Origin of the sequence: Roseateles sp. (assembly GCF_036486225.1) — a bacterium.
Lineage (GTDB): Bacteria > Pseudomonadota > Gammaproteobacteria > Burkholderiales > Burkholderiaceae_C > Roseateles.
In genome coordinates this window covers 1-43,918 of record NZ_DASVNZ010000126.1, presented here as the reverse complement: position 1 = coordinate 43,918, position 43,918 = coordinate 1, and the positions used below count along the sequence as shown (strand labels likewise).

Annotated in this window: 36 protein-coding genes and 2 pseudogenes; 25 read left to right on the top strand and 13 right to left on the bottom strand. The window is 68.2% G+C overall.

Translation table 11 applies throughout. The annotated features are described in order from the left end of the window. Positions 1-55 precede the first annotated feature (55 nt). From gph to ompA, 3 genes are all read right to left on the bottom strand, one after another. Positions 56-844 (bottom strand): phosphoglycolate phosphatase, encoded by a 789-nt coding sequence (gph, locus tag VF536_RS08865; protein WP_331614464.1) that lies wholly within the window; start codon positions 842-844, stop codon positions 56-58. After that, complete coding sequence (ubiG, locus tag VF536_RS08860) at positions 841-1,542, bottom strand: bifunctional 2-polyprenyl-6-hydroxyphenol methylase/3-demethylubiquinol 3-O-methyltransferase UbiG (protein WP_331614461.1); 702 nt, start codon at positions 1,540-1,542, stop codon at positions 841-843. The genes gph and ubiG overlap by 4 nt, the downstream gene beginning before the upstream one ends. Positions 1,543-1,713: 171 nt before the next feature. Then, positions 1,714-2,367 (bottom strand): outer membrane protein OmpA, encoded by a 654-nt coding sequence (ompA, locus tag VF536_RS08855; protein WP_331614460.1) that lies wholly within the window; start codon positions 2,365-2,367, stop codon positions 1,714-1,716. Positions 2,368-2,626: 259 nt separating this feature from the next. Between ompA and gyrA the strand changes: the two genes are divergently transcribed. From gyrA to VF536_RS08795, 12 genes are all read left to right on the top strand, one after another. Beyond that, on the top strand, positions 2,627-5,314 hold the full coding sequence (gyrA, locus tag VF536_RS08850) for a DNA gyrase subunit A (RefSeq protein ID WP_331614459.1): 2,688 nt from the start codon (positions 2,627-2,629) through the stop codon (positions 5,312-5,314). Positions 5,315-5,316: 2 nt separating this feature from the next. After that, positions 5,317-5,943 carry a DUF2059 domain-containing protein gene (locus VF536_RS08845; protein ID WP_331614458.1) on the top strand — a complete coding sequence of 209 codons (627 nt, stop codon included), beginning with the start codon at positions 5,317-5,319 and terminating at the stop codon, positions 5,941-5,943. Between the two features lie 109 nt (positions 5,944-6,052). Continuing rightward, positions 6,053-7,180: a 3-phosphoserine/phosphohydroxythreonine transaminase gene (gene serC, locus VF536_RS08840; RefSeq protein ID WP_331614456.1), complete on the top strand. Its 1,128-nt coding sequence runs from the start codon at positions 6,053-6,055 to the stop codon at positions 7,178-7,180. Beyond that, positions 7,173-8,324 carry a prephenate dehydratase gene (pheA, locus tag VF536_RS08835; RefSeq protein WP_331614455.1) on the top strand — a complete coding sequence of 384 codons (1,152 nt, stop codon included), beginning with the start codon at positions 7,173-7,175 and terminating at the stop codon, positions 8,322-8,324. The genes serC and pheA overlap by 8 nt, the downstream gene beginning before the upstream one ends. A gap of 33 nt (positions 8,325-8,357) precedes the next feature. Continuing rightward, positions 8,358-9,245 (top strand): prephenate dehydrogenase, encoded by an 888-nt coding sequence (locus VF536_RS08830; protein ID WP_331614454.1) that lies wholly within the window; start codon positions 8,358-8,360, stop codon positions 9,243-9,245. Positions 9,246-9,320: 75 nt separating this feature from the next. Continuing rightward, positions 9,321-11,342 carry a bifunctional 3-phosphoshikimate 1-carboxyvinyltransferase/cytidylate kinase gene (locus VF536_RS08825; protein WP_331614453.1) on the top strand — a complete coding sequence of 674 codons (2,022 nt, stop codon included), beginning with the start codon at positions 9,321-9,323 and terminating at the stop codon, positions 11,340-11,342. A 223-nt stretch (positions 11,343-11,565) separates the two neighbouring features. After that, complete coding sequence (gene rpsA / locus VF536_RS08820; protein WP_331614465.1) at positions 11,566-13,251, top strand: 30S ribosomal protein S1; 1,686 nt, start codon at positions 11,566-11,568, stop codon at positions 13,249-13,251. Positions 13,252-13,425: 174 nt separating this feature from the next. Next, positions 13,426-13,740: an integration host factor subunit beta gene (locus VF536_RS08815; protein ID WP_088403971.1), complete on the top strand. Its 315-nt coding sequence runs from the start codon at positions 13,426-13,428 to the stop codon at positions 13,738-13,740. 150 nt (positions 13,741-13,890) lie between these two features. Continuing rightward, complete coding sequence (locus VF536_RS08810) at positions 13,891-14,190, top strand: LapA family protein (protein WP_331614452.1); 300 nt, start codon at positions 13,891-13,893, stop codon at positions 14,188-14,190. Continuing rightward, on the top strand, positions 14,180-15,337 hold the full coding sequence (gene lapB, locus VF536_RS08805; RefSeq protein ID WP_331614451.1) for a lipopolysaccharide assembly protein LapB: 1,158 nt from the start codon (positions 14,180-14,182) through the stop codon (positions 15,335-15,337). Before VF536_RS08810 ends, lapB begins: the two co-directional genes overlap by 11 nt. Before the next feature lie 19 nt (positions 15,338-15,356). Continuing rightward, the gene (locus VF536_RS08800) at positions 15,357-16,127 is read left to right on the top strand and encodes a glycosyltransferase (protein ID WP_331614450.1); all 771 of its coding nucleotides are present in this window, start codon (positions 15,357-15,359) and stop codon (positions 16,125-16,127) included. Positions 16,128-16,137: 10 nt separating this feature from the next. Beyond that, complete coding sequence (locus VF536_RS08795) at positions 16,138-17,205, top strand: glycosyltransferase family 2 protein (RefSeq protein WP_331614448.1); 1,068 nt, start codon at positions 16,138-16,140, stop codon at positions 17,203-17,205. A 64-nt stretch (positions 17,206-17,269) separates the two neighbouring features. On the opposite strand, the gene VF536_RS08790 is transcribed toward VF536_RS08795, so the two are convergent. Beyond that, positions 17,270-18,403 (bottom strand): glycosyltransferase, encoded by a 1,134-nt coding sequence (locus VF536_RS08790; protein WP_331614447.1) that lies wholly within the window; start codon positions 18,401-18,403, stop codon positions 17,270-17,272. A gap of 229 nt (positions 18,404-18,632) precedes the next feature. Here VF536_RS08790 and glf point away from each other — a divergent pair, with 229 nt between their 5' ends. From glf to VF536_RS08765, 5 genes are all read left to right on the top strand, one after another. Next, positions 18,633-19,736, top strand: a complete 1,104-nt coding sequence (glf, locus tag VF536_RS08785; RefSeq protein ID WP_331614446.1) for a UDP-galactopyranose mutase — start codon at positions 18,633-18,635, stop codon at positions 19,734-19,736. Positions 19,737-19,922: 186 nt separating this feature from the next. Then, positions 19,923-21,848, top strand: coding sequence for an ATP-binding cassette domain-containing protein (locus tag VF536_RS08780; RefSeq protein WP_331614445.1), 1,926 nt, complete (start codon positions 19,923-19,925; stop codon positions 21,846-21,848). A gap of 233 nt (positions 21,849-22,081) precedes the next feature. After that, on the top strand, positions 22,082-22,975 hold the full coding sequence (locus tag VF536_RS08775) for an intradiol ring-cleavage dioxygenase (protein WP_331614444.1): 894 nt from the start codon (positions 22,082-22,084) through the stop codon (positions 22,973-22,975). A gap of 10 nt (positions 22,976-22,985) precedes the next feature. After that, the gene (locus tag VF536_RS08770; protein ID WP_331614443.1) at positions 22,986-23,864 is read left to right on the top strand and encodes a response regulator transcription factor; all 879 of its coding nucleotides are present in this window, start codon (positions 22,986-22,988) and stop codon (positions 23,862-23,864) included. 38 nt (positions 23,865-23,902) lie between these two features. Further along, positions 23,903-25,234, top strand: a complete 1,332-nt coding sequence (locus tag VF536_RS08765; protein WP_331614442.1) for an ATP-binding protein — start codon at positions 23,903-23,905, stop codon at positions 25,232-25,234. Between the two features lie 42 nt (positions 25,235-25,276). Here VF536_RS08765 and VF536_RS08760 read toward each other — a convergent pair whose 3' ends face one another. From VF536_RS08760 to dnaE, 4 genes are all read right to left on the bottom strand, one after another. Continuing rightward, positions 25,277-26,587: a patatin-like phospholipase family protein gene (locus VF536_RS08760; protein WP_331614441.1), complete on the bottom strand. Its 1,311-nt coding sequence runs from the start codon at positions 26,585-26,587 to the stop codon at positions 25,277-25,279. Positions 26,588-26,693: 106 nt separating this feature from the next. After that, positions 26,694-27,965, bottom strand: a complete 1,272-nt coding sequence (locus VF536_RS08755; RefSeq protein ID WP_331614440.1) for a type II toxin-antitoxin system HipA family toxin — start codon at positions 27,963-27,965, stop codon at positions 26,694-26,696. Next, positions 27,962-28,282 carry an XRE family transcriptional regulator gene (locus VF536_RS08750; protein WP_331614439.1) on the bottom strand — a complete coding sequence of 107 codons (321 nt, stop codon included), beginning with the start codon at positions 28,280-28,282 and terminating at the stop codon, positions 27,962-27,964. Before VF536_RS08750 ends, VF536_RS08755 begins: the two co-directional genes overlap by 4 nt. A 62-nt stretch (positions 28,283-28,344) precedes the next feature. Then, complete coding sequence (gene dnaE / locus VF536_RS08745; RefSeq protein WP_331614438.1) at positions 28,345-31,908, bottom strand: DNA polymerase III subunit alpha; 3,564 nt, start codon at positions 31,906-31,908, stop codon at positions 28,345-28,347. A 59-nt stretch (positions 31,909-31,967) separates the two neighbouring features. Between dnaE and VF536_RS08740 the strand changes: the two genes are divergently transcribed. The 8 genes from VF536_RS08740 to VF536_RS08705 all read left to right on the top strand — a co-directional run bounded on the left by VF536_RS08740 (position 31,968) and on the right by VF536_RS08705 (position 39,247). Then, a complete protein-coding gene (locus tag VF536_RS08740; protein WP_331614437.1) occupies positions 31,968-32,996 on the top strand; it encodes a peptidylprolyl isomerase in 1,029 nt (342 codons plus the stop codon). 56 nt (positions 32,997-33,052) lie between these two features. Beyond that, on the top strand, positions 33,053-33,850 hold the full coding sequence (locus VF536_RS08735) for a sulfurtransferase (protein WP_331614436.1): 798 nt from the start codon (positions 33,053-33,055) through the stop codon (positions 33,848-33,850). An 8-nt stretch (positions 33,851-33,858) separates the two neighbouring features. Then, a complete protein-coding gene (locus VF536_RS08730; protein ID WP_331614435.1) occupies positions 33,859-34,833 on the top strand; it encodes an alpha/beta hydrolase in 975 nt (324 codons plus the stop codon). Positions 34,834-35,008: 175 nt separating this feature from the next. Beyond that, positions 35,009-35,815 (top strand): ABC transporter substrate-binding protein, encoded by an 807-nt coding sequence (locus VF536_RS08725; RefSeq protein ID WP_088403837.1) that lies wholly within the window; start codon positions 35,009-35,011, stop codon positions 35,813-35,815. 65 nt (positions 35,816-35,880) lie between these two features. Further along, positions 35,881-36,573 carry an ABC transporter permease gene (locus VF536_RS08720; RefSeq protein ID WP_331614434.1) on the top strand — a complete coding sequence of 231 codons (693 nt, stop codon included), beginning with the start codon at positions 35,881-35,883 and terminating at the stop codon, positions 36,571-36,573. A 12-nt stretch (positions 36,574-36,585) separates the two neighbouring features. After that, a complete protein-coding gene (locus VF536_RS08715; protein WP_331614433.1) occupies positions 36,586-37,272 on the top strand; it encodes an ABC transporter permease in 687 nt (228 codons plus the stop codon). 68 nt (positions 37,273-37,340) lie between these two features. Then, the gene (locus VF536_RS08710; protein ID WP_331614432.1) at positions 37,341-38,477 is read left to right on the top strand and encodes a succinylglutamate desuccinylase/aspartoacylase family protein; all 1,137 of its coding nucleotides are present in this window, start codon (positions 37,341-37,343) and stop codon (positions 38,475-38,477) included. After that, positions 38,477-39,247 (top strand): ABC transporter ATP-binding protein, encoded by a 771-nt coding sequence (locus VF536_RS08705; protein ID WP_331614431.1) that lies wholly within the window; start codon positions 38,477-38,479, stop codon positions 39,245-39,247. Before VF536_RS08710 ends, VF536_RS08705 begins: the two co-directional genes overlap by 1 nt. Before the next feature lie 59 nt (positions 39,248-39,306). Here VF536_RS08705 and VF536_RS08700 read toward each other — a convergent pair whose 3' ends face one another. The 5 genes and pseudogenes from VF536_RS08700 to VF536_RS08680 all read right to left on the bottom strand — a co-directional run. Next, positions 39,307-39,528, bottom strand: coding sequence for a hypothetical protein (locus VF536_RS08700; protein WP_331614430.1), 222 nt, complete (start codon positions 39,526-39,528; stop codon positions 39,307-39,309). 82 nt (positions 39,529-39,610) lie between these two features. Further along, positions 39,611-39,952: pseudogene (locus tag VF536_RS08695) on the bottom strand (type II toxin-antitoxin system RelE/ParE family toxin); the annotation flags it as partial. Positions 39,953-40,191: 239 nt separating this feature from the next. After that, complete coding sequence (locus VF536_RS08690; protein ID WP_331614429.1) at positions 40,192-43,011, bottom strand: ATP-binding protein; 2,820 nt, start codon at positions 43,009-43,011, stop codon at positions 40,192-40,194. After that, entirely contained in the window at positions 43,011-43,724 is a 714-nt protein-coding gene (locus VF536_RS08685; protein ID WP_331614427.1) for a hypothetical protein, read from the bottom strand. The genes VF536_RS08690 and VF536_RS08685 overlap by 1 nt, the downstream gene beginning before the upstream one ends. Further along, a pseudogene (locus VF536_RS08680) lies at positions 43,721-43,918 on the bottom strand (ammonia channel protein); the annotation flags it as partial. The pseudogene VF536_RS08680 and the gene VF536_RS08685, both read right to left, overlap by 4 nt.

Here is a 43,918-nt window from a genome sequence, read left to right as displayed (position 1 = left end):
GAAACCAGGTCGGCCCCAGAGAGAGAAGTCTCACATTATGCCTGCCGCCCGGACTTCAAGAGCCCGATCTCGACAAGTTCATCAAAGAGTCTTCAAAGACTGCTTTTGAAGTTCGACAGGCGTGTGGATGGGCGCTCAGCGCGACGCCCGCAGCCACTCGACCAGTTCCGAGGGCGTATCCACCACCACGTCGGCGCCCCAAGGCCTCGATCGGCTCGCCATCGCCGAGGTAGCCCCAACGTACCGCCACCGTCGGCATGCCCGCCGCGCGGCCCGCGAGGATGTCGCGCGCGTCGTCGCCGACGTAGATACATTCGTGCGGGGAAACACCCGCACGCCGCGCTGCTTCCAGCAAGGGCGCCGGATGCGGTTTGCTGTGGGGTGTCGTGTCGCCGCCGACGACCGCGGCGGCTTGCGTTTCCCACCCCAGTCCGCGCGTCAGCGGCAGCGCGAAGCGCTCGGACTTGTTGGTCACGATGCCCCAGCTCAAGCCCTCGTCCAACAGCGCCTGCAGCATCGCTGCGATGCCCTCGAACGGAAAGGTCGCGCGCAGCAAGCGCTGCTCGTAGCGATCGAAGAATTCATCGCGCAGCGCGGGGAACGAACTCTCCATCGGGGACACGCCGAAGGCCACGCCCATCATTCCGCGCGCCCCCGTGCCGACCATCGGCCGCAGGCGCTCGAACGGGACCTCGGGCAGGCCGCGCGCAACGAGCATCTCGTTCGTCGCGCCCGCCAGATCGGGCGCGCTGTCCACCAAGGTGCCGTCCAGATCGAACAGCACCGTCCGGAGGGTCGCGCGCACCGGCACGCCGACCGGTGAATTCAGCATCACCGTGCTCATGCGGGACGTCGGCAGGCCAGCAGGTAGTTCACGTCGGTGTCCGCATTCAGCGCATACCGCTGCGTGAGCGGATTGAAGGTCAGGCCCTTGGCGCCTTGCACTTCCAGACCGGCGTCGCGGCACATCTGCGCCAGCTCCGACGGGCGGATGAAACGCGCGTATTCATGCGTGCCGGCCGGCAGCATGCGCAGCACGTATTCGGCACCGACGATCGCGAAGAGGAAGGACTTGGCGTTGCGGTTCAGCGTCGACAGGAAGACCCATCCGCCCGGCTTCACGAGCTGCCCCAGCGCGGTCACCACCGATGCGGGATCGGGCACGTGCTCCAGCATCTCCATGCAGGTCACGACATCGAAAGACGCCGGACGTTGCGCCGCCAGATCCTCGACCGCGATCTCCTGGTAGGCGACGTTCTCGGTCCCCGCCTCCATCGCGTGCAGCTCCGCCACCCGCAGCGACTTCGTCGCGAGGTCGATGCCCAGGACGTTCGCACCTTTGCGCGCCATCGCATCGGTCAGGATGCCGCCGCCGCAGCCGACGTCCAACGCCGTCTTGCCTTGCAGCCCGCACAAGCCATCGATCCAGTTCAATCTCAATGGATTGATCTGGTGCAGCGGCTTGAATTCACTTTCGGTATCCCACCAGCGGTGGGCCAGCTCGCTGAACTTCTCGAGCTCTTTTGCATCGACATTCGCCATGGGCGCAATGGTAGCCGAGCACAGCGGCGCCACGACCCACATGGCGCAGATTGCCGATGCCATGCACCCTCCCGGGCAACCCCCTCATGACACCGCAATGAAAAAACCCCGCGAGCCTTGCGGCTGGCGGGGTTTGTCGATTGGCGACCGGAGTCGCCAATACGTCGTCGCTTACTTGACGGCGCGGGTACCGACCACTTCGATTTCGACGCGGCGGTTCTTGGCGCGGCCTTCCGCGGTCTTGTTGTCGGCGATGGGCTGCTTCTTGCCCTTGCCTTCGGTGTAGACGCGGTTCTTTTCCAGACCCTTGGTCACCAGGTAAGCCTTGACCGATTCAGCGCGCTGAACCGACAGCTTCTGGTTGTAGGCGTCAGAGCCGATGCCGTCGGTGTGGCCGACAGCAATGATCACTTCCAGGTTGATGCCACCCGTCTTCGAGATCAGGTCGTCCAGCTTGGCCTTCGCTTCAGGCTTCAGGACAGCCTTGTCGAAGTCGAAGAAGGCGTCAGCGGCGTACGTGACCTTCTCGCTCGTGGGAGCGACAGGCACCGGTGCGACCACCGGAGCCGACGGCGTGGCCGTCGGCGTCGGAGCGGTCGGCGCAGTCGGGGTCGCCTGAGCAACCACCGGCTTCAGCGCGCCGTCGCAGTCCTTGGCAGCCGTGGCCGGCGTCCAGAAAGCATCGCGCCAGCACAGCTCGTTCGTACCGTTCTTCCAAACGGTGCCATCCGTAGCGCGCCAGTTATCCACGGTTTGGGCCATAGCGCCCGAGGTGGCGACGGCGGCGACAGCGAAGAGCGCTGCCACGCGGTTCAATTTCTTCATGATTCTCCTCTCAAGGAAAGCCGCAGTTGCCCTGCGAAACGTCCAATGTCGGAACTAAAACCTCAGGAGTCTCCCCGACCAAGGGTTTCTCCTAGGGACGAACCGATTGTGCCATAGGGCAACAGGACGTCTGCATTCTCACGGCAGCCGCGACTTCCGTTCATGAACCTGTTGCAGAAGCACGACAAGCGGGCGCAATTAGAATCACCGTCTTCCGATCTCACCAGAGGCCGCGCACTTCCCTGCGCGCCCCACGCGCATGACCCAGTTCGCCAAGGAAACCCTGCCGATCAGCCTCGAGGAGGAGATGCGCCGCTCCTACCTCGATTACGCGATGAGCGTGATCGTCGGCCGCGCGCTCCCCGACGCCCGCGACGGCCTCAAGCCGGTGCATCGCCGCGTGCTGTTCGCGATGCACGAGCTGAACAACGACTGGAACCGGCCCTACAAGAAGTCGGCCCGTATCGTCGGCGACGTCATCGGTAAATACCACCCGCACGGCGACAGCGCGGTGTACGACACCATCGTCCGCCTGGCCCAGGACTTCTCGCTGCGCCACATGCTGGTGGACGGCCAGGGCAATTTCGGCTCGATCGACGGCGACAACGCCGCGGCGATGCGATACACCGAAATCCGGCTGTCGAAAATCGCCCATGAAATGCTGGCCGATATCGACAAGGAAACCGTCGATTACGGCCCGAACTACGATGGCAGCGAGAAAGAACCGCTGGTATTGCCGGCCCGCCTGCCGAATCTGCTGATCAACGGCTCGTCCGGTATTGCGGTCGGCATGGCGACGAATATCCCGCCGCACAACCTCAACGAATCGGTCGACGCCTGCCTGCACGCGCTGAAGAATCCGGACTGCTCGATCGACGAGCTGATGGAGATCATCCCGGCGCCGGACTTCCCGACCTCCGGGATCATCTACGGCCTGAGCGGCGTGCGCGAGGGCTACCGCACCGGCCGCGGCAAGGTCGTGATGCGCGCCAAGGTCCATTTCGAGGACATCGACCGCGGCCAGCGCCAGGCGATCATCGTCGACGAGATCCCCTACCAGGTGAACAAGAAGACCCTGCTCGAGCGCATCGCCGAGCTGGTCCAGGAAAAGAAGATCGAGGGCATCAGCCACATCCAGGACGAGTCCGACAAGGACGGGATGCGCGTGGTCATCGAGCTCAAGCGCGGCGAGGTCCCGGAAGTCGTCCTGAACAACCTGTACAAGCAGACGCAGCTGCAGGACAGCTTCGGCATGAACATGGTGGCACTGATCGACGGTCAGCCCAAGCTGTGCAACCTGAAGGACCTGATCACGGTCTTCCTGGAGCACCGCCGCGAGGTCGTCACCCGCCGTACCGTCTTCGAACTGCGCAAGGCCCGCGAGCGCGGCCACGTGCTGGAAGGCCTGGCGGTCGCGCTGGCCAACATCGACGACTTCATCGAGATCATCAAGCGCAGCCCCAGCCCGCCGGTCGCCAAGGCCGAGCTGATGGCCCGCGCCTGGGATTCGTCGCTGGTGCGCGAGATGCTGTCGCGCGCCGAGACCGAAGCCGCCGGCGGCCGCAACGCCTACCGGCCGGAAGGGCTGCCCGCGCAGTACGGCATGCAGGACGATGGCCTGTACAAGCTGTCGGACGACCAGGCCGGCGAGATCCTGCAGATGCGCCTGCAACGCCTGACCGGGCTGGAGCAGGACAAGATCGTCGGCGAATACCGCGACGTGATGGCGCAGATCGCCGACCTGCTCGACATCCTGGCCACGCCCGCCCGCGTGACCACCATCATCGGCGACGAGCTGACCTCGGTGCGCCAGGAGTTCGGCCAGACCAAGCTGGGCGCGCGCCGCAGCGTGATCGAGCACAACGCGCAGGAACTCGGCACCGAGGACCTGATCACGCCGACCGACATGGTGGTGACGCTCTCGCACACCGGGTACATCAAGAGCCAGGCGCTCAGCGAGTACCGCGCGCAGCGCCGCGGCGGCCGCGGCAAGCAGGCCACCGCCACCAAGGACGACGACTGGATCGACCAGCTCTTCATCGCCAACACGCACGACTGGATGCTGTGCTTCAGCAACCGCGGCCGCGTGTACTGGCTCAAGGTCTGGGAAGTGCCGCAAGGCTCGCGCAATGCGCGCGGCAAGCCGATCGTCAACATGTTCCCGCTGCAGCCGGAAGAGAAGATCAACGTCATCCTGCCGCTGACCGGCGAGTTCCGCACCTTCCCCGAAGACCACTTCATCTTCTTCGCCACCGCGCTGGGCACGGTCAAGAAGACCTCGCTGAAGGACTTCAGCAACCCACGCAAGGCCGGCATCATCTCCGTCGACCTGGACGAGGGCGACTACCTGATCGGCGCCGCGCTGACCGACGGCCAGCATGACGTGATGCTGTTCTCCGACGGCGGCAAGGCGGTGCGCTTCGACGAGGACGACGTCCGCCCGATGGGCCGCCAGGCCCGCGGCGTGCGCGGCATGATGCTCGAGCCCGACCAGCGCCTGATCGCGATGCTGGTGGCCGAGGACGAGACGCAGAGCGTGCTGACCGCCACCGAGAACGGTTACGGCAAGCGCACCAACATCGCCGAGTACACGCGCCACGGTCGCGGTACCAAGGGCATGATCGCCATCCAGCAGAGCGAGCGCAACGGCAAGGTCGTGGCCGCGACGCTGGTCCGCCCCGAGGACGAGATCATGCTGATCACGGACACCGGCGTGCTGGTGCGCACGCGGGTTGCCGAGATCCGCGAGCTGGGACGCGCCACGCAGGGCGTCACGCTGATCTCGCTGGACGAGGGCGCGAAGCTCTCGGGCCTGCAGCGCATCGTGGAAAACGATGCGGTTGAATCGACAGAATCGACCGATGCGGACGCCACCGGCGCCGACGGTTCCGATGCCGGCGACGCCACGGGCGGCGCAGGCGACTCCACCCCCGACGTGAAGGAATGACCTTGTTGCTGAAGTCCATCCAAGCCGGCGCCATCGCCGCCTCGCTGCTGGCGAGCCCCGTCGTCTTCGCACAGAAGGCCGACAGCCCGCAGTCCAAGAAGGACGTCATCGCGAAGATCCTCAAGATCCAGCAGCCCGCGATCGAGGCGCTGACCATGGGCGTGCTGAGCCGCCCGGTCAATGAACTCGCCGCCAAGGCCGCCCCGGCGCTGCGCAACGTGCCGGAAGCCAAGCGCGAAGCCACCGCCAAGCAGATCGACGCCGACCTGCGCAAGTTCATGGAGGACAACGCCAAGCCGCTGGTCGACAAGGGCCTGAAGCTGGCCCCGACGACGATGGGCGTGGCGCTGGACGAGAAGTTCACCGAGGACGAGCTCAAGCAGTTGCTGGCCTGGCTCGAATCGCCGGTGAGCAAGAAGTTCGCCGAGTCCTCGCAGGAGCTGCAGAGCCTGTTCACGAAGAAGCTGATCGACGACAACGGCAAGCAGCTCGACGACAAGTTCATCGCGCTGCAGCAGAACATCGCCAAGCAGCTCGGCCTGGAAGCCGGACCGCCGCCCGCGGGCTCGGCCTCCGCCCCGAAGCTGAACACCAACAAGCCGGCGACCTCGCCGACGCCGAAGAAGTAAGTTCCGACCCGCGGTTCGGCGAGGGTTCCTCACCTTCGCCGAACCGCTGTTTCGCGCCTTTTTCGAGTCTTTCCCGCACCCTCTTACCCGCGACCCTCCACCGCGCCCCATGCAAGCAGTCCGCCCGTTCAACTTTTCCGCCGGTCCCGCCGCCCTCCCCCAGGAGGTCCTGAGCCTGGTCGCGGAGGAGATGCTCGACTGGCACGGCTCCGGCATGAGCGTCATGGAGATGAGCCATCGCGGCCGCGAATTCATCTCGATCTACGAAGCCGCCGAAGCCGACCTGCGCGAGCTGCTGCAGGTCCCGGCGAACTTCCGCATCCTGTTCATGCAGGGCGGCGGCCTGGGCGAGAACGCCATCCTGCCGCTGAACCTGTCGCGCGGCGGTGCCGTCGACGTCGTCGTCACCGGCTCCTGGTCCAAGAAGAGCGCGGGCGAAGCGAAGCGCTACGCCGACGTCCGGATCGCCGCCAACGCTGCCGAGCTGGAGAACGCCGGCGGCCGTTACCTCGACATCCCCGATCCGTCGACCTGGCAGCTCCGCAAGGACGCCGCCTACGTCCACGTCTGCACCAACGAGACCATCGACGGCGTCGAATTCCAGACCTTGCCCGATCTCCGCGCGCTGGGCATCGATGCGCCGCTGGCGATCGATTTCTCGTCGCACGTCGCCTCCCGCGCGGTCGACTGGTCCCGCGTCGGCATCGCCTTCGCCGGCGCCCAGAAGAACATCGGCCCGGCCGGCCTGACGCTGGTGATCGTGCGCGAGGACCTGCTGGGCCATGCGCTGCCGATCTGCCCGTCCGCCTTCGACTACAAGATCGTGGCCGAGGCCCAGTCGATGTACAACACGCCGCCGACCTTCGGCATCTACGTCGCCGGCCTGGTCTTCCAATGGCTCAAGCGTTTCGAGTACGCCGGCAAGACCGGCCTCGCGGCGATCGAGCAGCGCAACATCGACAAGGCCGCCCTGCTCTATCAGGCGCTGGACGGCTCCTCGCTCTACGAGAACCGCGTGGCGGCGCGTTGCCGCTCGCGGATGAACGTCCCTTTCTTCCTCCGCGACGAGCGTCTGAACGACGCCTTCCTGGCCGGCGCCAGGGAACGCGGACTGCTGCAACTCAAAGGCCACAAGTCGGTGGGCGGCATGCGGGCATCGATCTACAACGCGATGCCGCTGGAGGGCGTTCAAGCCCTGGTGAGCCACCTCCAAGACTTCGAGACCCGACATGGCTGACACGCCGACCCCTTCCACGCCGATCGAGCCGGCCGGCGCCCCGGTGCCGCCCGCGCCGGTGGCCGACCCCGAACTGCTCGCGCTGCGCGACCAGATCGACGCGCTCGACTCGCAGCTGCTGACGCTGCTGAACCAGCGCGCCCATGTCGCCGAACAGGTCGGCGAGATCAAGCGCCGCGACGGCACGCCCTTCTTCCGTCCCGACCGCGTCGCGCAGGTCATCGCCAAGATCAAGGGCGCCAATCCCGGGCCGCTCAAGGGCGAACACGTCGCCGCGATCTGGCGCGAGATCATGTCCGCCTGCCTGGCGCTCGAATCGCCGCAGCGCGTCGCCGTGCTGGGCCCGTTCGGCACCTTCTGCGAGCAGGCCGCCATCGAGTACTTCGGCGGCGCCGCCGACCTCATCTACTGCAACAGCTTCGACGAGGTCTTCCACGCGACCGCCTCCGGCAGCGCGCAGTACGGCGTCGTCGGCGTCGAGAACATGACCGAGGGCGTGGTGACACGCTCGCTCGACCTGTTCCTGCACACGCCCACGCACGTCGTCGGCGAGGTCAGCCTGCTGATCCGCCACAACCTGCTGCGCAAGGAGAACACGCTCGAGGGCATCGAGGCCGTGCTGGCCCACCCGCAGGCACTGGCGCAGTGCCAGAACTGGCTGTCCAAGCACCTGCCCAACGCCGAGCGCCGCGCCGTCTCCAGCAACGCCGAGGGCGCCCGCCTGGCCGCCCAGGATCCGACCCTCGCCGCCATCGCCAGCGAGCGCGCGGCCACGCTCTTCGGCCTGCACATCACCGCGCACGCGGTGCAGGACGAGGCCTACAACCGTACCCGTTTCGCCGTGATCTGCCTGCCGCAGACCATGGCCACCCCCCCGGCCACGGGGCGGGATTGCACCAGCCTCATCGTCTCCGTGGCGAACCGCCCCGGCGCGATGCATGATCTGCTGGTTCCCTTGAAGAAGCATGGCGTGTCGATGACGCGCCTGGAATCGCGCCCGGCCCGCACCGGTCAGTGGGAGTACTACTTCTACATCGACCTGGACGGCCACCCGTCGCAGCCGCACGTCGCGGCCGCGCTGGCGGAGTTGCGGGAGCTGTGCGCGTTCTACAAGGTCATCGGCGCCTACCCGCTGAAGTCCTGAAGCTGAAGTCCTGAGCGAAAGAGGTTTCTCGCGATGTACAACCAACTCGGCGTGATCGGTTGCGGCCTGATGGGCGGATCGTTTGCGCTGGCCATGAAGAAAGCCGGCCTCGTGCGCCGGGTGGTGGGCTACAGCAAGAGCCCGTCGACGACCGAGACCGCCCGTCGCATGGGCGTGATCGACATCGCCGCGGAATCGGCGCTGCTGGCCGTCTCCGGCTCGGACATCGTGCTGCTGGCCGTGCCGGTGGCCGCCACCGAGTCGACGCTCAAGGCGATCCGCCACCTCGTGCGCGCGGACGTGCTGCTGATGGACGTGGGCTCGACCAAGGGCGACGTCGTCGACGCGGCCAAGCGCGCGCTGGGCAAGCAGTTCTCGAGCTTCGTGCCCGCGCACCCGATCGCCGGCAAGGAAAGCGCCGGCGTGCAGCATGCCGACGCGGCGCTGTACCAGGGTCGCCAGGTCATCCTGACGCCGCTGGAACAGACCAAGCCGGAGATGGTGCAGAAGGCGACGGACGTCTGGTCGGCGCTGGGCTGCCAGGTGCTCAAGATGGCGCCGCACCACCACGACGAGGCTTTCGCCGCGGTCAGCCACCTGCCGCACCTGCTCGCCTACGCGTACTTCAGCTCGGTGCAGAAGCAGCCGTCGGGCCGCGACTTCCTGAGCCTGGCCGGTCCCGGTTTCCGCGACTTCACCCGCATCGCCGCCAGCGACCCGACGATCTGGCGCGACATCCTGGTGGCCAACAAGCAGGACCTGCTGACGCAATCGCAGCGCTTCCGCGAAGTGCTGGACCAGATGGAGCAGGCCATCCGCGAGGGCGACGCCCACGCGCTGGAGGCCATGATCCGCCAGGCCTCCGAAGGCCGCGCGCAGTGGCAGCTCGGTGCGCCCGCGCCGTCGTCGAAGTCCAAGTAGCGCCTCTTCCTAGCGCCTCTTCCCAAAGCCTCCCCCCCTTCCCCGCCGGCACGCCGCACGTGCCTGGACCGCGCCATGTACAAGATCCCCTTCCTGGACCTGCCCCCGCTGCGCGGCGCCGCCGGCACCGTGTCGCTGCCCGGCTCCAAGAGCATCTCCAACCGGGTGCTGCTGCTGGCCGGCCTGTCCGACGGCGTCACGCGCGTCCACGACCTGCTGGACTCGGACGACACCAAGGTCATGCTCGCCGCGCTGCGCGAGCTGGGCTGCCGGCTGGAGACCGGTGCCGACGGCGTGCTGTCGGTGACGGGCATCGGCGGGGCGCTGCGGACGAAGGAGGCCAAGCTCTTCCTGGGCAACGCCGGCACGGCCATGCGTCCGTTGACGGCCGCACTCGCCCTGCTGGCCGCGACGCAGGGCGGCAGCTTCGAACTCTCCGGCGTGCCCCGCATGCATGAGCGGCCGATCGGCGATCTGGTCGACGCGCTGCGCGCGCTGGGCTGCCCGATCGACTGCCTCGGCCAGGAAGGCTATCCGCCGCTGCGCCTGAACGGCCCGGCGCCGCTGACCCTGGCCGCGCCCGTGCGCGTGCGCGGTGACGTGTCCAGCCAGTTCCTGACCGCGCTGCTCCTGGCGCTGCCGCTGGTCGCCGCGAACGATGTCGTCATCGAAGTCACCGGCGAGCTGATCTCCAAGCCCTACGTCCACATCACGCTGGAACTGCTCGCGCGTTTCGGCGTGAACGTCCGCCGCGACGACGACTGGCAGCGCTTCGTGATCCCCGCCGGCAGCCGCTACCGTTCGCCCGGCGAGGTGCACGTCGAGGGCGACGCGTCGTCGGCGTCCTACTTCGTCGCGCTCGGCGCGATCGCGGCGACCGACGCGCCCGTGCGCATCGAAGGCGTGGGCTCGACCTCCGTGCAGGGCGACGTCCGCTTCGTCGAGGCGGCGCAGGCGATGGGCGCGCGCGTCGAGATCGGCCCGAACTGGCTCGAGGTCCGCCGCGGCACCTGGCCGCTGAAGGCGCTGGACCTCGACTGCAACCACATCCCCGACGCCGCGATGACGCTGGCCGTGATGGCGCTCTACGCCGACGGCCCGACGACGCTTCGCAACATCGCCTCCTGGCGCGTGAAGGAAACCGACCGCATCGCTGCGATGGCGGCGGAACTGGGCAAGCTCGGCGCGCAGGTCGAGGAAGGCCCCGACTGGCTGCGCGTTCATCCGCTGAAGGCCTGGAAGCCGGCCGCCATCCACACCTACGACGACCACCGCGTAGCGATGTGCTTCTCGCTGGCAGCCTTCAACGGCCTGCAGGACGACCGCCAGGGACCGGCGGTGCCGGTGCGCATCCTCGATCCGCAATGCGTCGCCAAGACCTTCCCCGACTACTTCGAGACGCTGTTCGGCGTCGTCCGGGCGGACGTGGCCGACATCCCCGTCATCACCATCGACGGCCCGACCGCCTCCGGCAAGGGCACGCTGACCGACGAGGTCGCCCAGGCGCTGGGCTACGACGTGCTGGACTCCGGCGCGCTGTATCGCGTGACCGGCCTGGCCGCCTCGCGCAAGGGGATCGACCTGAACGACGGCGATGCCGTGGCCGCCGTGGTCCCGACGCTGGACCTGAAGTTCGAATCCGGCCGCGTGCTGCTCGACGACGAGGACGTCTCCGGCGATCTGCGCCAGGAAGCGACCGGCCTGATGGCCTCGCAGGTCGGCGCCCATCCGGCGGTGCGCCGCGCGCTGCACCAGCTGCAGCTGGACTTCCGCCGCCTGCCCGGCCTGGTCGCCGACGGGCGCGACATGGGCACCGCGATCTTCCCCGCGGCACCGCTCAAGGTCTTCCTCACCGCCAGCGCCGCGACGCGGGCGGAGCGGCGCCACAAGCAATTGATTTCCAAGGGAATTCCGGCTAATATCGAGGGCTTGCGCGCTGATCTTGAAGCGCGGGACGCTCGCGACAAGGGTCGCAGTGCGTCGCCGCTTCAGGCCGCCGCGGACGCGATCGAGCTGGACAACTCGCAGCAGACCATCGGGGAATCCCGTGATCTGGTGCTGAGCTGGTGGAACGAACGGCGTCCGTTCAAGGCCTGACCCTCACGGGTCCTGATCTCAAGTCGGGATCTGCCGCAAGACAGGAGCGTCACCCCTCCCTCCGGACGTCAGTCCACTGGGGGTGACGCGTTCTACAACCTAACCCGCAAGTCCGCTTGCAACACACGCCCGCGCACCTCTCGGATCAGGCTGCCTGAATCGCTCTTCAGCGCTCAAGCCGCCGGACGCTCTGTGCCTGGCAAGGAAATCTCACATGTCCCAAATGGAATCTTTCGCCGCCCTGTTCGAGGAATCGCTGCAGAAGTCGAACATGCGCGCCGGCGAGGTCATCTCGGCTGAAGTCGTCCGCATCGAGCACAACTTCGTCGTGGTGAATGCCGGCCTGAAGTCGGAAGCCTACGTGCCGGTCGAGGAATTCAAGAACGACCAGGGCGAAGTCGAAGTCCAAGTCGGCGATTTCATCTCGGTGGCGATCGACGCCATCGAAAACGGCTACGGCGACACCATCCTGTCGCGCGACAAGGCCAAGCGCCTGGCTTCGTGGCTGTCGCTGGAAACCGCCCTGGAATCGGGCGATTTCGTCACCGGCACCGTCTCCGGCAAGGTCAAGGGCGGCCTGACCGTCCTGGTCAACGGCATCCGCGCCTTCCTGCCCGGTTCGCTGCTCGACACCCGCCCGGTGAAGGACATGAGCCCGTTCGAGGGCAAGACCATGGAGTTCAAGGTCATCAAGCTGGACCGCAAGCGCAACAACGTTGTGCTGTCGCGTCGCGCGGTGGTCGAGGCTTCGATGGGTGAAGAGCGCGCCAAGCTGCTGGAAACGCTGACCGAAGGCGCCATCGTCAACGGCGTGGTCAAGAACATCACCGAATACGGTGCGTTCGTGGACCTGGGCGGCATCGACGGCCTGTTGCACATCACCGACATGGCCTGGCGCCGTGTCCGTCACCCGAGCGAAGTGGTGACGGTCGGTCAGGAACTGACCGCCAAGGTCCTGAAGTTCGACGCCGAGAAGAACCGCGTCTCGCTGGGCCTGAAGCAGCTGGGCGACGACCCGTGGTTCGGCGTGTCGCGCCGCTACCCGGCCAACACCCGCCTGTTCGGCAAGGTCACGAACATCGCCGACTACGGCGCGTTCGTCGAGATCGAACCCGGCATCGAAGGCCTGGTGCACGTCTCCGAAATGGACTGGACCAACAAGAACGTCGCGCCTTCCAAGGTCGTCTCGCTGGGCGACGAAGTGGAAGTCATGGTCCTGGAGATCGACGAAGACAAGCGTCGCATCTCGCTGGGCATGAAGCAGTGCCGCGCCAACCCGTGGGAAGAGTTCGCCGAGAACGTCAAGCGCGGCGACCGCGTCAAGGGCCCGATCAAGTCGATCACCGACTTCGGCGTGTTCGTGGGCCTGGCCCAGGGCATCGACGGCCTGGTGCACCTGTCCGACCTGTCGTGGAACGAGCCGGGTGAAACCGCCGTCCGCAACTACAAGAAGGGCCAGGAAGTCGACGCCATCGTTCTGGCCGTGGACGTCGAGCGCGAGCGCATCTCGCTGGGCATCAAGCAGCTGGACGGCGATCCGTTCACGACCTTCGTCTCGGTCAACGACCGCGGCATGATCGTGACCGGCAAGGTCAAGACCGTCGACGCCCGTGGCGCCGAGATCGACCTGGGCGAGGAAGTCACCGGCTACCTGCGTGCTTCGGAAATCGGCCGCGACCGCGTGGAAGATGCCCGCAACGTGCTGAAGGAAGGCGACGAAGTCTCCGCCGTGATCGTCAACGTCGACCGCAAGTCGCGCAGCATCCAGCTGTCGATCAAGGCCAAGGACAGCGCCGACGAGCAGCAAGCCATGCAGCGTCTGTCGCAGACGAACGAGCGTGAAAACGCCGGCACGACCAGCCTGGGCGCCCTGCTGCGCGCCAAGCTGGACAACCAGAACAACGGCTGATTGTCTTGACCACCGGGCGTGGCGCGCGAGCGTCACACCCGGTCTCAAGAGAATCCCTTGTTCTGGCGGGAGGCGGGCTGAGTTAGCCTGCTTTCCCAGACGCCAATTCGACGCACAAGCGCTTCGACAGGCTCGCTCCGCAGCGAGCCTGTTTTTCTTCAGATGCCGACGACCATGACCCGATCCGACCTGGTGGCCCACTTGTCCGAGCGCTTCGGCCAGCTCACGCAACGAGACACCGAGTTCGCGGTCAAGACCATCCTGGACGCGATGTCCGACGCGCTGGCCCGTGGCCACCGCATCGAGATCCGCGGTTTCGGGAGTTTCTCGATCAACCGTCGCCCCCCGCGCATGGGCCGCAACCCGCGCAGCGGCGAGCAGGTGCTGATCCCCGAGAAGCTGGTGCCCCACTTCAAGCCGGGCAAGGCCCTGCGCGAAGCCGTGGACGCGCAACTGCCCGTCACGGACGAGGACCAGCAGGCCGCCTGAGCGGGCGCCCTCCGGGAACCGCACACCCAGACTGAAGGCGTCGCGATCCGCGGCGCTTTTTTTTCGTCCTGGGTTGCTCAATGTATTCAGGGGTTAACTCGCCCTGCCATCCGTCATGGCGTACTCCGCACGCGCCTAGAATCGCCCCCCATGCGAATCCTGGTCTGGCTCTTCCGAGCATTCCTGTTCTTCTGTCTCTTCGCCTTCGCGCTGAACAACAGCCAGGAGGTCGTCGTGCACTGGTTCTTCGGCCAGTCGTGGCGGTCTCCGCTGGTGATCGTGGTGCTGCTGACCTTCGGGTTGGGCTGCGCCTTCGGCGTGCTGGCGATGGTCCCGGCCTGGTGGCGCCACAAGCGCGCCGCCGCGCGGTCGCTGCCTCCGGCGGACGACCTGCCCCCCGCTTCGGCGACCGCGACCGCCAACGACCCCAAGATCCCCGATGGAATTTGATCTCAGCTGGCTGCTGATCGGCGTGCCCCTGGTCTTCGGACTGGGCTGGCTGGCCTCCAAGCTGGACGCGCGCCAATGGAAGCGCGAACAGCGCGACGCGCCGCGCGCCTACTTCAAGGGCTTGAACCTGCTGCTCAACGAGCAGCAGGACAAGGCCATCGACGCTTTCATCGAAGCGGTGCAGGCCGATCCCGACACGTCGGAGCTGCATTTCGCGCTGGGCAACCTGTTCCGCCGCCGCGGCGAATACGAACGCGCCGTGCGGGTGCATCAGCATCTGCTCTCGCGCGGCGACCTGCCGAAGTCCGAGCGCGACCGCGCGCAGTACGCGCTGGCGCAGGACTTCTTCAAGGCCGGGCTGTTCGACCGCGCCGAGTCCGCCTACGAGGCGCTCAAGGGCACGGCCTTCGACCACGACGCGGCGCTGGCACTGCTGTCGCTGTACGAGCGCTCGCGCGAGTGGGCGAAGGCGGCCGAGGTGTCGGAGCAGCTCGAGGCGACCGGCACCGGCAGCTTCGCGAGCCGCATCGCCAACTACTGGTGCGAGCTGGCGCTCGAGGCCCAGGCCCGTCAGGACGAGCCGCAGGCGCGTCGCTGGCTGGACCAAGCCCGCGAGCGCGCGCCGCAATCGGCGCGGGCCTACGTGCTGCTGGGCCAGATGCTGGCGCGCCAGGGTGACCAGGCCGGCGCCATGGGTCTCTACGGCGAACTGCTGCGGGCCAATCCAGACGCCTTCAACCTCGTCGCGCGCGACTATGCCCAGGCCGCGCAGGCCACCGGCACAACGGCGCAGGCACTGGCGCTGATCGAGGCCCAGTACCGCCGCCATCCGAGCATGGCGCTGCTGCAGGCCATCGCGCAACTGGAGCCCGCGCCCGACGCGCAGCGCCGCCGCCTGACCGACCACCTGCGCGTCGAGCCGGCCCTGTCGGCCGCGACGCAGCTGCTGCAGCAGAGCCAGGCGCGCCAGCAGCCGCTCAACGACGACGAAGCCCAACTGGTCGGCACCGCGCTGCAGCGCGCCGTGCGCCCGCTGCAGCGCTACCGCTGCGCCGCCTGCGGCTTCGAGTCGCAGCACTACTTCTGGCAATGCCCGGGCTGCCTCAGCTGGGACAGCTACCCTCCCCGTCACGTCGAAGAGCTCTGAGCGCCCGATGACCACCCCGATGAGCTCCGCCCCGGCCACGCCGGTCCCCGCCTCCGGCGACCGCGTCATCCTCTGCATGAAGTGGGGCACCAAGTACGGCCCCGAGTACGTCAACCGCCTCTACGCGATGGTGCGCCGGCACCTGCGCGGGGACTTCCGCTTCGTCTGCCTGACCGACCGCGGCGAAGGGGTGCGGGCCGAAGTCGAATGCCTGCCGATCCCGCCGCTGGACCTGCCGCCCGGCAGCCCGGAGCGCGGCTGGACCAAGCTGACGACCTTCAGCGACGACCTGGTGCAGAAGTACGGCCTGCGCGGCACCGCCCTGTTCCTCGACCTCGACGTCGTGATCGTCGACGACATCACGCCCTTCTTCGAAGAGCCCGGCGAGTTCCTCATCATCCACGACTGGAAGCGCCCCTGGCGCATCACGGGCAACTCCTCGGTCTACCGCTTCACGCTGGGCGCGCACCCCGAGGTGCTGGCCAAGTTCCGGCGCGAGTTCGACACGATCCGGCAGCAGTTCCGCAACGAGCAGGCCTACCTCTCCGACGAGATGCACCGCAAGGGCCTGCTGAAGTACTGGGACGATCGCTGGTGCGCGAGCTTCAAGTACCACAGCATCCCGCGCTGGCCAATGAACTACTTCCAGGCGCCCTTCATCCCCGACGGGGCGCGCATCGTGATCTTCCACGGCGTCATGAACCCGCCCGACGCGCTGGCCGGCCGCAGCAACGGCAACTGGCGCCGCCCGAAACCGGCGGGGTGGATCGCCGACCATTGGCATGAATGAGGGTTCCGAGATGACCGCCTCGTCTCCCACCTCCGCGGACAGCGCCGCCGCCTCGCTCGACACGCCCTGGCTGTCGGTGCTGATCCCCGTCCACAATGTCCGCCCCTATCTCGCGGAGTGCGTCGAATCGGCGATGGCGCAGGCCGGTGCCGGCATCGAGGTCCTGATCGTCGAGGACTGCTCCACCGATGGCTCGGACGCGCTGGTGCGCGAACTCGTCGAACGGTACGCCGGCCACGCCGCGCGGCTGCGGGCGATCTTCCACGAACGCAACCAAGGCATCTCCGGCACGCGCAACACGCTGCTGCGGGAAGCGCACGGCGCGTATTTCTGGTTCCTGGATTCCGACGACTACCTGATGCCGGGTTCGATCCCGGCACTGCGTGCGCTGATCGACCGCGAGGCCCCGGCCATGGTGCTCTGCGACTACCGCATGGTGCGCGAGCACATGACCGCCAAGCATCACCGGCGCGGCGAGCTGCACAAGCGCACCTTCGTCGGTCCCGAGCGGCAGCACCTGACGGACGTCTCGCTGGTGCTGCGCGGCCTGCTGCTGGCGGGTCAGATGCACGTCTGGTCCAAGATCGCGCGGCGCGAGGTCTGGGACGGACTGCGTTTCCCGTTGGGGCGTTATTTCGAGGACATGACGCTCTCGCCGCTGCTGGGCCTGCAGGCCCGGGACACCTGGTACGAGCCGCAGGTGTGGGTCGCGTACCGGCAGCGTGAAGGCTCGATCCTGCACACGCTCAACCTGGACAAGGCGGAACACCTCGCGCACGCGCTGGCGGACCTGCGCGTCGCCGCCCAAGGGCGCCCGCTCGATCACGAGACGCTGTTCGCCTGGGCGCACATCGCGGCGCGCAATTTCATCGGGTCCTCGCGGATGGCGCAGCGCTTCGAGCCCGCGACCTGCGACCGGCGGATCGCCGGCTTCCGGCTGGCGTTCGAGGAAGCGACCCCGATCCCGCTGCGCGATCTCGCCCGCGAATACCTGCGCCGCGGCTGGTGGGTCCGGGCGCTGCGCCTGCGCTATTGGCTGAGACGCGCCGAGAGCCTGCGCACGACTTCCGCCGCCTGAACCCCGCGCACGGGGCGGCACGCCGCGGCCCCACGGCGGGACTGCGGCCGTCCATGGTGCGGGATCAAAGCGCCAGCAGCATGTCCTCGTAGCGCCGCATCATGAGGTCGACGCCGTGCTCCTCGATCGCCCGCGCGCGCGCCGCGGCGCCGAGGCGCCCGGCCAGCGCCGGATCGCGCAGCAGCCGCTCCAGCGCGCCGGCCAAGGCCTCCGGGTCCGCCTCCGGCACCATCAGGCCGGTGCGCCCATCCTCGATCACACCTTCGACGCCAGGCACCAGCGACGCGACGCAGGCGCAACCCGCCGCCATCGCCTCCAGCAACGCCAGCGGCATGCCTTCCCAATGCGTCGACAGCACGAAGATCCGCTGGCTCATCAGCAGGCCCGGGATGTCGCCGTGATGCCCGAGGAAGCGCACCTGCCCTTCCAGCCCGAGTTGACGGGTCAGGCGCTCGGTCGCCCGCCGGTAGGCTTCCTTGCCGCCCCCTGCCAGGTGGAGCACCGGCCGCAAGCCGCGCTCGCGCAGCAGCGCCAGCGCGCGGATCAAGGTCTGAGGATCCTTCTGCCGCGCGAAGCGGGCCGACATCACGATGCCGGGCTCCCGGCCTTCGACCGGGTGATCGTCCGCGGCCGCGAAGCGGTCGAGCCGGATCCCGTTCGGGATCGCCGTCGTTTTCTCTTCCGGCATCCCCAGATCGACCAGGCGTCTGCGGACGCCTTCCGACACGCCGACCAGCCGCGCGCTGACCTCGCTCAGCCGACGCGCCTGGGCGCGTTTCCAACGGGTATAGCGTTCGCGCGAGTTGTGCTCGACCTGCACCAGCACCGGCACGCCGGCAAGGAGCCCGGCACGCCGGCCCAGCAGATGCTCGGGAAAACCGTGCGCCATCAGCACGTCGGGGCGCAGCTGCTCGCAGAGCCGGCGCAGCGCCCAGATCGTGGCCAGGTGCGCCCAGCCCGGCACGACGTACACAAGCAGGCCCTGCTCGCGCAACGACTGGATGCGGGCGAGCTTGGTGGCGTTCTCCGTGCGCATCTTGCGGCGCAGGACCAGGATGGGTTCGATGCGCTCGCTCGCCAGCTGCGCCAGGCACAGATCGACCGCCACCTGCGTGGCGCCGGAGAAGCCGCCGGTCACGAAGTGCAGCACGCGACGGCGCACGGGCGCCGGCGAGGTGCTCGGGGAAATCTCAGACATCGCGGCAGTGTATTCGGGGCACGTTCGGTTACCGGCGCGGTCCGGCCGCGCGCCGGATGCGGTCCGTACGCGGCGGCGCGCCGGCGAGGCGACCCGCAAGAAGGCCCACGAGAAGGCACGCGAGAAGGCCCGTGAAATCTGGGTTGTTCCGGGGAATCCCCCGGACGCCGGCGATCACAATCGCGGGCAACCAAGGACAGACAGGAGACGGCCCGGGCGGGCCCGCACCATGAAGACTGACTACCTGATCGTCGGCGCCGGTTATGCCGGCTCCGTCTGCGCCCGCGAGCTGGCCGACGCCGGCAAGACCGTGGTCCTGATCGACAAGCGCCCGCACATCGGCGGCAACGCCTACGACGAACGCGACGCCCATGGCGTGCTGATCCATCCGTACGGGCCGCACATCTTCCACACCAACTCGAAGAAGGTCTTCGAGTACCTGTCGCGTTTCACCACCTGGCGCTTCTACGAGCACCGCGTGCTGGCGAAGGTCGGCGAGCAGCTGGTGCCCATCCCCATCAACCGCACGACCATCAACACGCTCTACGGCCTGTCGCTGACCGAGGACGAGGTGCAGGGCTACCTCGAGACGGTGCGCGAGCCGCGCGACCCGATCCAGACCAGCGAAGACGTGGTGCTGAACAGCGTCGGCCGCGACCTGTGCGACAAGTTCTTCCGCGGCTACACGCAAAAGCAGTGGGGGCTGGACCTGTCGCAGCTGTCGGCCGGCGTCGCGGCGCGCATCCCCACGCGCAGCAACGACGACGACCGCTACTTCAGCGACACCTTCCAGTTCATGCCGGCGGACGGCTACACCGCGATGTTCGAGCGCCTGCTCGACCATCCGGGCATCACGGTCCGCACCGGCGTCGACTTCCAGGAGGTCCGCGGCGACTTCCCCGGCGCGCACATCATCTACACCGGCCCGATCGACGCCTACTTCGACCACTGCCACGGCGCCCTGCCCTACCGCAGCCTGCGCTTCGACCACGAGCACCTGCCGGCGACCGCGCAGGTCCAGCAGGTGGGCACGGTCAACTACCCGAACGACCACGCCTACACGCGCATCACCGAGTTCAAGCACCTGACCGGCGAGACGCATGCCGGCACGTCCATCGTGCGCGAGTATCCGCAGGCCGAAGGCGACCCCTACTACCCGGTGCCGCGGCCCGAGAACGAGGCGCTGTTCAAGAAGTACGCAGAGATGGGCGAGCAGGCCGAGGGGGTGACCTTCGTCGGCCGGCTGGCGCAGTACCGCTACTACAACATGGACCAGATCGTGGCCGCCGCGCTGAAGACGGCGCAGGACCTGCTGGGCACGCCGGCCCGGTGAGGGAAAGGGTCGTAGCCGGATGAACCGGGCACGCCGGCCCGGTGAGGGAAAGGGTCGTAGCCGGATGAACCGGGCGGGCCGGCTCAGGCCGGGGCGGAGCGGGCCGCGACTCCGGCACAATCCCCGCTTCCTCCCATCGATCCCCTGGCCGGGGCCGGCGCGTCGCGTCCGGCACCGGCCTGCGCCATGACCGACCAAGCCTCCGCCAAAGACACCGATCCGCTCGCTCCCACCGCGAGCCGCCTGTGGCGCTTCATGAAGCCGCACCGCTGGGGCCTGCTGCTGTCGGTGCTCTCCTTCGTGCTGGTCGCGGCGACCGAGCCGCTGATCCCGAAGCTGCTGGGCTACGCGCTCGGCGAGGGCTTCAATGCCAAGCCGGCCACCACCTCGGTCATCGGACTGCCGGCGGCGGCGCCCGCGTCGTCCGCCACGGCGATCGTGTCGGCGGCTTCCACCGCCGCTACCGCCTCTACCGCTTCTACCGTCACCACGGCCTCCGCCGCGTCGTCCGCCTCTTCCGCCGCGCCGTCGATGGCCTCGATCAACCTCGACTACAGCTTCCCGATCTGGATGGTCCCGATCGTGCTGATCGGGCTGTTCGCCATCCGCGGCCTGTTCACCTTCTGCGGCCAGTACCTGCTGAACTGGACCATCTCGCGCACGGTGATGGACATCCGCACCGCGCTGCTGCAGGTCCTGCTGCGCGCCGACGCGCGGGTCTACACCAGCCTGCAGCCCGCCACCGCCGTGACCAAGGTCGTCAACGACCCGCAGCACGTCGTGACGCTGATCGCCGGTTCGCTGGTGACCATCCTGCGCGACGGTCTGCCGGCGCTGGCGCTGATGGGCTACCTGTTCGCGCTGAACTGGAAGCTGACGCTGCTGTCGCTGATCACGGTGCCTGGACTGGCCTTCGTCGTGCGCAAGGTCAACAAGCGGGTCCGGCGCATGGGCACCTGGGCCTATGACGCGCAGCTCCGGCTGGTCTCGGTGATCGAGGACGTCACCCGCGCCTGGCGCGTCGTGCGCAGCTTCGACGCCGCCGGCTACGAGACGCGCCGCTTCGCGGAGCGCGCCCGGGAGGTGCAGCGCAGCATGTTGAAGACGGCGGCCTCCAACGCGATGGCGCAGCCGCTGTCGCAGCTGATGGCCAGCGTCGGCATCTCCATCATCGTCAGCCTGGCGCTGTACCAGTCGCGGGTGAACGGCACCGGCGTGGGCGAGTTCGCCTCGTTCGTCGCGGCGCTGCTGTTCATGAGCTCGCGGCTGCGGCACCTGAGCGACGTGATGCAGCCCATCACCAATGCGCTCGTGGTCGCGCGCGGCTGCATCGGCCTGCTGGACACGCCGGCCGAGCCCGACACCGGCACGCGCGAGCTCACCCACGTGCGCGGCGACATCGCCTTGCAGCAGGTCACGCTGCGTTATCCCGGCGCGAACCGCGACGCGCTCGCCGCATTGAACCTGCACATCCCGGCGGGCAAGACGACGGCGCTGGTGGGCAGCTCGGGCGCGGGCAAGAGCTCGGTGGTCAACCTGCTGCTGGGCTTCGAGCGTCCCGACAGCGGCAGCATCCTGCTGGACGGCGTCGCCATCGACGAACTGACCAAGGCCAACCTGCGGCGCCAGTTCGCGGTCGTGTCCCAGGACATCGTGCTGTTCGACGCCTCGGTGGCCGACAACATCGCCTACGGCCAGGAACGCGACGAGGCGAAGCTGGAGCAGGCGCTGCGTGCCGCGGCGCTGTGGGACTTCGCAGTGGCGCTGCCTGAAGGCCTGGACACGACGGTCGGCGCCAACGGCAGCAAGCTGTCGGGCGGACAACGCCAGCGGCTGGCGATCGCGCGCGCGCTGTACAAGGATGCGCCGGTGTGGATCTTCGACGAGGCGACCTCGGCGCTGGACACCGAGAGCGAACGCGCCGTGCAACAGGCGCTGGAGCAATGGCAGGGTCGCAAGACGCTGATCGTGATCGCCCACCGCCTGTCGACCATCCGTCGCGCCGACTGCATCCAGGTCATGGCTGACGGCCAGGTCATCGAATCCGGCAACCACGACGAACTGGTGGCCAAGGACGGTGTCTACGCCGGCATGGTGAAGGTGCAGCACTGATCGCACGCCCCGACCCTCCTCACCCACCTCGGTCCTCCTCGCCCACCTCGGTCCGAGCCATCGGAAGCCGGCCCGGGGGATGCGACCTGCGGTTAAGCCCCGCCAGCGTGGGAGCAGACCCCGGGCCGGCTTCTGATGGCGAGCGGGCACCTTGTCAAGGCTGACACAAAGACGATAAGCCGCCGACAAGGCGGATCGGTCCAATGCGGAGCATCCCGTTCAGGAGCTCCGCCATGCAGCCACACCGCCACGCCTCCCACAAATCCGGCCACGAATCCGGCCACGACCACGATCAAGGCCTGACGCACGACCTCGCCGTGCTGCAGCAGCGCCGCCGCGCGCTGGGGCTGCTGGCGGGCGTTGCGGGACTTGGCGGTCTGGCGCTGCTGGGCTGCGGCGGTGGCGGTGCGGATGCCGGCACCAGCGCCGTGGGGACGGGGTCCACAGGGTCCACGGGCTCCACGGGTTCAAGCGGGAGCTGCTCGGTGATTCCGGAGGAGACCGCCGGCCCCTACCCCGGCGACGGGTCCAACAGCAACGGCAGCGGGATCGCCAACGTGCTGGCGCTGAGCGGCATCGTGCGCAGCGACATCCGCACCAGTATCGGTACGGCGAGCGGCACTGCCGGCGGCGTGCCGCTGACCCTCACGCTGAAGCTGGTGAACACCAGCAGCAGCTGCGCGGACCTGTCCGGCTACGCGATCTACCTGTGGCACTGCGACCGCGAGGGCCGCTACTCGCTCTACAGCGCCAGCGTCGTCAACGAGAACTACCTGCGCGGCGTGCAGAGCACCGGCAGCGACGGCACGGTCAGCTTCACGACGATCTTCCCCGGCTGCTACGACGGCCGCATGCCCCACATGCATTTCGAGGTCTACCGCAACGCCGGCGCCGCGACCTCGTACGCCAACAAGATCAAGACCTCGCAGATCGCGTTCCCGACGGCTGTCTGCACGACGGTCTACAGCACCGCATCGGGCTACAGCAGCAGCCTGACGAACTTCAACCGCATCAGCTTCGCCTCCGACAACGTCTTCAGCGACGGCTACACGACGCAGCTGGCCACGCTCACCGGCGACGTCGCGAGCGGCTATGCCGCGACGCTGACAGTCGGCATCGCCGCTTGATCCAGATCCCATGCCCCGCTACATCCCCTCGCCGCGCAAGGACGGTGCTCACGGCGCCTACAACGCGACCGGCGCGATCGGCGCGCTCGGCGCGATCGGCACAGCGGCCTCCCTCGGTGCCGACCCCGGTGTATCGTCCATGACAGGGCTGGGCATGCCGCCGAGCCTGCCGGTGGAGAGTTGCATGACGCGGTGTCTGGTGGTCGACGACGATGCGGAGATCCGCCGATCGCTCGACGAGTATCTGCAGAAGTTCAGCGTGGCGGTGAGCACCGCCGGTGACGGCCGCGAGATGCGCCGCCAGATGGCGACGCAGGTCTTCGACGTCGTCGTGCTGGACCTGATGCTGCCCGACGAGAACGGCCTGACGCTGTGCCAGTGGATCCAGCAGCACCACCCGTCGGTGCCGGTGATCATGCTGACGGCGCACGGCGATCCGATCAGCCGCGTGCTCGGGCTGGAGATGGGCGCCGACGACTACCTCGCCAAGCCTTTCGAACCCCGCGAGCTGGTGGCGCGCATCCATGCGATCCGGCGCCGCGCGCGCCGCGGCGAGAACGAGGCGCAGACGCGCCGCGAGTTCCGTTTCGAAGGTTGGGCCTTCGACCGGCTGCTGCGCCAGCTGGTATCGCCGCAGCAGGTGGTGGTGCCGCTGTCGAGCGCTGAGTTCCGCCTGCTGAGCGCGCTGGTCGAGCGCCCGGGACGCGTGCTCAGCCGCGAGCAGTTGATCGAGCTGACGCGCGCGCCCGGCGTCGAGGTCAACGACCGCAGCGTGGACCTGACGATCTCGCGCCTGCGGCAGAAGCTCGGCGACTCGCCCAAGGAGCCGCGCCTGATCCGCACGATGCGCGGCGAGGGTTATCTCTTCGACGCCCAGGTGCAGGCTTGAGCGCTCGCCCTCCCTCTCCCCCTCGCTCTCCGCATCGCATGAAGCGCCTGGCCGTCGCGATGCGCGAGCGCTTCACGCGCGCCTTCGGCGACACGCTCGCGCGACGCATCTTTCTCCTGCTCTGGGTCACGCTGGTGGTCGCACAGGCGCTGGCGATCGGCGTCGTGACCTGGACCCGGGGCGATCTCTATGCGATGCGGATGCACGGCGCGCCCTCGCTGCCGCCGATGCCGGGGCTCATGCGCGGGCCGCAGTTCCAACCGCAGGGCGGCCCCGGACAGGGGCCGGGGCCGGGGCCTAGGCCGCAGGGCATGGGCGCCGACGCCGAGCTGCGCGACGATCCGCCCCTTCCCGGCGACGTCCCGATGCCGCCGCGCGAGGGCTTCCGCGGTTTCCCGCCGCCCTCGCAGACACCAGGGCAGACACCAGGGCAGGCGCAAGGATTTCAAGGCCAGGGGTCCCAGCCCCAATGGCGCGGCCCGTTCCGCGCGCTGACCGCGTGGGAGCTCACGCTCGACTACGGCATCCGCCTGCTGGTCACCGGCCTGGCGGCGTGGATCGCCTCGCGCTGGCTGTCGCGTCCGATGCGCGACCTGGTGCGGGCCTCGCGTGAACTCGGGCCATCGCTGCACAAGCAGGACCGGCTGCCGCTGCTCGACGAGCAGCGCGGCACCTTGGAAGTCCGCGAGAGCGCGCAGGTCTTCAATGCGATGGCGCGCCAGTTGCGGCGGCAGTTCAACGAGCGCGGGCTGATGGTGGCGGCCATCTCGCACGACCTGCGCACGCCGCTCACGCGGCTGCGCATGCGGCTGGAGACTCTGGACATCGAGGACGTCCAACGCCAGCGCTCCGTCGAGGACATCCGCGAGATGAATGCGCTGGTGGACGCCGTGATGGAGCTGTTCCGCGGCGACGGGCCGGGCGCGGCCGAGCCGCTCGTCGACGTCGATCTCGGCGCGTTGGCGCAAGCGCTGACGGACGACCTGATCGAGCAGGCGATGCCGGTGGTCTTCGAGGACGGCGGCGAACCGGTACTCGCCAAGGGCCAGCCGATGGCACTGCGGCGCGTGCTGGGCAACCTGGTGGGCAACGCGGTGCGCTACGGCGGCAGCGCCGAGGTCCGCGTCGGTCGCGACGCGCAAGGCGTCTGGCTGCGCGTGACCGATCCAGGCCCTGGCATTCCGGAGGACAAGCTGGAGGCGGTGTTCGAACCGTTCTTCCGCCTGGAGGACTCGCGCAACCGCCACACCGGCGGTGCGGGCCTGGGCCTCTACATCGCGAGGGAACTGACGCTGCGGCAGCGAGGATCGCTGACGCTGTCGAATCGACCGGAAGGCGGGCTCATGGCGGAGCTCCGGCTGATGAGCTGAAGCGGGTCCAGGCCTGCAGCAACCCGTTCCGCCCCGCCCCGTTCAGGCCCCCGACGAAGCGACCAGCCGCGGCGGCCCGGGCGGATTCGGCGGCACCTGCAGCGCGAAGCCGCCGGCGCGCTTGCGCATCGCGGCGGGGTCCATCTGCGGCGCCTGCGCGGGCCAGTCGAAGAACTTCTGGATCTCGACGCGGCGGGCGAGCGTGTCCGACATGCCCAGCGTGATCAGCTCGTTCGTGTACTCGGGCTCGAAGAGCAGATAGCTGACCAGCGCCGAGCCGCTGGCGGTGGCCCCCTCGCCCGACACGCCGACGCTGCGCAGCAGCGCGCGGATCGGCGGCGGCAACGCGCCCTGGTGCTCGGCAGCCAGGCTGTCCAGCGGCCGGCTCGGCGCGATCACCAGCGCCTCGATCGGCTTGAGCGGCGTGTTGCGCAGCGCCTCTTCCGGCAGCAGCGCGAGCGTGCTGTTGATGCGCTTGAGGCGCTCGATGTCGACGGCCAGCGCGTCCAGGAAGATGTTGGACAGCGCGTGCCCGGCGATCTGCGCGAGGCTGGGATGGCCGGTAGGCGCCGGGCCGTGCTGGCCCTCGCCGCCGGCCTCGTGCATGCGGCCCGCGCCGATGACGAGGACCTTCTCCGCGCCCAGGTGCACGGCGGGCGAGATCGGCGCCGTCTGGCGCATCGAGCCGTCGCCGAACCATTCGACCTCGCCGCCGAGGTCCAGCGGCTCGGCCGGGAAGATGAACGGGATCGCGGACGAGGCCACCAGATGCTCGATCGAGAGCCGCGGAATGCGGGTCGCGATGCGTTGCGTACGGACCCAGGGATCGCGCTGCAGATGCGTCTGATAGAAGGTGACGTGGTGCCCCGAGGTGTAGCTGGAGCCGGTCACCGCGAGCGCATCGATGTAGCCCTTGGCGAGCATCTCGTCGAGGCGGTCGAACTTGATCCACTGGGACAGCAGGCCGCGCAGCGGCGTGTTGTTGAGGAGGCTGCGCGGACGGGTGCGGCGCCAGCGGTTCAGCGCCCAGCCGAGCGAGAGCATGCTGAGCCACTTCGCGCCGGAGCGGATGACGCCGAAGGAGTCCGCCGCGTAGACCTGGTTGACGTGGATGTTCTGCCAGATGTACATCAGGCCGTCGACGGCGGAGCAGAAGTCGTCGGCCTGGCAGGCGAGCGTGGCGGCGTTGATGGCGCCGGCGGAGGTGCCGGAGATCACCTGGAAGGGGTTGTCGCCGGTGGTGCAGGCGTCGCGGCGCAGTTGCGCGATCGCGGCCAGCACGCCGACCTGGTAGGCCGCGCGTGCGCCTCCTCCGGTAAGGATCAGGCCGGTCCGGGGCTTGGCATCCTGCATGGCGCCAGCTTACGCCTGACACCCCCGGCGTGGGGTGGGGGAAGCACCCGTCAAATGGGGGATGGTCGGCTGACCCGAGTCGCAGTTGCCGTCTGGCAATCGGAACTCAACGCCCCCGGGAACTCCGGCGCGACGTGGTTGCGGCCGGTCCCTCTACGTCCAGCCAGATCGGCGTCTGGAACGGCAGATCGTCTTCCCGGAAACCGGCCGCGATCACCTGTTCGGTCCAAAGGACCGGCGCTTGGCGACGCGCGGTGGCGATGTACTCGCGCGCTTCTTCCTCGACATAGCCGTAGTCCGTGCAGGCGTCGATCAGGTTGAAGACGGCACTGGATGCCGCATGCGTCCGGGACCGGGAGATGTCCATCGATTGCGTGCCCGAAAAGACCATCCCATATGGCGCGATGTCGAACGCCGGAGACAGCGTCCAACCCGTTCCATCGAACAGGAAGCCCGTGTTGCGCGGGTGATCGTCACCATTGCCCAACACGGCGTTCATGACGATGCGACGGAAGAGTTCGCGCTTTCCCTCCAGCACCGTATCGCTGGCGGCGCGCCCCCGCCACCTTTGCAACTCGTGGGCCAGGGCCAGGTAGGAGCGCTCACGACTTCCTCGCACCTGCTTGTCCAAGCCCAGCACGGTGTGCGCGCTGGCGAAGAGTCGCCGGGTCACCTGCCGCTGCGCGTCCACCTCACGGTCAAAGCGCCGGACCAGGATCACTTCGCGTTGCTCGACCCGTTTGAACTGCACCTCTGCCGCATTCACGCCGAGCGCCGTCGCTACCTTCATGGCCACGAATTCGCGAAGCGGCGAATGGGGTCGGTCCCCGCGGTCCTGGAGTTTGGCCAGCCACTGCTGCCCCTCGTGCATCACGGTGAGCTTGGGACGTTCTCCACCGGCACTCGTGCCGACGATGCCCTTCACTTCGCGCACGGCGTCGCTGGCCGGCCGCGAATCAGGCACGTCCGCGAGGATCTGAAGCAGATCGTGGGACGGCGGACAGTGGAACTCCTGCTTCCGCGCCACGTCGTCGCAGACGGCAATGGCCCCGACCGAATCGCCTTCCGACTCTTCCAGCACGGCCATGTGGTCTTCGACGCGGACCTGCCGCAGGTGTGCCAGCAGATCGAGCCCATAGCCTTCCGGTTTGGCATCGCGAATCACACCGAAGAGTCCGTCCTGCCTGGTTTCCCTGATCGGCCGCGCGCGCGAGCTCAAGGCGAGATGCGCCAGGTCCAGCGCGACGCCATGCGCATCGAGGTAGTTCTGCCGATACTCGAAGATGCCGACACCATCCTTCAGCGAGAACACGCCGCATTCGACCGGCACCGGACTGTGCGGGAGCCAGACCCAGACCGGCTTCGCATCGGCGCTCACGGCGTCCTCCGTTTGGGCGTACGAACGCGCAACGGCACGGCGTCGGCCATCAATGCGGACAGCTCCTTGTCGGATCCCAGGTTGGACAGGGTGTCGAACGTCCCCTCCAGTCCCAGCCCCCACAGCACCATCAACACCGAGCCGATCTGAACGGTCGGCGCGCCGGTCTCGATCGCTACCAGCGTGCTCAGGCCGATGCCTGCCCGCGCCGCCAGATCCGGCCGAGTCAATCGCCGAGCGCGCCGCGCAAGCGAAATCCGTTCGCCGAGAGCGGCTAGCGAGTCCTCGACAATGAACGGGAAGGTTTTAAGACTCATGGAACAATTGTTATAGCGCAAAACAACTGCCATAACAACTGTTATCCAGAGTCTGCTCTATATCACCCGCCCGCGTCGTACACGATCTCCGCCGGCTTGAGCTGCTCCAGCGCCTCGTCGCTGGGCCAGAACTTACCCGCGCCGCCCAGGCCCAGTTCCGCGATCGCGCCGTTGCGCTTGATCGGGATGCGCAGCTCCAGCCCCTGGCTGAGCACGCCCTGCTCCGTCTCCACGCGCTTGGCCGGCCAGCTCTTGACCAGCTCCAGCACCGTGGCCGCCGGCAGGTTGGGCGCCGTGCGCAGGTAGCGCCCGAAGCGCGCCCGCGCCGCCGCCAGCCCGAACACCTGCTGCACGTTCATCCGCAGCCCGCCCGAGAAACGGTCGTTCTGCACCTTGCCCACCGCGATGATCAGCTCGTCCTCCGCCAGCAGCTCCTTGTTGGCGTTGAGCATCTCCTCGTTGGCCACCGCCTCGATCGCATGGGTCTTGTCGTCGATCTTGAAGATCGCCACCCGGCCGCGCGAGCCGTTGATCACCCGCATGTCCGACACGATGCCCGCCACCGTCGTCGGCTCGCGGCTGTCCTGCAGGTCCACGATCCGGCGCTTGACCATCCGGCGCAGCTCCGTCTCCGCCTGGTCGAACAGGTGACCCGACAGGTAGAAGCCGATCGCCGTCTTCTCCAGGCTCAGCCGTTCCTTGATGCCCCACTCGGGCACCTCGACGAAGTCCGGCTCCGCCGTCGACGAGCCGTGCCCGCCGTCGAAGTCGAACAGGCCGCCCTGGTTGACGTTCTGCGCCAGGTTGTCCGCGTAGGTGTAGCCCAGCGCGACGCTGGCCAGCAGCCGCGCGCGGTTCGCATGCAGCGCGTCGAAGGCGCCCGCCTTGATCAGCGCCTCCACCACGCGCTTGTTGACCGCCTTGCGGTCCACGCGCGCGCAGAAGTCGAAGAAGCTCGTGAACGGACCGCCCTCGGTGCGCGCGCGCACGATCGCCTCGATCGCGCCCGCGCCCGTGCCCTTGATCGCGCCCAGGCTGTAGTTGATCTTGCGCGCACGCGGCGTGGTGCCGGCCTTGCCTTCCTTGGCCACCGTCTTCGACGTGCCTTCATCCGCGGCCATGGGCTCGAAACGGCCGACGCCCAGGTTGATGTTGGGCGGCTCGAACTCGATGCCGAACAGCTTGGCATCGTTCATCAACACCTTGAGCTTGTCGGTGTCGTCCGATTCGATGGTCATGTTCGCGGCGAAGAACTCCGCCGTGTAATGCACCTTCAGCCAACCGGTGTGATACGCCAGGAGCGAGTACGCGGCCGCATGCGACTTGTTGAAGCCGTAGCCCGCGAACTTCTCCATCAGGTCGAAGACCTCGTCGGCCTTGTCCTGGTCGATGCCCTTCTCCGCCGCGCCTTTCCGGAACAGGTCGCGGTGCATGGCCATCTCTTCGGCCTTCTTCTTGCCCATCGCCCGGCGCAGCATGTCCGCGCCGCCCAGCGAGTAGCCGCCCAGCACCTGGGCGGTCTGCATCACCTGCTCCTGGTAGACCATGATCCCGTAGGTCTCGGACAGCACCGGCTCCACCAGCGGGTGCGGGTACACCACCGTCTCCTTGCCGTGCTTGCGCGCGACGAAGCTGGGGATCAGGTCCATCGGACCCGGGCGGTACAGCGCGTTCAGCGCGATCAGGTCTTCCAGGCGCGACGGCTTCGCGTCCTTCAGCATGCGCTGCATGCCGCTCGATTCGAACTGGAACACCGACTCCGTCAGACCGTCGGAGAACAGCTTGTAGGTCCGCTTGTCGTCCAGCGGGATGGTCTCGAACGCGAAGTCGGCGGCCTCGGGATACCGGCCGACGATGAAATCCTTGGCCAGCTCCAGGATGGTCAGCGTCGCCAGGCCCAGGAAGTCGAACTTCACCAGGCCGATGGCCTCGACGTCGTCCTTGTCGTACTGGCTCACCGCCGAGGTCGAGCCCGGCTGCTGGTACTGCGGGCAGAAGTCGGTGATCTTGCCCGGCGCGATCAGCACGCCGCCGGCGTGCATGCCGATCGAGCGCACCGTGCCTTCCACGCGCGCCGCCATCTCCAGCAGGCCGGCGACTTCCTCGTCCTGCGCCTCGCGTTCCTCGATCTCGGGCGACTCGTGGCGCGCGTAGACCATCTTGGCCTTGTCCGGATCGAAGCCCGGCGGCAGCTTGGCCAGCGTCACCGTCTTGCCCGGAGGCGCCGGCACCAGCTTGGCGATCGAATCCACGTGGCCGAAACCCATGCCCAGCACGCGCCCGATGTCGCGCAGCGCGCCCTTGGCCGCCATCGTGCCGAAGGTCGCGATCTGGCTCACCGCCGGGCGGCCGTACTTGTCCTTGACGTACTCGATGACGCGGTCGCGGTTGCCCTGGCAGAAGTCGATGTCGAAGTCGGGCATCGAGACCCGTTCCGGGTTCAGGAAGCGCTCGAACAGCAGGTTGTACTGCAGCGGGTCCAGGTCGGTGATCAGCAGCACGTAGGCGACCAGCGAGCCCGCGCCCGAGCCCCGTCCCGGGCCCACCGGGCAGCCGTTGTTCTTCGCCCAGCGGATGAAGTCACCCACGATGAGGAAGTAGCCGGGGAAGCCCATCTTGATGATGGTCTCGAGCTCGAACTCCAGCCGGTCCACATAGCGCTGGCGCACCGCCTCGCGCTTCGCGGGATCGGGATACAGCAGCTGCAGCCGGTCCTCCAGGCCCTCGTGCGAGAGCATGCGGAAGTACTGCTCCATCGGCATCGGCGTGCCGTCGGCCTGGATGGGCGTCGGGAAGTTCGGCAGCTGCGGCTTGCCCAGCACCAGCGTCAGGCTGCAGCGCTTGGCGATCTCCACCGTGTTGGCGATCGCGCTCGGGATGTCGGCGAACAGCGCCTCCATCTCGGCCTGGCTCTTGAAATGCTGGCTGGGCAGGAAACGCTTGACCCGCTTCGGATTGGCCAGCGTCTCGCCGTCGGCCACGCAGACACGCGCCTCGTGGGCTTCGAAGTCGTCTTCTTCCAGGAACTGGATCGGATGCGTCGCCACCACCGGCAGACCCGCTTTCGCGGCCAGCGGCACCAGCTGGCGCAGCAGCGCTTCCTGGCCCGGCAGGCCGGCGCGTTGCAGCTCGATATAGAAGCGGTTCGGATAGATCGCGGCCAGGCGCTGGGCCACGTCCAGCGCGCGCGCCTCGTCGCCGGCGATCAGCGCCTGGCCGACCGGGCCGAACTGCATCCCGCCCAGGCAGATCAGGCCGGCGTTGAGCTCCTGCATCCACTCCAGCTTCAGCAGCGCCTGGTTGCGCTGCACGTTCTGGATCCAGGCGCGCGACAGCAGCTCGCTCAGGTTCAGGTAACCCTGGATGTCCTGCACCAGCAGCAGCACCCGCGACGGCGGGCGGTCCACCGCTTCCGGCTCCAGCCAGGCCTCCACGCCCAGGATCGGCTTCACGCCCTTCTTGCGGCAGGCGTTGTAGAACTTCACCCCGCCGAACATGTTCGCGAGGTCGGTCAGGCCCAGGGCGACCTGGCCGTCCTTGGCGGCCGCCGCGGCGGCGTCGTCGATGCGCAGCGTGCCGTCGACGACGGAGAACTCGGTGTGGGAGCGGAGATGAACGAAAGCCATCGGGCGATTGTAAGAAGGCTATGCTCGCCCTCCATCGAACACTCTCGCGGAGCGCCCGGATGACGATGAGGAAACACCTGCCCCTGCTGGCGGCCCTGGCGCTGTGCGCGCCGATGATCGCGAATGCGGCCGAGCCCGCGGAGAAGGCCGCCAAGCCTGCGGCAGCGGTCAAGAAGCCCGCCCAGCCGCCGCGCAGCAGCGCCGACATCCTCGCCACCGCGCCGGCCGCCGTTTGGCGCGACGTCGATCCGGACAACCTGCTGGTGATGGCGCTGCCGCAGGGTCAGGTCTTCATCGAACTGGCGCCGCGTTTCGCGCCTGCGCACGTCGACAACATCCGCGCGCTGGCCCGCGGCGGCTATTACGACGGTCTGGCGATCGTGCGCGTCCAGGACAACTTCGTCACCCAATGGGGTGACCCCAATGCGGACGACGAAGACACCGGCCTGAAGGGCAAGGGCAAGCCCTTCCCCGCCGGCGCCAAGTCCCACCTCCCGGCGGAGTTCTCGATCCCCCTGAAGGGCGTGCCGATGACGGTGCTGCCCGATGTCGAAGGCTGGGCGCCGCGCGCCGGCCAGGTGGACGGTTTCCCGGCCGCCGCGGATCCGAAGACGGGCCAGGCCTGGCTGGCGCATTGCTACGGCACGGTCGGCGCCGGTCGCGGCAACGCGAAGGACTCCAGCACCGGCGCGGAGCTGTATGCCGTGATCGGCCATGCGCCGCGCGGGCTGGACCTCAACATCACGGTCGTCGGTCGCGTGCTCAAGGGCATGGAGTTCCTGTCGGCGCTGCCGCGCGGTGGCGCGGCGATGGGCTTCTACGACAAGCCGGAGCAGCGGCTCGGCATCGAGCGTGTCTCGCTGGCCTCGGCGCTGCCGGCCGAGCAGCGTCCTGCACTGCAGGTGCTGCGCACCGACACGCCGACCTGGAGCGAGCTGCTGAATGCGCGACGCAATCGCGGCGGCTGGTTCGTCCACAGCCCTGGCTACACGGACCTGTGCAGTGCCTCCGTGCCGGTGCGCATCAAGCCGGCGCCTGCGCCGGACGTGAAGCTCAGCGAACCCAAGTCCCCCGAAGCCAAGCGGTGAGAACCTACAATCTTGCGTTTTCCTGACCCTGCGCGGCCACACGCCCCCGCATCGGCATGAACACTGCAGTCCCGACCGATTCCGCCTCCCATTCCGTCCTCAACATCTCCTGCTACCAGTTCGTCGCCATCGATGCGCCGGAGGTGTTGCGGGACAGCCTGCACGCGCATGCGCAGGCGCTGGGCCTGAAGGGCACGGTACTGATCGCGGAGGAAGGCATCAACCTCTTCCTGGCCGGCGCGCCGGACGCAGTGAACGCCTGGGTGGCTGCCTTGCGCGAGGACCGGCGCTTCGCCGCGCTGGCGCCCAAGGAGAGCTGGAGCGACGAGGTCCCGTTCCGCAAGCTGCTGGTGAAGGTGAAGCCGGAGATCATCCGGATGAACCACCCGACGATCCGTCCGGACCAGGCGCCGCGCGCGCCCGCGCTGCCGGCCGGCACCTTGAAGCGCTGGCTCGACCAGGGGCACGACGACGAGGGCCGCCCGGTCGTCACGCTCGACACGCGCAACGGTTTCGAGGTCGACGTCGGCGCCTTCGACGGCGCGATCGACTGGCGCATCACCAAGTTCAGCGAGTTCCCCGACGCCTTCCAGGCCCACCGGAACGAGCTCGCGGGCAAGACCGTCGTCAGCTACTGCACCGGCGGCATCCGCTGCGAGAAGGCCGCGCTCTACCTCGACCAGGAGGCCGTCCGCCACGGCCTGGACGCGAAGGTCTACCAGCTCGAGGGCGGCATCCTCAAGTACTTCGAGGAAGTCGGCAACACGCACTACCACGGCGACTGCTTCGTCTTCGACGAGCGCCGCGCCGTCGACCCTGAACTGGCCCCGTCGCCCGACTCCGTCATCGAATGATCGAGCGCATGACCGAGCGTCCCACCCTCGGTGCCCGGCTGATGAAGCTGCTGGGGTTCGCCGTGCTGGCGTCGGCCCTGCTCGCGATGGCTTTCCGCGCGCCGGACCGGCCGTTGGAGAGTCTGGTCGCGCGCTGGGGCCCGCCGCCGTCGGACTTCCTGGAATTGAAGCTGTCCGGCGGCCAGACGCAGTTGGTCCACTTCCGCGACGAGGGCCCCAGGACCGACATCACGCCGATCGTGCTGCTGCACGGCGCCGGCGCCAGCCTGCACACCTGGGAGGGCTGGGTGAAGTCGCTCAGCGCGACGCGCCGCGTGATCACGCTCGACCTGCCCGGCTTCGGACTCACCGGCCCCTCTCCCCTAGGCGATTACGGCAGCGATGCCTATGACTCGTTCCTGTTGTCGTTCTTCCGACAGTTGCAGATTGACCGCATGGTCCTCGGCGGCAATTCGATGGGCGGCGAGTTGGCGTGGTTATACGCGGCACGGCATCCGGAGCAGGTCGCCGCGCTCGTGCTGGTCGACGCCGACGGCCTCGATGTGCGCAGCGAACTGATGCCGGACGCCTTCCGCGTCCCGGATTCACGCGTGCTGCAGTGGCTGGCCGGCGTGTTCCTCCCGCGGCCCTTCGTGGACCGCAGCCTGCGCGAGCTCTATGGCGACCCGTCCAAGGTCACCGCCGCCCTGGTGGACCGTTACTTCGAACTGACGCTGCGCGAGGGCAACCGCGCGGCATTGGCACAACGCCTGGCCCAGCGCGCGCCCGGCCGGCACGCCGACCTGCTGGCGCGCATCCAGGCTCCGACGCTGATCCTGTGGGGCGGCAAGGACCGCCTGATCCCGCCCGTGGCCGCCGAACGCTTCCATCAGGGCATCGCGCACAGCACCGTGCAGATCTTCCCCGAATCAGGGCATGTCCCCCAGGAGGAGGACCCCGCGTCCACCGTCCAGGCGGTTCACACGTTTTTGCACTCTCCTTAACCCTGATGGCCGCCGCCCGTGCGGCATTGCAACAATGCCCCCCAGTCCGGACGACCTCTCCGATCTCTGAATCAAGGCGGGCTCGAACCGCCCGAGGTCGTCACCGGATGTCCATTCGACGCGTTTGCCACACACGCGCTTTCCCGTTTCCTGCTCAATCTCACAAGGAGCCTTCATGCAACGACGACAACTGATCGCCCGCGCCGCCCTGGCGGCCTGCGCCCTGCTGGCCACCGCCGGCGCCGCGCACGCCCAGGCCCCTGACTGGAAGAAGATCCGCATCGGCGTCGAGGGCGCCTACCCCCCGTTCTCCGAAGTCGGCGCGGACGGCAAGCTCAAGGGCTTCGAGATCGACCTGGCCCTGGCGCTGTGCGCCGAGCTCAAGGCCGAGTGCACGCTGGTGCAGCAGGACTTCGACGGCCTGATCCCCGCGCTGCAGGCGCGCAAGGTGGACGCGATCATCGCGTCGGTGTCCATCACCGACGAGCGCAAGAAGGTCATCGCCTTCTCCAACCCGTACTACAACACCCCGGCCCGCTTCACCGCCAAGGCCGACGCGAAGTTCGACTTCTCGCCCGCCGGCCTGAAGGGCAAGAAGATCGGCGTGCAGCGCGCGACCATCCATGAGAAGTTCGCCGCCGACACCTTCAAGCAGAGCGAGATCGTCCGCTACGCGACGCAGGACCAGGCCTTCCTGGACCTGAAGTCGGGCCGCGTGGACCTGACGCTGGCCGACCTGGTCGCCGCCGACATGGGCTTCCTGAAGACGCCGGCCGGCAAGGGCTACGCGTTCGTGGGCCCGAGCTACGACGACGTCAAGTACTTCGGCACCGGCAGCGGCGTGGGCCTGCGCAAGGCGGACGAGAAGACGCTGGGCAAGAAGTTCAACGACGCCATCGCGGCGGTGAAGGCCAACGGCACCTTCAAGAAGCTCAACGACAAGTACTTCGAGTACGACATCTCGGGCAAGACGGCCAAGTGATCGAGTGATCCCAGAGGCCCGGCAACACCGGGCCTCTTCCCTTCAGAACAAACAAGGTCCGTCGAATGTTCCTGCACGGTTATCTGCCCAGCCTGCTCGAGGGCGCTGTCCTGACCCTGGGCGTGGCCCTCAGCTCGATGGCGCTGGCCATGGCGCTGGGGCTGATCGGCGCGATGGCCAAGCTGTCGAAGTTCCGCTTCGCCAAAGGCATCGCGACGCTCTACACCACGCTGATCCGCGGCGTGCCCGACCTGGTGCTGATGCTGCTGATCTTCTTCGGCGGACAGGTCGCTGTGAACGCCATCGCGGCGGCGCTGGGGCACGACGAGTACATCGACATCAACCCCTTCATCGCCGGCGTGGTGACCATCGCGTTCATCTTCGGCGCCTACCTGACCGAAGCCTTCCGCGGCGCCTTCCTGGCCGTCCCGCCGGGGCAGCGCGAGGCGGGCCTGGCCTTCGGCATGAGCCCCGCGCAGGTCGCGTGGCGCATCACCTTGCCGCAGATGTTCCGGCATGCGCTGCCGGGGCTGTCCAACAACTGGCTGGTCCTGATCAAGAGCACCGCCATCGTGTCGGTCATCGGGCTGCACGACCTGATGATGCGCGGCTCGCAGGCCGCCGCCGGCACCCGCGAGCCCTTCGTCTTCTACCTGGCCGTGGCGATCATCTATCTGCTCTTCACGTCCGTGTCCGAGCTGGTCTTCGACCAGCTGCAGAAGCGCCTGTCCGTCGGTGTGCGTCGCCACTCGCTGTAATCACGATCCCCCATGAACCTGGACGCCATCGTCGAGAACCTGCCGCGCTACTTCGAGGGCGCGCTCATCACCCTGGAGCTGCTGATCGCCTCGCTGCTGATCGGCCTGGCCCTGGCCATCCCGCTCGCCGTGCTGCGCACGCTGCCGATCAAGTGGCTGTCGCGGACCGTCTGGGCCTACACCTACGTCTTCCGCGGCACGCCGATGCTGGTGCAGCTCTTCCTCATCTACTACGGCCTGGGCCAGTTCGAATGGATGCAGCAGAGTTCGCTGTGGCCGCTGTTCAGCTCGGCCTGGTTCTGCGCCTGCCTGACCTTCGTGCTGAATACCGGCGCCTACACGACGGAGATCATCGCCGGCTCGATCCGCTCGCTGCCGCACGGCGAGGTCGAGGCCGCGAAATCGCTGGGCATGACCCGCTGGGTCATGCTGCGCCGCATCGTGCTGCCGCACGCGCTGCGCCGCGCGTTGCCGGCCTACAGCAACGAGGTCATCTTCATGCTGCACGGCACGGCGCTGGCCAGCGTCGTGACCATCATGGACATCACCGGCATCGCCCGCGACGTCAACGCCACCTACTACATCCCCTTCGAAGCCTTCATCACCGCCGCGATCTTCTACTTCACGATGACGCTGGTGCTGGTCGGGCTCTTCCACCAGGCGGAGAAGCGTTGGCTCAAGCCGCTGATGCCCCGCTAATGCCCCGCTGAGGCCACACTGAAGCTTCCCCGCCGCCGCGCTCGCGCGGCGCCGAACCGGACACTCCCATGCAACTCCGACAACACCCGCTCCCGAGCCCCACGCCGGGCACGCAGCGCGAGCTCGTCTCGCTGCACTACGGCCAGCCCGGCCAGGGCCAGAAGGTCTACATCCAGGCCTCGCTGCACGCCGACGAACTGCCCGGCATGCTCACCGCCTGGCACCTGCGCCGCCACTTCGACGCGCTGGAGGCCGCCGGCCGCCTGCGCGGCGAGGTGATCCTGGTGCCGATGGCCAATCCGATCGGGCTCTCGCAATGGTGGCTGCAATCGCACCTGGGCCGCTTCGAGGGCCTGTCGGGCGAGAACTTCAACCGCCACTATCCGGAGCACATCGAGGCCGCCGCCCGTCACGCCGAGCCGCGCCTGGGCGCCGATCCGGCGCGCAACGTCGCGGTGCTGCGCGCCGCGCTGAAGACCGAGGTGCAGGCCTCCTCCGCCGACACCGAGCTGAAGGCGCTGCGCAAGACGCTGATGCTGATGGCCTGCGATGCCGACGTGGTGCTGGACCTGCACTGCGACGCGCAGGCGGTGATGCACCTCTACACCGAGACGCCGTGCTGGCCGCAGTGCGAGCCGCTGGCCGCCTACCTCGGCGCGGGCGTGACGCTGCTGGCGACGGACTCCGGCGACAACCCTTTCGACGAGGCCTGCTCGCAGGTCTGGCGGAAATGGGCGCAGCACTTCGGCGACCGCTTCCCGATCCCGCAGGCCTGCCTGTCGGTGACGGTCGAGCTGCGCGGCCAGCAGGACGTGCATCACGACCTGGCGGCCAAGGACGCACAGGCGATCGTGGACTTCCTGATCCACCGCGGCGTGATCGCCTCCGACGCCCCGGACGGCGCGACGCCGCCGGTGCCCGCGCCGGTCGGCGATGCGCGTCCGCTGGCGGGGTCCATCCCGATCCCCTCGCCGGTCGGCGGCGTGCTGACCTTCCTGCGCGAGGTCGGCGAAACGGTGCGCGAAGGCGACGTGATCGCCCAGGTCATCGATCCGATCACCGCCGTCGTCACCGATCTGAAAAGCCCCACCGACGGGCTGCTGTTTGCACGCGACACGCTGCGCCTGGTCACGGCCGGGGCGCGGGTCGCGAAAGTCGCGGGGCGCGAAGCGACCCGCACCGGAAAACTCCTGGGAGCCCGTTGATGTCCGCGGCCAGTCTTGTTGTCGACAACCTCCACAAACGCTACGGCGACCGCGAAGTGCTCAAGGGCGTGTCCCTGGCGGCGAAGCCGGGCGACGTGATCACGCTGATCGGATCCAGCGGCTCGGGCAAGAGCACCTTCCTGCGCTGCATCAACCTGCTGGAGCAGCCTTTCGAAGGCACACTGAAGCTGGGCACGGAAGAACTCAAGCTCGTCCGCGACCGCGACGGCAGCCTCAAGTCCGCCGACGCGGCGCAACTGCAGCGCTGGCGCGCGCGGCTGGCGATGGTGTTCCAGAACTTCAACCTGTGGGGTCACCGCACGGTGCTGGAGAACGTCATCGAGGCGCCCATCCACGTGCTCAAGCAGCCCCGCGCGCAGGCCATCGAGAAGGCCGAGGCGCTGCTGGCCCGCGTGGGCGTGTCGCACCGCAAGGACGTCTATCCGGCGCAGCTCTCGGGCGGCGAGGCGCAGCGCGTGGCGATCGCGCGCGCGCTGGCGGTGGAGCCGGAGGTGATGCTCTTCGACGAGCCGACCTCGGCGCTGGATCCGGAGCTGGTCGGCGAAGTGCTGAAGGTGATGCGCGACCTGGCGGCGGAAGGCCGCACGATGATCGTCGTGACCCACGAGATGGGCTTCGCGCGCGAGGTGTCGTCGCACACGATGTTCCTGCACCAGGGCCGCGTGGAGGAACAGGGCAATCCGCGTGAGGTGCTCGCCAAGCCGCAGAGCGAGCGCCTGAAGGCATTCCTGAGCGGCGGCTTGAAGTAAGCCTCGCGCACTCCTTCAGCAAGAAAGCCCGGGCATGCCCGGGCTTTCTGCCGACAGGATCATTGCAGCTCCGCTGGCAGGAAAACAGCGTGCACGCCGCGCTCCCGGACCAGGTGCAGCAGGCGCAGGGCCGGCCCCTGCGGGCGACCGAAGCCCTGCTCCCAGCGACGCAGCTGCTTCGGCGTCGTGTTGATCAGGTCCGCAAAGACCGCCAGTTCCAACTGGTCCCGCTCGCGGATGGCGCGCACTTCCTCCGGCTCCAGCGGCATGGGCGCAGGCATGCAGACGATCTCGCAGGACCGACGACGCTCATCGCTGATCAGCCCCTCGGCGTGCCACAGTCGGCCCGTCGCAAGGACACGCTCAACGATGGCGGACTTCCTTTTCCTCATCACACGTCATCTCCTTCAACTGGCCACGGCCGACGGCCGCGGCCAACTCCTGCTGTGACAGACCCGTGAGCCAGACGCCTTCTTCGCGCAAGGCACGGAATGCCTTTGGCTCGATGTTCTCCAACTGGTTCTTCGCGTATCCATCCACGAAGAACCATTGCCCTGCGGGATGCCTCGCGACGATCACGCGATAGCCCTCGCGCTTGCCAGCACCGGATCGTCCGATCCGCTTCTTCACGAGTCCACTACCGAGATTTGCATCGATGAGCCCGCGTTCCATTTCAGCCACGGCGCGGCACAGGTCGCCTTCTTTCCAACGCCTGCTTGCGCATCCAACGTTGAAAGCCTTCGATCAGATAAACGGCATTCATCGTGCGTCAGTCCTCGCATTGCGATCACACGCGCCCTGAGTGCCAGTCCTTGCCTGATCGCGTCTCGCCCTGAAGGCGGCCCTCCGATGGGGGTGCCACGACCCCGCGTTGCGCAAAGAGAAAAGCCGCGCATGGGCGCGGCTTTCATGGGTGGTGGACGGCCAGGAGGCCGCGTCGAGGATCAGTCGTAGATCGACTTCTCGGGCCGGCGCGCCAGCACCGCGATCGGCGGCGCCCAGCGCTCGCCGCGGGGCTTCTTGCTCGTGACCAGCGTGATCTCCGACGGCTCGAAGACCTCGACGTTGTGCGTGATCGGCGTCGTCAGCAGGTACTGCGCCCGCGTGCTCTTCAGGAAGTGGCCGACCAGCTGGATGTTGCGCACGTCCAGATGCGCGAAGGGCTCGTCGATGAAGACGAAACCGCCGGGCGCATCGTCGTCCTTCATCAGCCCGACCAGCAGGATCAGGCTCTTGAGCACCTGCTGCCCGCCCGAGGCCTCGCCGTCGTTCATGCCGACTTCGCCCTTGCCGTCGAAGTTGAACTTCACGTGCAGGCCCGCCTGCGCCAGCACCGTGTCGTCGTTGTCCAGGTGCGGCAGCTCGGCCTGCGCATGCACGCCGGCCAGTTCGCCCAGCTCCTGCACGTTCTTCCGGTAGCGCCGCACGGTCGCGCGCAGCACGTCGATGTAGCGCTCGCGCGCGTTGAACGCGGCAATGCGCGCCATCTCGTTGCTCGCGCGGCGGTCATCCAGCTGCGTGGTCTGCTCCAGCACGGCCATCTGCATCCGCGCATGGCGTTCCTGCACGCCGGGATCGGTCTCCCACACGCCGGTGTCCAGCTCCTGCTGCACGTGGCGCGACGCGATCTCCGCCTGCTTGGCGTTCTCGAATTCGTCGCGCAGCGCGTTCAGCCGCATCGGATGCAGCCAGATCGCGGGGAACTTCGCGCGGGCTTCGTGCGAGGCCTTCGCCGTCGCGATCAGGTCGGCACGCCGCGTCGCCCAGTCGCGCTCGGAGCGCGAGACGTTGTCCTCGCTGGCCTTCAGGCTGGCCTGCGCGCCTTCGTAGTCGCGCTCGGTGCGCGTCGATGCCGCCACCGTGCGGTCATGCTCCTGGTCGAGCGCGCCCATGCGCGTCGCCGCCTCGATCCGCGACTGGCGCAGGCCCGGCAGGCGCGCGCGCGCCTCGGCGAATTCCTCGGACCGTTCCACCAGTTCCTGCGCCGCCTTGTGGCCCTGCGCCGCGCGCTGCGCGTCCTTCAGCTGGCGCTCGATCTCGAGCTGCTCCTTGGCGAGCTTGGACAGCTCCAGGTCGTAGCGCGTCAGTTCCTTGTCCAGCGAGGCCCGGCGCGTGTCCAGCGCGGAGTCGCCGAACTGGTACTCGCGCGGCTCGACCCACAGGCTGCGACCGCCGCGGCCGTCGCGGTAGTAGGCCTCCGGCGTGATCCATTCGCCGCCGGTCTGCGCGCCCTTGTCGGTGTCCGCGACGCAGCGGATCGAGGCCAGCTGGCGCAGCAGCCAGGCCGGCGCCTTCGCATTGAACTTGAGCACGGACATCAGGCTGTCCTTGGGGCTCACCGTCGGCGCGAACTCGCCGTCGGCGACGACGTAGTGCCGGTAGCGCTCGCGCGAGGCGAGGCGGTAGGCCTGGCCCTCGTCGCTCGAATGCGCGAGCACCACCACCCAGCGCGACGGCCGCAGGAAACCTTCGGCGGCGGCGCGCCACTGGTCGTCGGCGATGTCGATCGCGTCGGCCAGCACGTGATGCGCGATGCCGGCCTCGTCCAGCGCCTTGCGGAAGCGCGTGACCTCGACCGGCGGCGGCGGCAGCCGCTGACCGGTCAGCTCGTCCATCGCCGCCTGCGCCTTGCGCTGCTGGTCGTTCTGGCGCGTGAAGCTCTCGCGCAGCTGGTGCTGGCGCGTGCCGAGCTCCTCGAGCTTGGCCGTCAGCGCGGCGCCGTCGGTCTCGACGGCGGCCAGCGCCTTCAGGTCCTCCTCGCGCTTGGCGAGCTGCTCCATCGGGCGTTCGCCGTCGCGCGCGGCCTCGAAGGCCTGGCGCGCTTCCTTGCGCTGCGTCTCCAGGTCCGCCAGCTTGTCCTTGGCCGCTTCCTGCGCCTTGAACAGCGCCAGCAGATGCGCGCGCTTGTCGCTGATGCCGCGCTCGTCGGAGCGGGCGAAGAGCCGCTGGCGATGCAGCTCACGCAGCTGCTGCGCGGTGCGCTGGCGCTGCTCGCTCCACTGCAGCACCGGCACGACCTCGGTCGCGAGCCGCTCGCGCTCCTTCAGCCGCAGCTGGTACTGCTGGTAGCTGTTGACGCGGTTGGCCAGGTCCGACAGCTGCGCCTGCGCGTGCGACAGCTCATGCGTCGACTGGTCGACCTCCTTGAGCAGCTGCTGCTGGTGGTTGCGCGCCAGCTCGTAGCGGTCCAGCACTTCCTGGTCGCCGAAGACCTCGAACACCAGGCGCAGCAGCTCCTTGGACGAGAGCTCGCACAGACGGTCCGTCTGGCCCTGCTCCAGCGCCAGCACGCGACCGATCGCGCGCGTCAGGCCGGCGGCCTCCAGGCGCTTCTTCCAGGCCTCGATGCCCAGCCAGTCCTTGTCGGCCTTGGTGTCGAGCTCCTCGATCTCCTGCACGCCGTCGACCAGCGTGTAGCGGCGCACCCAGTCGCCGCCCTGGCGCGAGATGCGGCAGGCCAGCGTCACCTGGTCCGAATACAGCAGCGAGCTCGCGAACGGCCGGCTGCTGTTCTGGCGGTTGCGCGGCCGGTTGTCCACCAGCGCGCGCAGCCAGGCGTGCTCGGCGTTGGCGTGGCGGGCGTAGGTCTTGTAGGTCCGGCCGCCGGAGCACTCCAGGCCCAGCAGCGTGCGCATCGCGTCGAGCAGCGTCGTCTTGCCCGAGCCGTTGGGCCCGGCGATGGTGATGATGTTGCCGTCCAGCGGCATCGAGACGCGGCGGCAGTAGTCCCAGTGCAGCAGTTCCAGGGATTGCAGGTGAAACATCAGGCGTCGCTCAGATCGGATTCTTCGTTGTGGCGGGCGGCCAGGATGGCGGTGAGCATCGGACCGGCTTCGCCGTCGGTGCTGCGCGCGAGCACGTCGGCCAGCGCCCCGTCCAGGATGCGCGGCGCCAGCGTGTCGTAGTCGAGCAGCAGGTCCAGCAGCGGTCCTTCGCAGATGTCCTCGCCCTTGCGGGTGATGAAGCCCTGGCGCTCGAGCAGCTTGAGGTTGGAATCCAGCCGCATCTTCTTGCCCAGCTGGTTGCCGAAGTCGGCCAGCAGGCTGCGGTAGGACAGCGTCGGGGCGCTGCTCGCGGCGCTGGGCAGCGGCTTGTCCTTGGAGAACATCTCGCCCTGCCCCTCGGCCTCCTCCTCGGCGCGCGCGAGCTGGCGCTGGCGCTTGGGCAGCACGATCAGCGACCACACGACCACCAGCAGCGCGACGCCGTCGCGCGGCAGGTCGAGGTTGTTGTTGGAGGCCAGGCCGGTCTCGCCGAACACGGCGACCTCGGCCGGACGCAGCATCGCCAGCGTGATGTGGTCGGCGTAGACGTTGTCCACCACGCGCAGGCCGACGGCGGCCACGCGCTCGTTGACGGCGCGCCAGAGTTCCTGGTCGATCAGCGCGCGGCGCACCAGCGGCTGGTTGCGCGGCAGCCAGCGGCGCGCCAGCAGTTGAGCCGCCAGTTGGGCGGCGTCGTCGAGTTGAGTGCTCATGCCTGGGAAGCCTGGGGAGGCGTGTCGGCGTCGATGTCCGCGGCGTTCGGCGCGTCCGGGGACGGCGTCGCGTCGGCGATCGATGCGGGGGATTCGGAAGCCGCCACAGCCGTGTCGGCTGCGGCGTCGGGGGTCGGGTCTTGCGCGGGCGCGTCGGCAGCGCCGGCCACAGCCGCCTTGCGGCGACCGCGCTT

Excerpts from the sequence above, each read along its gene's own strand:
- gph (WP_331614464.1), bottom strand. The coding sequence starts at position 844 with ATGAGCACGGTGATGCTGAATTCACCGGTCGGCGTGCCGGTGCGCGCG.
- ubiG (WP_331614461.1), bottom strand. The coding sequence starts at position 1,542 with ATGGCGAATGTCGATGCAAAAGAGCTCGAGAAGTTCAGCGAGCTGGCC.
- ompA (WP_331614460.1), bottom strand. The coding sequence starts at position 2,367 with ATGAAGAAATTGAACCGCGTGGCAGCGCTCTTCGCTGTCGCCGCCGTC.
- gyrA (WP_331614459.1), top strand. The coding sequence starts at position 2,627 with ATGACCCAGTTCGCCAAGGAAACCCTGCCGATCAGCCTCGAGGAGGAG.
- serC (WP_331614456.1), top strand. The coding sequence starts at position 6,053 with ATGCAAGCAGTCCGCCCGTTCAACTTTTCCGCCGGTCCCGCCGCCCTC.
- pheA (WP_331614455.1), top strand. The coding sequence starts at position 7,173 with ATGGCTGACACGCCGACCCCTTCCACGCCGATCGAGCCGGCCGGCGCC.
- VF536_RS08830 (WP_331614454.1), top strand. The coding sequence starts at position 8,358 with ATGTACAACCAACTCGGCGTGATCGGTTGCGGCCTGATGGGCGGATCG.
- VF536_RS08825 (WP_331614453.1), top strand. The coding sequence starts at position 9,321 with ATGTACAAGATCCCCTTCCTGGACCTGCCCCCGCTGCGCGGCGCCGCC.
- rpsA (WP_331614465.1), top strand. The coding sequence starts at position 11,566 with ATGGAATCTTTCGCCGCCCTGTTCGAGGAATCGCTGCAGAAGTCGAAC.
- VF536_RS08815 (WP_088403971.1), top strand. The coding sequence starts at position 13,426 with ATGACCCGATCCGACCTGGTGGCCCACTTGTCCGAGCGCTTCGGCCAG.
- VF536_RS08810 (WP_331614452.1), top strand. The coding sequence starts at position 13,891 with ATGCGAATCCTGGTCTGGCTCTTCCGAGCATTCCTGTTCTTCTGTCTC.
- lapB (WP_331614451.1), top strand. The coding sequence starts at position 14,180 with ATGGAATTTGATCTCAGCTGGCTGCTGATCGGCGTGCCCCTGGTCTTC.
- VF536_RS08800 (WP_331614450.1), top strand. The coding sequence starts at position 15,357 with ATGAGCTCCGCCCCGGCCACGCCGGTCCCCGCCTCCGGCGACCGCGTC.
- VF536_RS08795 (WP_331614448.1), top strand. The coding sequence starts at position 16,138 with ATGACCGCCTCGTCTCCCACCTCCGCGGACAGCGCCGCCGCCTCGCTC.
- VF536_RS08790 (WP_331614447.1), bottom strand. The coding sequence starts at position 18,403 with ATGTCTGAGATTTCCCCGAGCACCTCGCCGGCGCCCGTGCGCCGTCGC.
- glf (WP_331614446.1), top strand. The coding sequence starts at position 18,633 with ATGAAGACTGACTACCTGATCGTCGGCGCCGGTTATGCCGGCTCCGTC.
- VF536_RS08780 (WP_331614445.1), top strand. The coding sequence starts at position 19,923 with ATGACCGACCAAGCCTCCGCCAAAGACACCGATCCGCTCGCTCCCACC.
- VF536_RS08775 (WP_331614444.1), top strand. The coding sequence starts at position 22,082 with ATGCAGCCACACCGCCACGCCTCCCACAAATCCGGCCACGAATCCGGC.
- VF536_RS08770 (WP_331614443.1), top strand. The coding sequence starts at position 22,986 with ATGCCCCGCTACATCCCCTCGCCGCGCAAGGACGGTGCTCACGGCGCC.
- VF536_RS08765 (WP_331614442.1), top strand. The coding sequence starts at position 23,903 with ATGAAGCGCCTGGCCGTCGCGATGCGCGAGCGCTTCACGCGCGCCTTC.
- VF536_RS08760 (WP_331614441.1), bottom strand. The coding sequence starts at position 26,587 with ATGCAGGATGCCAAGCCCCGGACCGGCCTGATCCTTACCGGAGGAGGC.
- VF536_RS08750 (WP_331614439.1), bottom strand. The coding sequence starts at position 28,282 with ATGAGTCTTAAAACCTTCCCGTTCATTGTCGAGGACTCGCTAGCCGCT.
- dnaE (WP_331614438.1), bottom strand. The coding sequence starts at position 31,908 with ATGGCTTTCGTTCATCTCCGCTCCCACACCGAGTTCTCCGTCGTCGAC.
- VF536_RS08740 (WP_331614437.1), top strand. The coding sequence starts at position 31,968 with ATGACGATGAGGAAACACCTGCCCCTGCTGGCGGCCCTGGCGCTGTGC.
- VF536_RS08735 (WP_331614436.1), top strand. The coding sequence starts at position 33,053 with ATGAACACTGCAGTCCCGACCGATTCCGCCTCCCATTCCGTCCTCAAC.
- VF536_RS08730 (WP_331614435.1), top strand. The coding sequence starts at position 33,859 with ATGACCGAGCGTCCCACCCTCGGTGCCCGGCTGATGAAGCTGCTGGGG.
- VF536_RS08725 (WP_088403837.1), top strand. The coding sequence starts at position 35,009 with ATGCAACGACGACAACTGATCGCCCGCGCCGCCCTGGCGGCCTGCGCC.
- VF536_RS08720 (WP_331614434.1), top strand. The coding sequence starts at position 35,881 with ATGTTCCTGCACGGTTATCTGCCCAGCCTGCTCGAGGGCGCTGTCCTG.
- VF536_RS08715 (WP_331614433.1), top strand. The coding sequence starts at position 36,586 with ATGAACCTGGACGCCATCGTCGAGAACCTGCCGCGCTACTTCGAGGGC.
- VF536_RS08710 (WP_331614432.1), top strand. The coding sequence starts at position 37,341 with ATGCAACTCCGACAACACCCGCTCCCGAGCCCCACGCCGGGCACGCAG.
- VF536_RS08705 (WP_331614431.1), top strand. The coding sequence starts at position 38,477 with ATGTCCGCGGCCAGTCTTGTTGTCGACAACCTCCACAAACGCTACGGC.
- VF536_RS08700 (WP_331614430.1), bottom strand. The coding sequence starts at position 39,528 with ATGCCTGCGCCCATGCCGCTGGAGCCGGAGGAAGTGCGCGCCATCCGC.
- VF536_RS08690 (WP_331614429.1), bottom strand. The coding sequence starts at position 43,011 with ATGTTTCACCTGCAATCCCTGGAACTGCTGCACTGGGACTACTGCCGC.
- VF536_RS08685 (WP_331614427.1), bottom strand. The coding sequence starts at position 43,724 with ATGAGCACTCAACTCGACGACGCCGCCCAACTGGCGGCTCAACTGCTG.